Origin of the sequence: Vibrio sp. S234-5, assembly GCF_000960595.1 — a bacterium.
Taxonomy (GTDB): Bacteria; Pseudomonadota; Gammaproteobacteria; order Enterobacterales; family Vibrionaceae; genus Vibrio.
In genome coordinates this window covers 1-46,490 of record NZ_JZAM01000406.1, presented here as the reverse complement: position 1 = coordinate 46,490, position 46,490 = coordinate 1, and the positions used below count along the sequence as shown (strand labels likewise).

Sequence of the window (46,490 nt, the reverse complement as noted above, 5' to 3'; positions counted from 1 at the left end):
AGGTCCTAGAGCAAGGTACCGAGGCTTGCGGCTAAATGAATATGATTTAAACAGAACGGCAGTCATTACCAACTTGCATATAGCGATGGGTTTAGCTGCTTAAAATTTAAACTATATGGTGCTCTAGTACCTAGAACCTTCTTTTCCTAGCACCTAGAACCTTCTTTTCCTAGCACCTAGCAACCTTCTCTTCCAGCTCTTTCCTTGCAAACTAGAATCTCGCAACCTCGTAGCTTTCCCTCTTTTTTGATCCCCGCAAACGTTTTCCCTGTTTTTTATGCTAGAATCGCCGCCAATTTTTCTCTTCCTTCGATTCTGACTTTTGGAGACAACATGAAACGCGATTTAGCAATGGCATTTTCCCGCGTGACGGAAGGCGCCGCTCTGGCGGGGTATAAATGGCTTGGCCGTGGTGACAAAAATGCCGCCGATGGCGCCGCAGTTGAAGTGATGCGCACTTTGCTAAACAAAACCGAAATCAGTGGCGAAATCGTGATTGGCGAAGGCGAAATCGACGACGCACCGATGCTCTACATTGGCGAAAACGTTGGCTTAGGCGGCGATGAAGTCGATATTGCGGTCGACCCTATCGAAGGCACACGCATGACCGCCATGGGGCAATCGAACGCTTTGGCGGTGTTAGCCGCAGGTGAGAAAGGCAGTTTCCTCAAAGCGCCCGACATGTATATGGAAAAACTGGTGGTCGGCCCTGGCGCTAAAGGCGTGATCGACCTCAACAAGCCAGTAAAAGAGAACTTAGAAAACATCGCTAAGGCGCTAGGCAAAACCCTCGACACCTTAGTGGTCATCACCCTTGCCAAACCACGCCACGATGCCGTTATCGCTGAAATGCAGCAAATGGGCGTGCGCGTGTTTGCCGTGCCCGATGGCGATGTCGCCGCGTCTATCTTAACCTGCATGCCAGACAGCGAAGTCGATGTGATGTACTGCATTGGCGGCGCGCCAGAGGGCGTCGTGTCTGCTGCGGTGATTCGCGCGCTGGATGGCGATATGCAGGGCCGCCTATTGGCACGAAATATCGTAAAAGGCGATACTGAAGAAAACCGCCGTTTTGCCGCTTTCGAACTGGAGCGCTGCAGCGAAATGGGTGTGGAAGCGAATAAAGTGCTGAAGCTGGATGACATGGCGCGCAGCGACAACGTCATTTTCTCCGCCACGGGCATCACCAAAGGCGACCTACTTGAAGGCATCAGCCGTAAAGGCAATATCGCCACCACGGAAACCTTATTGATTCGTGGCCACTGCCGCACTATACGTCGGATCAAATCGACCCATTACTTAGAGCGCAAAGACGAAGAGATCAAGCAGATTATTCTTTAAAGGAAGAGCAGGGGCTAGGGACTAGGGACTAGGAAGAGCAGGGGCTAGGGACTAGGGACTAGGAAGAGCAGGTCCTAGGCCCTAGGAAGAGCAAGAGCAAGAATCTAGAGCCTAGAAACCTAGAAACCTCGTAACCTGCCTTTCCTAGAACCTAGAAACCTTCTTTCTTGCCCAGGAACCAGGGCCGCTCTTGCCCTTTCCAGGGCCACAGGACCACAGGACCGCTCTTGCTCTTACCCACTGTTCTTTATCAACCCTTTTATTTACTAAACCTATGACGCATAATATTTGTACTTAAGCACCATTCAGGATACGGGCGTCTGTAAGCCAAGATGAAAACGATAGACAGGATACTCCAGTCGATTAAGCGAGAGGGCTCGGTGACCGCCAAGCAACTGGCAGAAGAGTTTGGCATGACCACCATGGGGGCCAGACAACATCTGCAAGGGTTGGAAGAGGCGGGCATCGTCAGCTTTCACGATGTCAAAGTCAAAGTAGGCCGCCCGACTCGGCACTGGTCTCTCACACTCAAAGGACACGAGCAGTTTGCCGATCGCCACAGCGAACTCACCATTCAGATGATCGACGTGGTCGAGAGCTTGTTTGGCTCAGATGGTTTAGCCAAAGTCGCCGCTGAGCGAGAGCATCGCACTTTTATCCAGTATCAAAAAGCCTTGGCCGCTTGCGGCGATCTGCACAGCAAGCTGCAAAAGCTCACGGAAATACGCGAAGAAGAAGGCTATATGGCCGAGCTTGAGCAGACCGACGAAGGCTTTATTTTGAGCGAAAATCATTGCCCCATCTGCCGAGCCGCCACCCGCTGCCCCGCTCTATGCCAATCTGAACTCAACGTTTTTCAAAAGCTGCTTGGTGAACACTGCCATATTGAGCGCACGGAACACATTATCGAAGGCCGGCGCCGCTGCGCGTATCGGATAGTAAGCAGGGACTAGGAAGAGCAGGGACTAGCTCCTAGGAAAAGCAAAAACCTAGCACCTAGAAACCTTCTCTTTCCTAGAAACCTAGAACCTAGAACCTAGCAACCTAGAACCTAGAACCTAGCAACCTTCTCTTAACCGCTTCCTTCTCGTCTCACTTCTAAGACATTGCCACATCCCTGCGCCACTTTCTCATTTCTGATTTATGCTTATTTTATGGCTACTGTTTAAATTATCATCAATCGTTACAGGGAGAGTCGCCATGGGATATCCACAACTGGACCAGAGATTACCGTCATTCGATGAGATGATGACTCTTGCCGCCGAAAACCCGGCCGCTTTCAATCAGTTTAAGCAGGAAATGTGCAAAGAGATGATTCTGTCCGCGTCTGAAGCGATGCGCGAGCGCTTGGAGGCGCAGCAAAGCCATATTGATCGCGTGATCAGCCGCTGCAAAAACCCCGTTCACACCAACGTGGTGTTAATGAATGAACTGACAAAACAGATGGTGAAATTTCGTGCTGCACTGGAAAGTGACGGTAAAGAGCCAGCGCACAGTGAAGCGCAAATTATTCCCTTCACAACGAAAAACTTCTATTAATCTTAGGCCCTGAAACGCAAACAGGGCCTTTTACTTTTTATAAGACTCGAAACTGATATCGCTTGCAGGCTGTTCTCAGTCGCGGTCAGTAGCGGCGGCAGCTTAGTTTACCACTTTCTGAAAGCACGCTTTGTCCATATCTCGGATATTGACCGTTAAGCTGCGCACATGGCTGGCTTGCTCTTGCAACACCGCCATGAGTTGGCGGGAAAGCTCGCGTTTTTGCTCTTCACTGCGACCGGAAAGCAGATCAAAACTGACATGAATAAAATCCACGCTATCACCCTCTTCCCCCACTAGCCAATGATGGCTGCGCAGCGTACGCGATTTCACCGAAGGTTTGTCAAACAAGCCGCAATCCAGCGCGATTTGGTGCAGATCTTCCAACAATCCGGGCACATTGATGCGCTCTTCCACCGAATTGGAATATTCTAAAACTAAATGAGGCATGACCTTTCCTTTTATCCTTGAGGCATGGTTGGCATTTGCCCCCATAAATAGCAATCTGAAAGGAAAATGCCGAGTGATTGACTATCATTATGCCAGACAGATCACCAATCGATTGCTTTTAACCATTTTATCAGTGGATAAAGCAGCGCCGACCAAGCGAGAGAAAGCCATAACTAATGACACGAGTCATGATCTGGCCACATAATTCTGTTATATTCCTACGTAGATTTTTTACATAAATGCGCTTCACCTCGGCTTAGAGGTGAAACCTTGAACCAATAAAAGATATGGAGATATTCCTATGCGTCGTCCTGTAGTGATGGGTAACTGGAAACTTAACGGCAGCAAAGCAATGGTAACTGAGCTGCTAACTGGTCTTAACGCTGAGCTAGAAGGCGTTGAAGGTGTTGACGTTGCGGTTGCTCCACCAGCACTTTACTTGGATATGGCTGAGCGTCTGATCGCGCAAGGCGGCAACAAGATCATTCTTGGTGCACAGAACACTGACATCCACAACAGCGGCGCATACACTGGCGACATGTCTCCAGCGATGCTGAAAGATTTCGGTGCAACGCACATCATCATCGGCCACTCTGAGCGTCGTGAATACCACAACGAATCAGACGAATTCGTCGCGCAGAAATTTGCTTTCCTGAAAGAGAACGGCCTGAAGCCTGTGTTCTGTATCGGTGAAACTGAAGCGCAAAACGAAGCGGGCGAAACCGAAACGGTTTGTGCACGTCAAATCAACGCGGTGATCGACGCGTACGGCGTTGAAGCTCTGAACGGCGCGATCATCGCTTACGAACCAATCTGGGCTATCGGCACAGGTAAAGCAGCAACTGCTGATGACGCACAGCGCATCCACGCTTCTATCCGCGCCCTGATCGCAGAGAAAGACGCGGCAGTCGCTGAGCAAGTGATCATCCAGTACGGCGGCTCTGTAAAACCAGAAAACGCAGAAGCGTACTTTGCACAGCCAGACATCGATGGCGCGCTAGTGGGCGGTGCTTCTCTGGATGCGAAGAGCTTTGCTGCCATCGCGAAAGCGGCGGCAAAAATGAAAGCGTAATGTCCAACGCGCTCACTTCAATCCTAGATTGAACACGCAGATGAAAAACCGACGTCACGCACGTCGGTTTTTTGTTGCTTCTAGAAGAGAGCACTGAGGCTAATCCTGACCAAACAGATCGCGCGTATAGACTTTATGCGCCACATCGCTGAGCTCTTCCACCATCCGATTGGTGACGATCACCCCCGCCTTCGCTTTGAACTGCGCTAAATCACGCATTACGGGCGAGTTAAAAAAGCGCTCTTCTTCCAGCACGGGCTCATACACCACCACCTCAATGCCGCGCGCTTTGAGCCGCTTCATGATCCCCTGCACCGAAGAAAAACGGAAATTGTCGGAGTTGGCTTTCATGATTAAGCGGTAGATGCCCACCACTTGCGGATGACGCTTTAAAATTGACTCAGCGATAAAGTCTTTACGGGTGCGATTGGCCGAAACAATCGCTTTGATCAGGCAGTTGGGGACATCACGATAGTTGGCCAACAATTGCTTAGTATCCTTGGGGAGACAATAGCCGCCATAGCCAAAGGAAGGGTTGTTGTAGTGGTCACCAATGCGCGGGTCGAGCCCCACACCTTGAATGATTTGTCGACTATCCAAACCATGCACTTCGGCGTAAGAATCCAGCTCATTGAAATAGGCCACCCGCATGGCCAGATAGGTGTTGGAAAAGAGCTTGACCGCCTCGGCTTCGGTGGCGTTTATCAGCAGCACTGGAACATCGTTTTTTTCCGCCGCTTGCGCAAACAGATCCGCGACCCATCTTGCTCTCTCACTTTGCTCGCCAACAATGATGCGCGATGGGTAAAGGCTGTCGTACAACGCGCGCCCTTCTCGTAAAAACTCCGGGGCAAACAGCACGTTTTTGCCCGATTCACCACGGCGAACACGCTCGGTAAACCCGACTGGCACGGTTGAGCGCACCACCACCAGCGCTTGTGGCCGATAGCGATGCACCTCGTCAATCACCGACTCTACCGAAGAGGTGTCAAAGCCATTGTTGCGCGGATCATAATCGGTCGGCGTGGCGACAATCACCAGCTCGGCGTTTTGATAGGCACTTGGCGCGTCCACCGTCGCGGTGAGGTTGAGTAAGCCAGAAGCCATAAAGCGTTGAATATCTTGATCGATGATCGGGCACTGCCGCGCGTTAATTTGCGCTACCCGCTGCGGGTTTAAGTCCAGCACTGTGACATGGTGGTACTGCGCTAGCAGCGCGGCATTGGCCAGCCCGACATAGCCAGCCCCAACAACGGTGATCTGCATACGACACTCCGCTTTGTCTGAATGAGGTTTTGCCCAAGCTCGTTTTTACTCAAGCTTGGCTTATCTCAACAAGCGAATGTGACACAGGGAAGACGAAGGCATGATCGATTCAAGACGGCTTCGCCAGCGGTAGGGAGATCGCTTTTTGTGGCGAGTTTGCGTAAACTAACGCCGTCAATTTGGCTAAAAATTTTGCAGATAATACTTCAGATTTTGCAAACAATACTTCAGAGGAACAGCATGAATATTCTTGTCACCGGAGGCAGTGGCTATATCGGCAGCCACACCTGTATTCAGATGATCGAAGCAGGCATGACGCCAATTATTCTCGACAATTTGTACAACAGTAAACTTTTGGTGCTGGATCGTATTCAGCAAGTCACGGGCGTGCGGCCGACCTTTTATCAAGGCGATATCCGCGATAGCGCTATTCTACAAACCATCTTTACTGAACATCACATTGATGGCGTGATCCACTTTGCTGGCCTGAAAGCGGTGGGCGAGTCGGTGGAAAAACCGCTGATGTATTATGATAACAACGTCTCTGGCACCTTGAATCTGGTGCGCGAAATGGACAAAGCTGGAGTCAAAAGTCTCATCTTTAGTTCGTCGGCCACGGTGTACGGTGACCCTGCCTCGGTGCCTATTCGCGAAGATTTCCCGACCTCGGCCACCAACCCTTACGGGCGCAGTAAGCTGATGGTGGAAGAGTGCTTGCGAGATTTTCACCACGCCAACCCACGGTGGAGCATCACCTTGCTGCGCTACTTTAACCCTGTAGGCGCACATCAATCTGGCCTGCTTGGCGAAGATCCGCAAGGCATTCCCAACAACCTGTTGCCTTTTGTTGCCCAAGTAGCGGTGGGCCGACGTGACAAACTGGGCGTGTTTGGCAACGACTACCCAACACCCGATGGCACTGGCGTGCGCGATTACATCCACGTGGTTGACTTAGCCGATGGCCACCTTGCGGCACTGAATAAAGTGGGCCAACAAGCGGGCTTACACATTTTTAACTTAGGCACAGGGCAAGGCAACAGCGTGTTGGAAATGGTCGCCGCCTTTGAAAAAGCCGCCGAGCGCCCAATCGCCTATGAAATCAAACCGCGCCGCGCTGGCGACATCGCAGAATGTTGGGCTGACCCATCCTACGCCGCCGAAGCACTCGGCTGGAAAGCAACGCGCTCGCTGGAGACCATGGTCGCCGATACGTGGCGCTGGCAGTCCAACAACCCGAATGGGTATGAGTGAGGAAGGGCGGAAAAGCAGGGACTAGGAAGGGCAGGGGCTAGGAAAAGCAAGAGCGAGTTTGCTAGGGGCTAGATTGCTAGGAAGAGCAAGGGCGGAAAAACAAGAGCTGAAGAGAAGGTTCTGGGTTCTGGGCCCTTGGTCCTGGGAAAGGCAAAGGCGGATAAAGAAGGGACGAGTTTTCTAGGGACTAGATTACTAGGAAGAGCAAAGGCGGAAAAATGGTTCTGGGTCCTGGGTTCTTGGTCCTGGGAAAAGAAAAAGCAGGAAACGAGTTTTCTAGAAGCTAGGTTACGAGGGAAAGCAAAAGCGGAAGAAATGGACCTAGGTTCTGGGCCCTTGGTCCTGGGAAAAGAAAAAGCAGGAAACGAGTTTTCTAGAAGCTAGGTTACGAGGGAAAGCAAAAGCGGAAGAAATGGACCTATGTCCTGGGCCCTTGGTCCTAGGAAAAGAAAAAGCAGGAAACGAGTTTTCTAGAAGCTAGGTTACGAGGAAAAGCAAAAGCGGAAGAGAAGGACCGCTCTTTCCTGCTTTTCCCTAGAACCTAGAAACCTAGAACCTAGCAACCTGCTCTTTCTCGCCTAGGAACCAGGACCGCTCTTCCCCGCTTTTCCTAGAACCTAGCAACCTTCTTTTCCTAGTCCCTAGAAACCTGCTCTTCCCCGCCCTTCCCCCGCTTTCCCTGCTCTTTTTGCTGAGCTATCAAGGAGTAATTCATGATCCAATTTGATAAATTTGAACGCTCACTGCATCTGCTACAAGAGCAAAATGAGCGGCTAAATCAACTGCAGATAGAGGAAACCGAGCCATGGATTATTGAAGCCGTCAAGGAGTCAATAATTCAACGCTTTGAAACCTGTTGGGATAGCCTTTGGAAAATCACCAAACGTTATCTTTCGGAAAACATCGGTTTGCCTGAAGTGCCAAATGGGCCCAATCCGGTTTTACGCCTTGCTCATGAAAACATGTTGCTACCCAGTAGCATCGAACGGTGGATGCACTATGCCAAAGCCCGAGTGGCTACGTCGCATGATTACAGCGGGGAAAAAGCCGATGAAGCCTTGGCATTAATGAATGATTTTGTTACCGAGGCCATTTTGTTGTACCAAACGTTAAGCGGTCAAGCATGGAAAAAGTAACGCAACCTAAACTTGCTATCACGGAAGATCAAGCGAAGGAAGTCGCTCAACTGTTAGCGCTGTACTTACCGGAAACCTTGGTATGGGCATTTGGCTCAAGAGCGAAAGGCACGGCCAATACGCGCTCAGATTTAGATTTGGTGGCTTTTGCCGACAAACCACAAGATTTAGCGGTCTATCAATTGCAACAAGCCTTTGAAGAAAGCAGCCTGCCCTTTCGAGTCGATTTGCTGGTCTGGGATAATCTCACGCCAGTTATGCAGAACACTATCCGAGAGCACTATGTGGTTGTGCAGGGGAAAAGGGGCTAGGAAAGCAGAGCGAGTTTGCTAGGGACTAGATTGCTAGGAAGAGCAAAGGCGGAAAAACAAGAGCTGAAGAGAAGGTTCTGGGTTCTGGGCCCTTGGTCCTGGGAAAGGCAAAGGCGGATAAAGAAGGGACGAGTTTTCTAGGGACGAGATTACTAGGAAGAGCAAGGGCGGAAAAGCAAGAGCTGAAGAGAAGGTTCTGGGTTCTGGGCCCTTGGTCCTAGGAAAAGCAAAGGCGGATAAAGAAGGGACGAGTTTTCTAGGGACGAGATTACTAGGAAGAGCAAGGGCGGAAAAGCAAGAGCTGAAGAGAAGGTTCTGGGTTCTGGGCCCTTGGTCCTAGGAAAAGCAAAAGCGGAAGAGAAGGACCGCTCTTAACCGCTTTTCCTAGAACCTAGAAACCTAGAACCTAGCAACCTGCTCTTTCTCGCCTAGGAACCAGGACCGCTCTTGCCCTTCCCAGGACCGCTTTTCGAGGGCCACAGGACCGCTCTTAACCGCTTTTCCTAGAACCTAGCAACCTGCTCTTTCTCGCCCAGGAACCAGGGCCGCTCTTGCCCTTCCCAGGACCGCTCTTAACCGCTTTTCCTAGAAACCTAGCAACCTTCTCTTCCCTTCCCTGCTTTTAAGATGACAAAAACGCCAACAGCTGCAATGATACTGATTTTCTAGCCAGATACTTAGAGAAAATAGGAAAACTAGGTGCAGCACTTTGTTTCAACGCCAAATCAATTAAAAGAGGGGCAAGTCGACTTTCTTGCCGCCATCATTGTCAGTGTCAGTCGCAAGGCGGATGATGCGTATTTATCCTACGTTAACTACGTCGGCGAAAAACACACTGGGCAATTCGCCGCGCTGCGAGAAGAGTGCCTACAATCCGGTTGGATCCGCGCTAGCACGCATCAAGACAAAACGTTTATTTACCTGACCGCCGACGGATGGTGCGTTGCGCTATTTGCATGTCAGATGACCTCACAAAAACAATTAAGTCAAGGCTTGCGCACCGCCATACGCGCACCGGGCGCTCATTATGCACGCCTGTACGCCTCTTGGTTCGCACCGCACTATCTTTGGTCGGTGGATGCCGAACTGATCGAACAAAGTATCAATGATGGTTTTCACCTGCTAACGCAAAGCGACCAACTCTGGTACTTGGTCAAGACCATTCCATTTGCGCAAGGTGCGGGAGATTATTTTCTCGCGACCTACCCGCGCATGTTACTCACCGCCACCTCACCAGCCACCTATGACACTTTGCATGCTAAGGTGTCTGGTCTCGTGAAAAGAACCTTACCCATTCAACTGAGCCAAGATGTGGGCCTGTTTTCATCGAATCCAAGCAAGGCCAAACACTTTCTGGAGCCGCTTGACGAACACTATCTGGTCCAGCGTGAGAGTCTTTTTGCGCTCAATCCTCGCACACGTCTCAGCCTCTCGCTGTTAATCGATCTGTTTATCATTCAATGCCTGCGCCCTGAGTTAGTCGCAGAGCGGATTGAGCAACTTGAAGGGCTGGATGCGGCAAGCCAGAATCCGCTGGGCTTTTTCCATTGGCAAAAACTCTTTGACTATTTGCAGATGAGTGACGATACGCTGGTCACACTGTTTTACGATGCGCCGATGTGGCTTGAGTCAGTGCAGACCCCACAAGGTATTGCTTGGGGGCAATTAGTGCTGGACTTACTGCAAATGTGCCGAGTCAAAACACGTCCTGAACTGCGAGCTTTTTTCACCACCTTGGCCAATCACCCGCTGGCTGAGCCACTGGATAGCAGCAAGGCACCAGCTCAGTTTAACCTCGCGCATATGGCGCAACGTCTCTTTGCCTATTTGACCGACGAAGAAACGGATCAAGGCCGCTTTATTGATAAACCCGACGCATGGCAAATGTGGATCAGTGAAGTGACCACCACCTTGCGCGATCCGAAAGAGCAGCAAGATGAGCGCTTAGCCTGGGTGATCAGCGAGCAAGAGACCTTGATGGTCAAGTTACAGAAACGGGGCAAAAAAGGCTGGAGCATAGGGAGAAAAATCGCCCCACACACGCTGCTTTACGACAACCACCTCTCGTTGACCAGCATTGATCTGGCGATTGCCGAACACTTGCAAAGCCGCCATGATTATTGGAGCGACACCTTTAAGCTCAACCCCACATTACTCATGCTGCTGTCACAAAGTAACAGCGTGTTTAACTCAGTTGGGGAGCCGATCAGTTTGGTCGCAGAACCGGCCTTGGTGGTGCTAGAGGAAGAAAAAGGACAGCTCGCATTGCAATGCCATCCCAAGGTAACCAAGCAGTCGCAAGCTTGCCTAAAGCCACGCACGGAAGGGATCTACTCTTTCTATTCGATTCCCGAACACGTCGAACGCTTTTTTACGCTCGCCGGACAAATGCCCGCGGTAGCGATTGAACAGGCCGATGCGTTGATCGAACGCTTGGGCGATAATGTCAACTGGTACTTTATCAGTGAAGCGCGCGGCAACATTACCCTAGGAGAATGGGACACCACGCCACACTTGTGGCTCAAGCTTGGTGAAGGGAAATTGGAACTGGCGATTGAACACCAATCACTGGACCAATGCACCCGTATTGGCTCGGGACAAGGCACACTCTGGCTCTATCAGCAAGGGAAGATCTGGTATCGCCGCGATCTTGCTCAGGAGCGGCAGCAAGCCAAAGCCATTGCCAAAACACTCGGTTTAAAGGCGTGTAAAAGCCACCGCTACAGCGTGCCTAGCCAACAACTGCCGCAACTACTCGACGCTCTAGAACAGCTTGAAGAGGTCACCATCCACTGGCATCAAGCCAGCAAACGAGTCAAACAACTGCGCTCACAAGATGTGGGCCTAGCGATACGCCAACAGGAAAATTGGTTTCAAGTGTCAGGGGATGTGCATTTTGATGGCGCGCAAGTGTTGGATCTCAAACGTCTGCTTGAAGCGCGACGCACAGGATTTATTACCTTAGAACAGCAGAACCTCACCCTGTTAGTCAGCGATGCGCTGCGTAAACAGTTGCATTTCTTAGACAGCGTGTTAGATGACAATCTCTCGGTAAACCGCCAACTCGCCTACCCGCTACAAAAGCTGATCGAAACCATGTCGGTGCAAAGCGATCACGGTTGGCAAGCGCTACAACAGGCATGGTCACAACCCATCACGTTAGATGAAGCGCTGCTTGAACCACTGCGCGATTATCAACGCAGCGGCGTCCTCTGGGCGGCGCATTTGCTGCACAATGGGTTTGGCGTCTGCTTAGCCGACGATATGGGCCTTGGCAAAACACTGCAAGCATTAACCCTGCTGAGCCATTTTCAAGCGCAAGGCCCAAGCTTAGTGGTCTGCCCCAAATCGGTCTTACTCAACTGGCGTCAAGAGAGCCAGCGCTTCACGCCGCAGTTAACCGTGATTGATTTAGAGAGCTGCGCCGATCGCCAGCAAACCTTAGCCAACGCTCGCGCCGGTGAAGTGATCGTACTCAGCTACGGGTTAGTGACTCGCCTAGCCGATGCCTTGCAAGCCACCGAGTGGCAAACCGTCGTCTTGGATGAAGCGCAGCAGATCAAAAACCCCAATGCCGAACGCGCTAAAGTGTTGTTTGAGATAAACGCGCAGCGGCGCATAACCCTCTCAGGCACCCCAGTGGAAAACCATTTGGTGGAGCTTTGGAGCCAGTTCGCCTTTTTAAACCCGGGCTTGCTCGGCTCTTTAAAACAGTTCAAAAGCAAATACGCGCAAGCCAGCAAAAATGAAGACGACCTGCTGCGACTGCGCGCTTTAGTCAGCCCCTTTATTTTGCGTCGTCTCAAACAAGAGGTGCTCACTGAACTACCGGAAAAAACAGAGCTCGTCCATCATGTTGAGCTGACCAGTAAAGAGCGCAATGCCTATGAAGCAGTGCGTAAAGAAGCGTTAGAAAACCTGAGTGACGGCGGCACTCATTCCACCATTTCGCTGTTCGCCAGCTTAACGCGTTTGCGCCAAGTGTGTTGCGACCCAGGCTTAGTGTTTGAGCACCTCACCGACACCAGCAGCAAACAGAAAGAGGCGTTGCAACTGGTCGAAGACGCCCTTGAGGGCGGACACAAGATCCTGGTGTTTAGCCAATTTGTTCAGTTGCTCAAACGCTTCGGCCAGCAGTTAAACCAACACGGGGTCGATTTTTCTTACCTGGATGGGCAATCCACCAGCAAGAAACGACAAAGTGCGATCAACGCGTTTAAATCTGGCGAACACAACTTGTTTTTGATCAGCCTGAAAGCGGGCGGTTCAGGGCTCAACCTCACCGAAGCGGATACCGTGATCCACCTTGACCCATGGTGGAACCCAGCGGTAGAAGATCAAGCGAGTGATCGGGCTTATCGTATGGGACAAACCAAACCCGTCACCGTCTATCGCTTGGTCACCGTCAACACGGTAGAAGAAAAAATCATCCAACTGCACAGTGAAAAACGCGACTTGGCTGACAAGGTTTTGTCCGGCCAATCCACCGCCGAGCAACTCAACCCAGAATTGCTCATGCAGTTAATGACGGAGTAGGGGCGGAAGAGCGGAAGAGAAGGGGCTAGGAAGAGCAGGGACTAGGTGCTAGGGAAGAGCAGGGGCTAGGTCCTTGGGAAAAGCAAGGGCGGAAGAGAAGGTTCTGGGTCCTGGGCCCTTGGTCCTGGGGAAAGACAAAGGCGGAAAAGCAAGGGCGGATAAAGCAGGGACGAGATTGATAGGGAATAGATTGCTAGGAAGAGCAAGGGCGGAAAAAATGGTCTTGCTTTTCCTGCTCTTACCTAGTCCCTAGAAACCTGCTCTTCCCTAGAACCTAGCAACCTAGGAACCAGGACCGCTCTTTCCTAGAACCTAGAACCTAGCACCTAGTACCTAGTACCTAGTACCTAGAATACTAACGCCCTGCTCTTCCTGCTCTTACCTAGAACCTAGAAACCTAGAAACCTAGCGACCTTCTTTCCCTAGCGACCTTCTTTCCCTAGCAACCTTCTTTTCCTAGTCCCTAGAAACCTTCTCTTCCCCGCTTTTAACGACGCAAAAATTCGATGGCTTTATCGCAAAATGCAGCTAAAACGTGATAGCGCCCTTGCGCAACGATTGAACGGACAATATTGATATCGATATTTAAATAATCGTGCACCAAACCATTACGCATGCCAATAATCTGCCGCCACTGCACCAGCTCATCGGCGGTTATCAGCCCATGCAGGTGAAGTTGCGCAAAGGTTTGATAAGCGTCTGCTGCCGCTTGCTGCTGACATTTTTTTAAACAGTGCTTGGCTAGCCCAATGGATAATTCGGTCAATATCTGCAACAAACGTTCAATCGCTAAATAATCACGCCGACGCAGTTCACCTTGCGCTAACTCTGCACGCAACTCATCAAGCTGCTGACAATAGTCCTGCTTGTGTTTTGTCGCTTCGGTTAAATAGAGCTGCAATCCTGCTGTTTCATGATATTTCATCGCTTCGCCTCGCGCTGTTGGTATTCAAATAGGCTATTGATGCGTGTTATCTCTTGCCATGCTCGTGCACTGCCATCGCTATATATGAGTTGCCCTGTTTCTATAATTTGATAGGCCAGATAAATAGGGATTTGATTGATATCTACCAAAGAGACTTGTTGCTCGGGCAACTGCAATGCCGCAGCCCAATCGAGCGCCAAACTGTGAGGACGCGCATACCGCGCGAGAGGATCAAGCGAAAAATCATGAAAGGCAATCGCCAGATCATAATCACTATCTCGCCGGGCTCTATCTTGCGCTCGCGAACCGTACAACCAAATAGCCGCAATATCGGTATTTTTTTGCGCCAGTTGTTCTATGTTGTCCAGCAGATCATTCGCAGGCATCGTCGGTGTTCACATGTTGGGTATTTAAGCGATAGATTATCATCCATAAAGAGGACGGGCTAGAAAGAGCAAGAGCGGAAGAAATGGTCCTAGGAAGAGCAGGTCCTAGAACCTAGAAACCTAGAAACCTAGCAACCTAGAAACCTTCTTTTCCTAGTCCCTCGAAACCTTCTTTTCCTAGCCCCTAGCCCCTTCTCTTCCTACTCAAACCTCAACAACTCATTAACCTCATTTTTATCAAAAGCTTTAGCGTCCCAGCCCTCTTCCATGCCGTACCACTCCAGCTGCTCTTGTTCTTCTTGAGTGCGCTCAGTTTTGGCTGCTGCCTCTAATAATGCGTTGTATCCCCACATACCGCCGCAATCTTCTGGTGGGCATTCGCCGCTCCCGGCGGTGACTTTGGGTTGCCAGCAATCGCGCTTGTTGATTTTTTCTAAGACAACGGAGTGTTGCCAATGATCACCAAAATCATAGACATAGCCCATGCTATCCCCTTCATTGCGCAGCACGGCCATCAACGGAATCTCATCGGCAGGCAACGGACTTTCTGGCGAATCATCAATGTGGCCAAGTTTGGTGGCAAAGGTGTACGCATGGTAGTTATCCCAACCCATCACATCTTGCAGCAGGTTGTGCAGCGAGTGCATGTCGATACTGCTCGAGACCGTAAAACGACGCCACACTTTCGGTTTGCTATCCATCAACTGTACTTTGAGTACATAGCCAGTAGGCTCCGCAAGTTCACAGAAGATCTTATCCAGTTGCTGATCTTGCTGGCTCTCATGCAAGCTCGCTTCAGCCAGCCAATCAAACAGCGGGAAGGTTTTTCGACCTAATCCGCCCTCTTGGAGCAAAAACGCACAGGCGAGATAGCTGTTAGCCGGAGCTATCAAAAAATTTGGCGGCAGCAGAGAAAAATGCGCCAGTAAAGCGGCATGAGAGAGCGCTTCGATATAGCGCTGTGGCTGGGCCAAATAGCAGTGGTCACGCACTTGGCGCGCTTTAGTCAACATTGGGTCAATGTCGTGCACCAGCCAAGTTTTGAACATCGGTGTATTGAGCAACATTTTGCTCACTTTGCGTTCATTATCTCGCCAATCCGTCTTTTGCGTTTCAAAGTGACAGATTTCAGCGATGTGATCTAAGTTAAACGCCTGCGGCTCACTCCACGCGTTGGGCAGCAAAGCCAGAATCTGCAAGGTATCGACCGACATACGCTCCGGGCTGGATTGCTGCTCGTGCAACGCCCAAGGGAGTAGATGACGCAGCAAGAGCGGGTCACACGGGATAGCACCCACTTCACCTTTTATTGTTTCGACCATGTGTTGAAATTGGTGACGATCAATATGGGGGATAAAGTAGCTATCGACCAAGCCGTAGCCAAGCCGAAATACCCCGCCTACTTGGTGCAAACTTTTGCCATCGGCATCTTGCACCAGCGCAAGAAACAGCGTGGAGTGCTGGCCATCAGCAAAAGAAACATACAGCTCCACCACTTGGCTCGGCTGGCTTTGTTTGGCATGTTGCATCGCAAGGCGGTTCCACTTAGGTAAATGAGCCTTGACCTTTTCATCGGCAAAACGCTGTACCAACAACAGGTAGTTGCGATTGGTTAAAAACTTCCACTGCTTATCGGCGACGTCATTCAACCGTTCTGCTGCAACGTTGGCAATCTCTGACTCTTTGTGCAAAGTGAGCAGCAACAGCGCGTCCACAATCCACTTTTGCTTGAGAAAACAGGCAAGTAAGACTTTCACCCCATCAATGGGATAAACCGCCAGCTCATCGCTGATCATTTGGCAAAACGTAAAGCCACTGTCAATCCCTTGCTGAGTAATCTGCTCGGCCATCTGGTCCAACATTTTCTGAGGGTCTACAGGTAGGCTTGGCACATTGTTTGGCTGCTCTTGCTCTTGCTTTTGCATTTGCAGCTCGGCAAGTGTGTCAATCACTGCGGGCTCAATCGACAATTGGTGTGACTTAAGCACTTTGACCATGCTGTAAGCCATCTGCAGATTAATCTCCCCGCCTTCAAGCAGATCAAGCAAACAGCTGTTGAGAATGGGCAGCATCTCCAGCGCGTCGCCATTACGCAGTTGGATGCGCAATTCGTTGGCCATAAAGTCGAAGTAAGGCAGAAAGGTATCGCTATACGCCTCGGCCGCTTCATCCGGCATAGTCATGCCAAACGGCAAAGCAAACAGTAGCGTGGTAGGCTCTGCAAGGTAAGCCAGTTCATCGCGTGTCAGTTGCTCAAAGGTTTTTTGCTCAGTCACCATGCCTAAGAGTTTTTGAAGCGGCTGAGGGAAGTGATTTTTCATGTAAAGTCTGATGTGAAAACGTGATGGCAAACAGTGTATGCAGTTTCGCCCCTCACGGCCATCCCCAAAGGAAAAAATGGGAGGAAGGGCAAGGAAGAGCGGAAGAGAAGGTCCTAGGAAAAACAGGTCCTAGTTCCTAGGGAAGAGCAGGGACTAGGAAGAGCAAGGGCGGAAGAGAGGGGCCTAGGTTCTGGGTCCTTGGTCCTGGGAAGAGCAAGAGCGGAAAAAGAAGGGACAAGATTAACAGGGACTAGATTGCTAGGAAGAGCAGAAGCGGAAGAGAAGGACCGCTTTTCCCTAGAACCTAGCAACCTGCTCTTTCTCGCCCAGGAACTAGGGCCGCTCTTGCCCTTCCCAGGACCGCTTTTCGAGGGCCACAGGACCGCTCTTAACCGCTCTTCCTAGAACCTAGCGACCTAGGAACCAGGGCCGCTTTTCCCCGCTTTTGCCCTTTCTCGCCCAGGAACTAGGGCCGCTCTTGCCCTTCCCAGGACCGCTTTTCGAGGGCCACAGGTCTGCTCTTCCTGCTCTTCCTGCTCTTCCTGCTCTTCCTGCTCTTCCTACTCTTCCCTAGAACCTAGTCCCTAGCGACCTTCTTTCCCTAGCCCCCTGTAGTGGTACGCTCCTTGGCCAGCTCAATCACTGCGTGCCCTAATTGAACCAATGTGCCAAAGTTTGGCGTCGTTTCTGGCTTCAAGGAGCGATACGCACTGGTACGGCTCTTTATGCCTGCTTTTTCAATAACTTGGCCATGACCAAACTGTTCTACATAAGAGCGAATAGCCGCTTGTAGAATATCTGGACGCCCTTCCATCATGGATTCCCATGAGGCTTGTTTGATGACAGCTTCCATTTCTTGGACATTAAAACCGAACTCAACGGGTTTCTGCGACCCTTTGGTAATATCACGAAGTGTCGCCGCAGATAGCTCGATACCGCTCCAGTTCAAAGAACCATCACCTGTCAAAGAAAAGCGCTTAAAGTCCTTCACTTCTGAAAACGGCTTTTTAGAAAAGTACACCGACAAATCGGCGTGGCCTTGGTAGCCATCATTGAATGTCAGCGCTAAGGTATGCTCTGAGATATAATCGACATCGATAACTTTCAACATAAATCACCTAACTTACCAGGGTTTTCCCCATTCACCGCTTTATGCCACATAATCATCAATTGCTCTCGATGTTCGAAAATGTGGTTCTCAGCACGTTTGCGTTGTTTGTTGGGTAAATAACCTTCTAAACACTCCCCCGTTTCAATAGCAATAATTAACTCGTAACTACCGTATTTCACGTGGATATGCGGTAATTTATGCTGTTTGTTATCAAAGAAGTACAAGCAAAATGAAAGGCCCAATAGGGCGTCAATTTCTGGCATTCCCGCCTCGAACTCAACGTGGTCAAGGAACTATAGCAGCGTATCTTTAAAGAGACAAGAAGGCAGGGAAGGGACGAGGAAGAGCAAGGGCGGATAAAGAAGGGACGAGTTTTCTAGGGGCTAGATTACTAGGAAGAGCAAGGGCGGAAAAGAAGGAACGGAAGAAATGGTCCTGTGGTCCTGGGGAAAGAAAAAGCGGAAGAGAGGGTACTAGGTTCTGGGCCCTTGGTCCTGGGAAGAGCAAGAGCGGAAAAAGAAGGGACGAGATTGATAGGGACTAGATTGCTAGGAAGAGCAAGAGCGGAAGAGAAGGAACGCTTTCCCCTGCTATTCCCTGCTCTTCCCTGCTCTTCAGGACCATAGGGCCATAGGACCGCTCTTAACCGCTCTTCCTAGTCCCTAGAAAACTAGTCCCTAGAAACCTGCTCTTCCTGCTCTTCCCTAGAACCTAGCGCCCTGCTCTTCAGGACCATAGGGCCATAGGTCCGCTCTTAACCGCTCTTCCTAGTCCCTAGAAACCTAGAACCTAGCAACCTGCTGTTCCTAGAACCTAGCGACCTAGGAACCAGGGCCGCTTTTCCCCGCTTTTGCCCTTTCTCGCCCAGGAACCAGGGCCGCTCTTGCCCTTCCCAGAACCGCTTTTCAGGGCCACAGGACCGCTCTTAACCGCTTTTCCTAGTCCCTAGAAACCTGCTCTTCCCTATCAACCTTCTTTTCCTACAACCTCACAACCCCCGCGTAACCCGTAGCATTCAGTGCTTGCGCAAAGGCTTGCTTGCTGCTTGGCTCGCCGTGGATGAGATGAATTTCTTGCGGAGCTTGGCCAATGCCATGGATAAAAGCCAGCAACTCAGATTGATCCGCATGGGCAGAGTAGCCCGACATCACGTGGATACTGGCGTTTACTTCGACCTCCTCGCCATCAATGCAGAGGTTTTTTTCACCTTGAGCAATGCTACGCCCGAGCGTTCCCTCGGCCTGATAGCCTGCAAAAATCACATCGGTGCGTTCATCGCTCAGCAGCGCTTTCAAATAGTCGACAATCCGCCCGCCCTGACACATTCCCGAAGCGGCCACCACAATCGCCGCGTCCCCGGTTGAAGCCAAACGGTTGACTAACGCTTGATGAGTGCGGTAATCGCTAATCTGAATACATTGATCAAACGCTAGCGGATGGCGATGCATCTCCAGACGTTGCTTTGCTTCCTCACCCCATAAGGTTTTAAAGTGCCGATAAGATTGCGTCACTTGCTGGGCCATCGGTGAGTCTAGGATGACGGGCAAATCGGCGGCAATTTTATGCTCATAAATCAGGCGCTCAAGGTCAAACAGCAGCTCTTGGGTACGGCCAACACTAAAAGCCGGGATTAAAATGGTGCCGCCATCGGCTAAAGAGCGTTGAATGATTTTGCGCAGCGTTTCCGCTCGGCCTGCAACATCATCATGATTGCGGTTGCCATAGGTGCTCTCTATCACCAGATAATCGGCCCGCTCTGGCGGTTGCGGATCGGGCAAGAGCGGCGTATTACTCGGGCCTAAGTCACCAGAAAACACCACCACTTCACCACTGGCTAAGCGAATTTCAACGTAGGCCGAACCCAAAATATGCCCAGCGGGTTGAAAGCGCAGCTCAAGCGAAGCCTCCGTGTTTCTCTGCGCAGAGAGTGTGAGCCATTCACCATAGCCCAATGGACGCAAACGCTGTTTAACGGCGTGTAAAATTTGCTGTATTTGTTGGTGATTAAGGCCCAACTGTAACTTAAGGCCATCTTCTAACATCAGTGGGATCAGCTCTGCACTGGCTGGAGTACAGTAGATTGGCCCGCGAAAGCCAGCGGCAAGTAGCCACGGAATGCGACCGATGTGATCGATATGCGCATGAGTGACAATCAGCGCATCAATATGCTCTACGGAGAAATTTAATTCAGCCTGCGCCGACTCTTTGCCCTGAAACAGGCCACAATCGATTAATAGCGCCATGCCATCTGCGCGCAGCTCATGACAAGAGCCTGTAACGGTATCTTTACCGCCATGATGAAGTATTTGCATTTCCTTTGCCTTAGTCGCCAATTAAGATAGGAAAACGCTAGCATATTCGCTTTTACTTGAGCGCAAATTGTTGGAAATTTTCGAGGCAGGGCAGAAAAGCAGGCCCTAGGAAAGGCAGGGACTAGGAAAAAGCAGGCCCTAGGTCCTAGGAAAGAGCAGGGACTAGGAAGGGCAGAAAAGCAGGAGCGAGATTGCTAGGAAGAGCAAGGGCGGAAGAGAAGGTCCTGGGTTCTGGGCCCTTGGTCCTGGGGAAGGCAAAGGCGGAAAGGCAGGAGCGAGATTGATAGAGGCTAGATTGCTAGGAAGAGCAAGAGCGGATAAAGAAGGGACGAGTTTTCTAGGGGCTAGATTACTAGGAAAAGAAAAAGCGGAAAAGCAGGACCGCTCTTAACCGCTCTTCGCCCTTCCCCGCTCTTCCTAGTACCTAGCCCCTAGAAACCTTCTTTTCGTCCTACGCCGTTACCTTCATTTCAACGACTTTAGCCTGAGACGCTTTGAGTTTCTTCTTCGCGTTCCAGACGAGATCGCCGATACCATCGGTTGGGTTAAAGCCTGTTGGCGTTTCCAGCAGGATTTGGCGAATCGCCTCATGGTCAAAATGGTGGCATGCTAAATCAAGATCTTCGAGAATGTGATTAAACTGCTCTAGCGGCAAGAACTGCTCGTTGGCCGTCATAATGCGTTCATGCTCTGTGCCTTCAACGTTATCGCCAATCAATAACTCTTCATAGAGCTTTTCGCCTGGGCGAAGGCCGGTGAATTTAATCTCAATATCGCCGTTCGGGTTAGAAGGCGATTTAACTTCAAGCCCAGAGAGGCGGATTAAGTTTTTCGCCAGATCAACGATTTTTACTGGTTGGCCCATATCCAAGACAAAGACATCGCCACCTTTACCCATTGCGCCTGCCTGAATCACCAACTGAGCTGCCTCTGGTATGGTCATAAAGTAGCGAATAATATCTGGATGTGTCACGGTGATCGCTTTGCCCTCTTCAATCTGACGTTTGAAGAGAGGAATCACAGAGCCGGATGAACCAAGCACATTGCCAAAACGCACCATGCAAAAACGCGTACCATTGGGTTTGCTGTTCTCTTGCTGCGCTAGGGCTTGCAAGCCCAACTCAGCCATTCGTTTTGAGGTACCCATCACATTGGTTGGGCGTACTGCTTTGTCGGTTGAGATAAGCACAAAGGACTCTACCCCTGCCTCAATCGCCGCTTTGGCAGTGTAATAGGTGCCAAATACGTTGTTACGCACCCCTTCGACCACATTGTATTCCACTAGTGGCACGTGTTTATACGCGGCCGCGTGGTACACCGTTTGTACCCCAAAGGCACGCATGGTGGTGCTGACACGGTTAATGCGTTGCACTGAACCCAACAGTGGGATGATCTCGACGTTAAGCTTTTCTGTTTCAACCAGATTGGAAAGCTCTTTATCAATTTGATAAAGGCCAAATTCAGACAGCTCAAAAAGAACCAGTGATTTAGGTTTTTGCCTGACGATTTGCCGACAAAGCTCTGAGCCGATAGACCCCCCCGCGCCAGTCACCATTACCACTTTACCTTGGATGTTGGCTTTCATCAGATCTGGGTTGGGTGCGACCGGATCGCGGCCAAGCAGATCTTCAATCGCGACATCTTTCAGCTCATCGACTGTGGCATTGCCGTTGACGATATCGTTGAAATCAGGCACGGTGAGCACTTCTACTGGAAGGTGCAACAAAGAATCGATGATGGTTTTACGTTCCGAGCGAGAAGCACGCGGCGTAGCAAGCAAAATCTTTTCTATGCCTTGCCTTTCGACCAGTTGATCAACACTGCTTGGCGAGTAAACGTTAATCCCTTGAATGATGGTATTTGCTAATGATGGATCATTATCAATAAAGCCTTGTACTTGATACGATTCCGCATTTCTTAACGCGATGGCGAGCTGCCGCCCTGTGCTGCCCGCGCCAAAAATCAATACCCGTTCAGAGCCTTTACGGCTAGCCTGCACAATGAGTGAGCGCACCAACATGCGCGCCCCGCCACAGAGAATAGCGAGGAATGTCATATAGATGACAGGCACCGTACGCGGCACCGCGGCATCAAAATAGTAGGCAAAGCTGGTGATAGAAAGTGCGGAGATCACCGCACCAATCACAACGACCGTTAACGCATGGAAAGTTAGGTAACGCAATACCGCGCGATACAACCCCAGTTTGGTAAAGGCGATTAGCGTTACGGTTAAGGTGCCAAGCAGCGTTAACCAAGTTGGCCCTGAAACCGAAAAAGAGACCTCTCCCGTTCGCGCCGCCAAGGCGAGAAAGAAAGAGAAGGTGATCAATAAAGTATCAATAGCCAAACTGATCAGACGCTTATGCATCCGAGGCAGAGACCAAATATAAGCCAACTTGTCCATAATTATCTCTCTAAATACATAAATTACATAGTAATTATGTTCTCTTGATTATTTTCTTTATTGTAGAAAATATAATAAAAATATCATCTAAGATAGTATGATTATCGACATATTGTAAATAATATGTCTGCTTCACTGGCAAAATCACATCAATGTAGGCTTTTTTGGGATCACTATACTGACCTAAAATATCACTCTCATCGACCATCTCGATTGATGCCCGATCAGTAATACCCGGCTTTACCGATAAAACTTTATCCTTAACATCCGTTGGATAACAATCAATAAATTCTTGCACTTCTGGACGAGGGCCAACTAGGCTCATATTACCTAGGAACACATCGATGAGTTGCGGTAGCTCGTCGATTTTGCTCTTCCTCAAAAATTGTCCAGATCGAGTGATCCTGCTATCGTTACCTATCGTTAATCGGCCTTCGCTCTCTGCCTGCACTTTCATTGTTCGAAATTTATGAATTCGAAATGGATTCCCCTTGTAACCAACTCTTGTTTGTCTAAAAAAAACCGGACCAGGTGAGTCCAGCTTAATCCAACAAGCCACAGAAATAAAAACTGGCAATAGACAAAAAATCCCGATGAAGGATAGAAATAGATCAAAAAGTCGTTTAGCCATCTGCGAGAACCTGTTTAACTGCATTGACAACTCTTAACAAATCGTCATCGTTCATTTTTGTATATAATGGTAAAGAAACTTCGGCTTCAAAAATAGATTGAGCAATAGGATACATTTCTGGTATCAGTTCGTATGTATCACGCCAATATGGGTGCAAATGCAAAGGAATAAAATGTACAGAACAGCCAATGCCTAATTCAGACATTTTAAAAATAAAATCATCTCGAGATATCCCAGCATCATCCTTTAGCTTAATCGGATATAAATGCCATGCATGTGAACTCACCTCATTAGGTAATGCAGGAAGAACAATAGGCAGTTCTTTGAGTTGCTGATTATAATACTCAGCCATACGTTGACGTTTAATTTGGAAGTCTGGTAACTTAACTAACTGATGCAAGCCAATAGCTGCCGAGATATCTGGCATATTATATTTGTAACCCGGTGCAACAATTTCATAGGACCAGGCTGGCTTCGTTGATGTATAGCGATCAAAGGCATCACGGCTTATTCCATGTAGTCGCATAATTTTGCAACGTTTTGCAATGTCTTGATTACGCGTAACAACCATGCCCCCCTCACCAGTTGTCATCGTCTTATTCGCGTAAAAGCTAAACACGGTGACATCAGTGTCCAAAGTTCCAATTAGTTTACCATTGTAAACTGTTGGTAATGCATGTGCTGCATCTTCAATAATGCGGATATCGTGCTTTCTTGCGATAGAAATAATTTCATCCATATCACATGCAAGACCAGCAAAATGAACAGGAATGACTGCTTTTGTTTTCTCTGAAATCGCCGCTTCAAAAGCAGTTGGTGTCATATTAAATGTTGATTCCTCAACATCAACCATAATAGGTGTAGCACCTAGATATCGAACAATTTCAGCTGTTGCAGTAAATGTATATGTAGGAACAATAACTTCATCTCCAGGTCCTACGCCGATAGCTTCTAACGCCAAATGAAGACCTGACGTGGCTGAGTTCACGGCAATTGACTCTAACTTTTCATCACCTAAAAAAGCGGAGAACTGTTCTTCAAAACGTTTTGCCTTAGGTCCTGTAGTTACCCAACCAGAACGTAATGAATCAACAACTTCTGCAATTTCTTCTTCGCCAATTTCAGGTAGAGCAAATGGTAAAAAATCTGTACTCATATCTTCAAACGTCCTTTATTGATTTTACTAACCTTAACATTTCTCTTTGTCCAGATTGCTTAAACTCTGACTCGATAGAGAATCCACATTTACTATAAAAGCTCAATACAGAGCTATTTTCATTCTTATCCGTTATAAGATAAATAATCTGACACTCTTTTTTTTCAGATAATAACTCGTCCAAATCTTTGAGCAGATGCTTACCGATACCTTTACCTTCCACACAAGGATCAACAGCTAAGCTACTTAACAAAAAGCTATTATTCAGTCGTTCAACGGAGTCACCTTTATAGAAGATAGCACTATATAATTTCTTTATAACCAAAGATGGCTTCTTTATTAAACCTGGTGCGGCTGCAAAAAAAAATGACAGCCACTTTTCTCTTCTTAAATTGGAAAAAAAGACTTCTGGTTTATCTGTACCTGCAGAAAAACCAACAATATTAGAATCAACAACTGCTACGCGCAGTAAGCCTTTATCAATAAATCCTGCATAGAGAAGGTGTAAAAAATTAGGCCCCAAAAATGTCAAAAAGAAGCCCTCAAACGCACTAATATGAATCTCTATAATACGTTCGACATCAGTATAATTCGCATTTCTAATTTCCATATGATACTGCCTTCTTCAAAACTGAATCCAGTGCGCGATAGCCACTCTCTAAAGAAAACTTATCTAAATAAGTCTTTCTTGAGTTATTCCCTAGCAACGCCCAATTGTCTCGATCACTTGACAACTCTCTTATCGCATCAGCAATAGACTCTGGGTTACTCGGTATTGGGTAATAACCACATTGGCCACCTCTAATGATATCTTGAGTCTCTCCAGATACAGCCATAATAATAGGTTTCGCTAATGCAGTGTAAGACTGAGTTTTCGAAGGTATTGTAATTTTGAATAAAGGTTCGTCTCTCAAATGAACAAGCAATGCATCATAGTTAACCAGCTCCGAGAATAAATTCTTAGGAGGAACATACCCTAAAAACTCTACATTCTTAAGCTTTAGATCCTTCACTTCTTGTTCAAGAACTTCCCTTTCAACCCCCCCTCCAATTAGAGACAAGTGAACATCAATATCATCAAGCATGCCCATGGCTTGAATCACAGACTTCAAGTCCTGAGCTGTACCCAAGTTACCGGCATATGCTAGTTTAACCGTTGAGTTTGAAGAAACCGTGTAAGTCGACTGCTCTAATGCTAAAGAGATCAACTTTTCTTCAGGACACCAATTATACACCACATTGATCTTATCTCCGCTAACTCCACGCTCAATGAGCGTTGTCTTAAACCCTTCGGATAAAACAACGACTTGACTAGAGCATTTATAAACTAAACGGCACCAACCACCAATCAAGGAAGTCACGAGCTTATTGCTACCAAGTCCGGTTGCCGCCAGTGAGTCAGGCCAAAGATCTTGTACATCAGTAATGTATGGGACGCGTTTTAGTAACGTCATCAACATACCAATCAACCCCGTCGTAGATTGAGGATGATAGGTATAAACCACCGAAACGTTTTTAGACTTTAGCGCAAATAGTAATGCCATCAACGTAAAACTAATGTAGCTCCATGCCCTAGATAACTTTGATTTGGAGTGGGAGATATGAGACCAAACCCGTGTAATTTTGACTTGGTCTTTGTAGCTCGAATCAACTAGCTGTACTTTATATCCGTCATAAACTTTTCCTACTGGATAATTAGGAAAAGTGGTTATGACTTCGACTTCATGGCCTTGGTCAACCCAGTGCTTCATTAAAGCGTGACCTTTAATTGAGTACTCTGGATCGTACAATTGACTAATGAATAGAATTTTCATTGGATTAGTATTCTTTCCAAACTACACGTTTCACATAGTCTGTATAAGAGTGAATTATACGTACAACTTTGTCCGAGACGTTTGGCATACTGTAATCAGCCACTTGACGTAATAGGCGCTCATCACCCGAAGGTTGTGATTCAAGAATTTGCAAAGCCTGCATTACGCGCTCAACACCTAAGCCAACCATCATCACTGAAGCTTCTTCCATCCCCTCAGGGCGTTCATGTGCTTCTCGCATATTTAGTGCTGGAAAGTTCATAATGGACGATTCTTCATTAATCGTACCGCTATCTGAAAGTACGACTTTGGCATTTTTCTGCAAATGATTGTAATCATGGAACCCTAGTGGCTTGAGTAACTGAATATTCGGGTGGAACTCCAATCCCTGCGCTTCAATACGGTTACGTGTACGTGGATGCGTTGACACAATCACAGGCAGATTATAATGCTGCGCAACGGTATTAAGCGTTTCAGCTAATTTGGCCAACTGTTTAGGGGAATCGACATTCTCTTCACGATGCGCACTAACAACAAAAAATTGCCCTTTTTGCAAACCCAAACGAGAAAGCACATCTGAGCTATCGATTTGCGGCATATAATGGTGGAGCACCTCAAACATCGGGCTACCTGTTTTGATCACACGATCAGCAGGTAAACCTTCAGCCAGGAGGTAATCACGAGCAATTGTGCTGTAAGTCAGGTTGATATCCGCAGTATGGTCCACAATTCGACGGTTTGTTTCTTCAGGAACGCGCTGATCAAAACAGCGATTACCCGCTTCCATGTGGAAAATAGGCACTTTGCGACGCTTGGCTGGAATAGCCGAAATACAAGAGTTAGTGTCCCCCAGTACCAGCATCGCTTCAGGTTGAATCTCTTCTAATACTTGATCAACTTTGATGATCACTTGCCCAATAGTTTCAGCAGCATTTTTCCCCGCAGCACTGAGAAAATAGTCGGGCTTGCGCACACCTAAGTCATTAAAAAATACTTCATTCAGTTCAAAGTCGTAATTTTGCCCCGTGTGAACCAAAATATGCTCACAGTGCTCATCAAGTTTTGCTAAAACGCGAGACAAACGGATAATTTCTGGGCGAGTGCCCACAACTGACATTACTTTAAGTTTCTTCACTTTAATTTCTCTTGAATCAAGACAATGGACGGGCAAACGTATCGGGTGCTTCACGGTCGAAAATCTCATTAGCCCATAGCATTACGATCATTTCTTCATCACCGATATTGGTGATGTCATGAGACCAGCCAGGAACCGTTTCAACAATTTGCGGTGAACTGCCATCGGTATAAAGTTCATAACGCTCACCAGTAGCGATATGCTCAAATTTAAATAATGCCTTGCCTTTCAGCACCAAAAATTTTTCATTTTTACTATGGTGATAATGGCCACCACGAGTGATACCAGGATGAGCAGTAAAGAAGGAAAATTGACCCGCTTGCTTGGTTTTCAACATTTCGCTAAAGACACCGCGCTCATCACCATAACTGGGAATGGAATAGCTAAATTGTGCTGGTGTCATGTAGCTAAGGTAAGTCGAGTAGAGAGCTCGAGTTAAACCAGTACCAACATTTTCAGTGACAAGATTGTCTCTGCTTGCTTTAAAAGCACGCAACAGTTCAGCGACCTGACCGACTGTGGTCGGATATTCTGGTGTTACGCTCTTATAGCCGCTCTCTGCGCAACCTTCTAGCAATGAAATTAAATGGGCACAAACATCATCAATGTAAACCAAGGTTACTGGCGCACTCGGATCGTTTATCGTGATTTCAAGATCGTTTAGTGTGTTGTAACAAAAGGTGGCGACAAAGGAGTTGTAATTAGGGCGACACCATTTACCAAAAACGTTAGGAAAGCGGTAAATGAAGTACGGTGCTTGTGTTTGCTGGCCATACTGCTCAACCGCTTGTTCGGCCAAACGCTTACTTTGTCCGTAGGCATTGTCTCGCTCAGCCTGTGTAGAAGAGCTCACCACCAGAGGTACTTTCCTTCTGTTCAGCGTAAGCTGATCAACAATATAAGACGTTAAATCTGCATTACCTTGCTGAAACTCTACTTCATCTTTTGGACGGTTGATACCAGCCAAGTGATAGACGAATTCAGCCGTCGAAAGAACTTGAGATAATTGCTCACGCGATGTTTCGCGATCCACTTCGACGACATCTTGATAGCCATGCTCACGAAGCATAATACAGAGGTTTTTGCCAATAAAACCTTTGGCACCAGTGACGACAATTTTCATTACACACCTTCAGGAACGTTAAGGCTGCCCGCCTCAATATCAGCGATAAAATCTAGCTTGTGAAGCAGTTTCACCATGCCTTGCACATCTAAACGATCGGTATTATGGGAGTTATAATCTTCAATCACAGAAAGATCTTTCTCGCCTTCTTCGTTGTATTTCGAGTAGTTTAAATCACGGTTATCCGAAGGAATACGATAGTAGCCGCCTTGATCTTCGGCGACAAACATCTCTTCACGGCTACACAATGCTTCATAGAGTTTTTCGCCATGGCGAGTACCAATCACATTCACTGGGTGATTCGGCTTATCGGCAATTTGCAATAGTGCTTTTACCAACACATCGATGGTTGCAGCAGGCGCTTTTTGCACAAAAATGTCACCATTTGTGCCATGTTCAAAGGCGTGTAAAACCAGATCAACCGCGTCATTCAGCGTCATCATAAAACGGGTCATGTTCGGATCGGTAACCGTTAGAGGTTGCCCATTGATAATTTGACGCAAGAAAAGAGGGATGACCGAACCGCGAGACGCCATTACGTTACCATAGCGAGTTGCTGATATTACGGTTTTCTCTGGGTCAACATTGCGAGATTTCGCAACAATCACCTTTTCCATCATCGCCTTAGAGATTCCCATTGCATTGATTGGATAAACCGCTTTATCTGTACTTAAGCAAACCACGCGCTTGACTTCGTTTTGAATCGCCGCTTCAAGTACATTTTCAGTACCCAACACATTGGTTTTCACCGCTTCCATTGGGTGAAATTCGCAAGATGGCACTTGCTTCAGAGCTGCTGCATGATAAATATAATCAACACCACGAGTTGCATTTAGAATACTTTGATAATCGCGAACATCACCGATGTAGAATTTTAGTTTATTGCTGTTGTATTTTTTCCGCATATCGTCTTGTTTTTTCTCATCACGTGAGAATATGCGCACTTCTTTAATATCAGTCTCTAAAAATCGATCTAGTACAGCGTTACCAAAGGAACCTGTGCCACCTGTAATAAGTAAAACTTGATTATAAAAAACAGAACGTTCACTTTGAGTATTCATTAAAAACACCATCAACCTTTTCAATAAATTTAAAATGCGTATATACACATTCTTTAGCTCGTAAAGACAGAACATCTCGTTCAATCTTCTGCGTACTATCGATTAATGCAACAATTATGTCATTCATATTTATAGTTACATCATTAAGTTCTATAACATAACCTAGTTCATTATCTCGTACAAGATCGGTCCACGGAGTCTTATCACTAATTAATACAGGAACACCCAAAAACAAACTTTCAGCAATTACATGAGAAAAGTTCTCAGATAAGCTCAACAGAACGAGAAAGTGATATGATGATATTTTTTCAGGAATATATCTATATTCAACAGCCCCCCAAAAGTTAACTGCAACATTATCCGGTGAAGACTTTAGTAAATCTAAACACTCATGATAGTATTCTTTATCCTCTATCTCACCATAAATATCAAGAATAACATTGTGGCATTCAATAGAGTTAATCAACTCTATCATATAATGTATATTCTTAATTCTCGATACTCTACCAACAAAAACAAATTTCACTGCATCATGATCAGGGAGATTTAACCCATTTTTAATGGGGCTAAGAGATAAATTAGGCAAGTCTGGAATTATTTGGTACTTAAACTTAACATTAGGAAGTAACATTTTAAGTTCAGAGACCTCTTTTCCATCTGTGAAAACAAGATTAACCTTCTCCAAAACACCTAAAAATGACAAAAACCTCAAATAGTTTTTTTTAAAAAAATACTTATTTTTAATAGCTCCTTCACCTAATTCACCACGAGGGAATAAGTAAACATCAAATTTGTCCTTTAGAAAGGCTAATGAAAAAAATAGCGGAATAAGGCTAAACTTAAGATTAAAAAATCCATTTACCAAAAGACAATCTTTACTAGAACTATGTTTGCCAAGGCTAATTAAAAGCAAAGACCTTAAAATGCAAAAATAGCTACTAACATACATCACTGAACATTTTCCATTAAACTGTAGTTCTTTGTCATGTTTACTATAAGGGGTATTATCTCCTAAATCTCTATCAGAGGTAATAACTTTTATATTATGCTTATTGTGTAATTGATTGACCAAATTTTCTACAGAGCGAAGAACACCTCCAGCTTTGTAACCTGGAAAAAAATGAGGCGTGAATATTATCATAATCTTTAGAATGAATAACCGTATATATAAGCCCTAGAGAAAAAATCATACGTTTTATATAGAAAGTAGAATGACACAATATAAAAAATATAATCACCATTTCGATTTCGGTAAAGAGCAATATAAAAGTACTGAATAACCGCGAACATTACAATTCTGTCACCACCAAGAAACAAGGACAATAACAGCAATGGAAGAAATGAAAGTATTACATACGTAACATCAGTCTTTTTATAGGAAGAAACTAATGATATAATCATTAGAACCAATACTTTTAATACTCCGTCGAAACCAGTTTCTTTATTCGCATATGCCTCAACCTTGGTTATTAAATGCTCTCTCATTAAAAATAACAATCCAAGAAAAACCGACACAACAAAAAAAAATCTGATATGTGACTTAAATGAACTAAATGCAAACACCTTTATTATGTCTTTGTAATACTTAACCAAATAGAATTGATATAATAGTAAAAATCCCTGTATATGAGAAATAATAGTAAGGCCTGATTTAAATAAAACGTATCTTTTGTTGAAAAGCACAAGAAGGATAAATGCCAAAATTGCAAATTTTAATCTTTCAGCAGGAAAGTAAACAACCCATAGATAGTAGTTTGAAAGAAGAAAAAGTGTAGGAAAAAAACCCAAACGAAACTTACTAACAAATAAATTACATAGCAAATATGCCAAAAAAGCATTACAAATAGAGAATAATATTGCCTTATCTATTATTGATGAAAATATATAGACAAATAAGAAATATAAAGGCTCCTTAGAACCCAAACTATTATTATAAAATTTATACGCTTCTAGTAAGTCATTTGGAATGTTACTATAAAAATTATTATATATATATAAATCCTGACCTACATATATAGTGTAAAAATGAAGTGAAAATATCAGAACAAAAAACGCATATGATAAAGAAATTATTGTTGAAAAGACTGAACGCTTCAAAACAGCACCTTACTATTTAAAAATTCAAGTTCAAAACTTGACCTTTTTTCCCACGTAGGAAAATGCTCAATATAACTATCATAGTAATTCAGTAAAGATGTGTACTGCTGGTAGTTCACCTTCGAAACTTTATTAACGAAAGCTTCCAGAATTTCTTCATTAGTACCATTAGGTAAGAATATACAACCATGCTCACCTGGACCAATAACAGACACAAGATCTGGTTGCTCAATGGTAATTACTGGTGTAGATAAGTACAGAGATTCAAAAACAGGGTTACTAACATTTGTATATTTATTGAGTGATAGCAAAAAGTCAGATTTTAGAATGCAATCAACTACATCTTCTGTCGGTGCCCCATGGATAAACTCAACTGAATCCTCAATATTCAGTTTTTCTATCAATCTATGATAATATTCATACTCACTTCCACAACCGACTCCAATTAACGTTAAACTTATATCTCTAGAATCGACATCTTTCATTTTGGCGATACACTCTAATACAAGGTCGATCCTCTTCCAACTAGTTAACCTACTAACTACAACAAAGTTAATATTATTTCTTAGCCTCTCTGATTTTCTCTTCTCCATTACTTCACTTATTACTGTAGGAAGTGTAAACCTTGGCTCTATACCATTATTGATAAAAAGTATCTTATCAGATGTGTAACCATAGTATTGAAGCACCTTATCACCGAGCGTGCCATCATTAGTCATGATAGCACCATCAAATACATAGCTTTTCTTTAATTCTAAAATATCAATTGCAAATGTTTTTTTTACATCTTTATCTTCAAGATTACCCAGACTACCACCTAGAGCTGTACCTTGTAACTTAATAAAAACTTTAGCACCAAATACTTTTTTCAATAAAACACAAGCCCTAACCGCGTTAATTTCGTAACAGCAAACAACATCTGGTCTATTTTTTAAATAATAAAAGAATGAATATAAAACAATCAAAAAAGAACGGAAATAAAACGAAACGTAGCTTGATTTAGTTGGTGGTAAATTTACAATGCCATCAACTTTAGGTGATTGATTATCATTAAATTCACAAGTGGCATTTTGTCGGTTTTTCCTTAAAAATCCGACAATTTTTTTACCGAAGTCAATAACTCTAGGATTAATAAGCGATACAATCTTTAAGTTAGGAATAAATTCATTAGCCTTTTCCTTTGAGATATACACATCACTATTCATTGTAGCTGCAGTGACTAAAGTAACGTCGTACTCTTTATCATATCCCTTGACACTATTTAGAAATGACTGATTTCCTTTCTTATTAAAAAACAAACCAGATAAAATTAACATTTTTTTCATGATTATTGTTAGCCCTAATATATTATTAGAAAATTTTCCTGTAAATATGCACAACAATTATATAAGCATAGCCAGAAAAATCATGAGCATCCTTGCAAAACACAGGCTCAAAGCCTATCAAAATTTTTTACGAGCCTATTAGATGAATAGCCCAAAATTATAACTCATTACTTTAATCAACCATGAACATCAACTCGATGCAAACGATTAAATCCATTAGATTTTTTAGCTTTCGCATTATTCATCAAACCCTTTAAACACAGGGAGTGTTCATGCGATGCATCTGGCATGTCCATATTTTCCTTTTGGAGAGGTTAATAAAACAACCAAAAAAATGAGTACTTCAAAGCAGAAAAAACAAACAAAGAAGAAAAAAAAGTAACAAATAGTGATGCCGGAAATATATTTAACAACTTCATGTTACCTTTAGTTTGTTGCTTGATCACAAAAACTAAAAATATAGACATTGAATATACAGAAAGCACCACGCCTATAGCTGCACCTAAAGCTCCATATGTTTTAGTACCAACCGTCACAAACAATAAAGTCATTATTAATAGAAAAACAGCCCCAATAACATCTAAATGTGGTTTTCCTATAACTTTAAATATATGTCCAAATGATACGCACCTAATGGGAGCCAAAAGTGAAAAACAGATAAATATCCAAGAACCAGATACATATGCCTTCCCAAACAAAACAGATATAAACTCTTCAGAAAAAACCATAAATAACGCAGACAAAGGAAGGCATATTATTGATATTTTATTTATTGCGCGAACCCACAATTTGGAAAAATTTAACCAATCACCTTTAGCATGAAGTTCGACCATCTTGCCAAAAATAACAGAATTAACACTAGATTGAATTATACTATATATTGGAAGTTGAAAAGCACCGACTGCATATACTGCAAAAACTGTTACACCAAGCTCATTAGAAACCAGCACATGATCATATCTACTTGCTAAAATACCAATGCACGAAGCTAATGTTAGAAACCATGAATATTTAATTATTTGATTATAAGATACTACACCCTTGCTAAACCTAGTATCATAATGATTTTTAGTTACAGAACATATTACCCACAGAGCTAATAAAAATGATATTCCGGAACTTAAAACATATGCATATACAACGTAATCTAAACCATAGATTAAAGCTGCTAACGCTATTATTGCTGTATTAGAAACTGCAACAAATGGGCAATACCATTTAATATATTTCTCTTTACCCAATGCAATCAATACTGTTGGAACAAAATAATACACCACGATAAAAAGTGGATATAAAGAAAATTCAATCAAATAATGGGCAAGCTCTTCCCTCCCAAAAATCAAGGCAATTAAATCCTTAAAAGTAAAGATTAGAACCCCTGACGCCAAACCTAAAAACACACACACTTTAGTGTGTGTTATAACTATATCACTCTTCGACTTTCCATCTTTATGCAATCCACAAAAATAAAGGACTGAGACTGGTACAGTTGCAAATATTACAGAAAATACCATTTGAGAAATTAGCAATAGTTGCCTTAAAAGACCAAAATCATCAACCGAAAGTAGTCTAGCTAATATTATGAAATTTGCGATAGTGGACAGTTGTAATATTGAGGTACCAAAAACTACATTAATAATCTTTGATTTAAAATCGTTCATTATATAACTCACAAGCCCATGCTATTAGCATGGGCTAATCACCTAGAAAATCCCTTTTGAATCAACAACCAAGCCAGTAAGTTCCATTCCTTTCTTAAATTCTTTATGGTCGACAAGGATCACGTGGACATCTGCCTCTGTTTGAGCTGTTGATAAATCAATTAATTCTATTTTAGTCAATCTCGAAGGAATGCACTCGATATTTGGCTCAATAGCAAACACACGCCCTGCATGCATCTCGGCAATTTTTTGTGTAATCGCCATTGCCGGACTTTCACGTAAATCATCAATATCTGGTTTAAAAGCTAAACCATAACATGCTACTGTTACTTCACTGGCTGTTCTATCTGGGTTGGCTTGTAAAAAGTCTGCAATCGCTAATTTCACTTTGTTAATCACCCACTGCGGTTTGCTGTCATTGACTTTACGCGCAGTATGGATGATTTGTGCCTCGTTCGGTGTTTTGGAAACAATAAACCAAGGATCAACAGCAATACAGTGTCCACCCACACCAGGGCCAGGCTGAAGAATGTTGACACGAGGGTGACGGTTTGCGAGTGCAATTAGCTCCCATACATTGATGTCTAGCTTGTCACAGATGATAGATAGCTCGTTGGCAAAGGCGATTTGTACATCACGGGAGCTGTTCTCGGTCAGTTTAGCCATTTCCGCGGTACGCGCATTGGTAATTACGCATTCACCTTGAACAAAAGTTTTATAGAGTTCCACCGCACGCGTTGAACACTTAGATGTTAAACCACCAATCACTCGGTCATTTTCAACTAGTTCACGCACAACATGGCCAGGCAAAACGCGCTCAGGACAATGGGCAATGTTCACATCAGCTTCTTCACCGTGTGTTTGTGGAAAGGTAAGATCAGAGCGAGCTTCAGCGAGCCAAGCGGCCATTTGCTCGGTTGCACCAACAGGAGAGGTCGATTCTAAAATCACCAAGTCGCCTTTTTTCAGTACAGGGGCAATCGCTTTACTGGCTGCTTCAATGTAAGAGAGATCCGGTGCTGGAATGTCGCCCTCTGCACAAGGTAAGAATGGCGTTGGCACGGCAATCAAAAAGGCATCAGCCGCTTCTGGTGTGGTGGTTGCTTTTAAGTAGCCACCGCTGACTGCCGCATGCACCATCATATCGAGATCTGGCTCTACAATATGAATCTTGCCTTGATTAATGGTATCAACCGCGTGTTGGTTGACATCCACACCAATCACTTTCTTTTTACGTGATGCAAACATCGCCGCAGTAGGTAAACCGATGTAGCCTAAGCCGATTACTGAAATGGTTTCAAAAGACATTTTTACGAGTCCTAAAAATATTTATAAATTAGGTTCTAGGTTCTAGGTTCTAGGGCCTGCTCTTCCTGGTTCTAGGAGATATTAAAAAGTTACTTGCACAAGGAATCGAGAATTCTCTGGCACGCTTTACCATCACCGTATGGGTTGTGGGCAAAGCTCATCGCTTGATAGGCTTTGCTATCGCTCAGCAAGGTGTTTAGGTTGGAGACGATTTTTTCTACATCTGTTCCAACTAATTTAACTGTCCCTGCTGCCACCGCTTCTGGCCGTTCGGTGGTATCACGCATCACCAACACGGGTTTGCCAAGGGATGGAGCCTCTTCTTGAATACCACCAGAATCGGTGAGAATAATATGCGCTCGGTCCATTAAGTAGATAAAGGGCAAATACTGTTGCGGCTCAATCAGCAGCACATTTTCCACGCTACCCAGAATACGATTAACGGGTTCACGCACGTTAGGGTTTAGGTGCATAGGGTAGAGAATTTGCACCTCGGGGTGCTGTTTCGCTGTTTTTGCTAGAGCTTCACAGATACGCTCAAAACCACCGCCAAAGCTTTCGCGTCGATGACCTGTCACTAAAATGAGTTTTTTGCTTTCATCTAAGTAAGGGAACTGTGCTGCTAAGGTTGCTTTTAGATCGGCATCTTGTTCTATTTTTTCTTTCACCATCAGCAGCGCATCAATCACCGTATTACCCGTGATGAAAATATTCTCTGGCGCGTAATTCTCTTGCAGCAAATTTTGCTTGGAAGTTTCCGTTGGTGCAAAATGATATGTGGTTAACGCCCCCGTGAGCTTACGGTTGGCTTCCTCTGGCCATGGCGAGTAGATGTTTCCGGTGCGCAGCCCCGCCTCAACATGACCAACAGCAATTTGCTCATAATAGGCGGCAAGGCTGGCTGCAAACGTTGTTGCTGTGTCTCCGTGAACGAGCACGACATCGGGTTTAAATTCCTGTAAAACAGGCTTTAACTCTAACAGAATTCGCGCCGTGACTTCATTAAGTGTTTGACCGGCTTTCATCAGGTTTAGATCGTAGTCCGGAGTAATTTCAAACAGCTCTAATACTTGATCGAGCATTTCACGATGCTGAGCAGTGACGCAGACTTTAGCTTCAAAACGCTCATCTGCCGCCAAAGCGTGGACTAACGGTGCCATTTTAATCGCTTCTGGACGGGTGCCAAAAACGGTAAGAACTTTCTTCTTTGACATACTACTAACCAACAAAATATTTAAGTATTTGGTTTCATTAAATAGGAAGGACTGAAGCTATCTATAGTCCTCCCTGTGATTTTAAGCTTTCTTACTCTCACCATAGCTATAGTTGTAATAACCGTAGCCGTAGTAGCTTGATGCACGTTTTTCGGTAGCGTTAAGAATTACGCCTTTCACTTCAATGCCCGCTTGCTCAAAGCGGTTGCGTGCCACTTCAATCTCTTTCACTGTATTCTGGCCAAAGCGTGCCACCATCAGCGTGGTGCCGGCGAGTGAGCCAACAATACTTGGGTCGGTGACTGCCAGTACTGGCGGGGTATCGATGATTACCAGGTCATAATTTTCACTCGCCCATTCCACCAACTGCTTAAAGCGCGGATGCATTAACAGCTCAGATGGGTTGGGTGGAACTTGGCCACGGGCAATAATATCAAGGTTGTCTACTTTAGCGTGTTGCACGGCGGTGGCGGTGTCGATTTTGCCTGCTAGGTAATCAGAGAGGCCATTTTCCCACTTAAGGCCAAAACACTGCTGCAAATAGCCTTTGCGCATGTCGGCGTCTACCAATAGAACTTTTTGCCCCGTTTTCGCCGCCACGGCTGCAAAGTTAGTGGAGACAAAGGATTTACCAATGCCTGGCGCGGGGCCAGAGATCATCAGCACATTGTTTTTTGCTTCCAGCATAGCAAAGTGCAAGCTGGTGCGCAGGCCGCGCAGTGCTTCGATGGAAAGGTCCGCCGGGTTGCTTTCTGAAAGCAGCGCCAACTCTTTGTTGTGTTTGCCTTTGCGCTTGAGTTTTTCGGCTAATGCTAATTGCAGGGTTGATTTTGGCACACTGGCGTACACAGAAAGGCCAATCTGCTCGATTTGATCGGGTGTTTCAACTCCGCGGTGCAATGCGGCTTTAACCAGCACAATCGCGACACTGAGCATGCCGCCCAGCAAGGTAGCCAGCACCGCAATCAGCGGTTTTTTCGGTTTAATCGGTTTGGCAAAAGTTTGTGCTTCATCCAAAATGCGCACATTACCCACTGTGCCTGCTTTGATGATGCTCAGCTCTTGCACTTTATTGAGTAGCTGAATGTAGATCTGCTGGTTCACTTCTACATCACGCGTCATACGCAGCACTTCACGCTGGGTTTTAGGCAACTTTTGTACTTGCTGGTTTAAACGCTCGCGCTCTTTAAGTAGCGTTTCTCGTTTATCGAGTAGCGAGATATAAGCCGGGTGATCTTTGGTAAAGCGCTGGCTAATTTCACTCTCTTTAAAAGTCAGTTCGTTGAGCTGCGCTTCAAGCTTCACCATCACATCCAAGGTCGACTTGGCTTCTAGGCCAAGGTCGATCGAGTCGTTCTCTTGGCGAAAACGGTTTAAGCTGTCTTCGGCGGCGGTGAGGCTGTCTTTAATATCCGGTAGGTGGCCTTTTAAAAAGGTCAGGCTTTTTTCCGCTTCCGCAGAATTGCGCTCAACGTTTTGTAAAAAGTAGGTTTGGCTAATGTGGTTGAGGATCTCACTAATTTGCTTGCGGTTTTCGCCTTCAAAGCTCAGTTGTAAAATCCCGGTCTGCTTGCCGCGCTCAGAAATGGAGAGATTTTGTTTTAACCATTCAATCGCCTCTAAACGGTTGCGCTGGCCAATGGCAAACTCTTGCCCAGTGTGAGAACGCAGCTCGGTAACAAACAGTTCATAACCGTCGTTTTTCGCCAGCTCGCCCGCTTTACCTTGCAGTACTACAGTGTCATCTTCACGCACAAGCTGGTAGCTTTGCTGCGCTTCATCGGTCACTAAAATTGTATGGCTCATCCCCTGCGCATAATCCGGCACTTGGTAGCGGCTCACCTCAATCTGGTTTACCTTACCGGCCATGCGCGCTAGGCCCTTGCCGACTAGCGGGAAGTACTTCGCTTCTGTAACGGTGGTGAGGTTAAATTTATCCACCGTGTCGCCCAAAATCATGCGCGATTTGATAATTTCAATTTCTGTGGTGGCGGAAGATTCCTGTGAGAACAGCTCGCCCATATCGCCCACCAAAGAGCTAATACCGCCCGAGCTTTTTTGCTCAATTTGCAGCAAAGCATCCGCTTTGTAGATCGGCGTAGAAAGCAGCGCCACCGCCACCCCACCGACCGCGAAGATAAAGGTAATGGCGAAGATGAACCATTTGGCATCCAATAAAATACCAAGCAGCTTGCCTAAATCGATTTCGTCAGAAGCGTTATCAACAGAAGGTCGAGTTTGTGGTGTTGTCATTGTCTCGTAAATTTCCGGGTTGGTGGATTTTTGAATAAGGTTCTAGGTTCTAGGTTCTAGGTTCTAGGTTCTAGGTTCTAGGTTCTAGGTTCTAGGTTCTAGGTTCTAGGTTCTAGGTTCTAGGTTCTGGGTTCTAGGTTCTAGGTTCTAGGTTCTAGGTTCTGGGTTCTAGATTTTGCTCTTCCTAGGAACTAGGGCCGCTTTTCCCCTAGGACCAACTCTCCCTCTAGAAACAAGGGCCGCATTTGCCTTTCCCAGGACCGCTCTTAACCGCTCTTCTACAACTTCTTCGCCCAGGCTTGGGCGGCTTCGTCAATTAACTTGTAAGCGTAGTCAAAGGCTTCTTTACTTTGTCTATATGGGTCGGGGATCTCTTTTTGCCCGATCCATTGGCCGAATAACATGGTTTTGCCGCGTGCTTCTGGCGCCATTTGCGTCAGTGCTTCCATATGGCTTTTTTCCATCACTAAGATGAGATCATACTGGCTGCATAGCTGCGGGGTTAACTGTTGAGAGTGATGGTTTTCCACATCCACCCCGTGCTCGGCCGCGACTTCGATCGCCATGGGATCGGCTGGCTTACCGACTAAACGGCTTTTTTCCGCCGCAATGCCCGCAGAAGCAATGGTTTTATGCGGCAGTAACTTTTGCAACACACGCTCCCCAGTAGGAGAACGACAGATGTTACCGACACAAACGACTAGAATTTTGTTAAACATGTTTCCTCAGGTTGCTAGGTAAGAGCAGTTTTCTAGATTGCTAGGGAAGAGAAGGTTGCTAGGAAGAGAAGGTTGCTAGGTTACTAGGTAAGAGCAGTTTGCTAGGCTTTTGCTCTTTCTCTTTTCCTAGTCCCTAGAAAACTCGCTCCTGCTTTTCCGCCCTTCCTAGAAATATTCGGCGCTATCTTCTTTCACATGCTGAGAAAGAAATTTAATGTAGCCGCCAATCATTCGACCTACTTCTAATATTTCTGACTCTAGTTCCAACCCATTTTCCGAGTGGATGTAACCCAAATCAGTTGCTAGAGAAATCTGTGTTGCCAACTCAGCGCAAGAACCTTTAGCAATATAAAGAAAACGAATGTTGTCTTTATAACTACCTCTTTCAGAGCCTTCTGCAATATTTGATGGAACAGAAACTGCAGCACGCGAAATTTGATCTTTTAAGCCATAATCTCGGCAACTTTTAAGTAAGCTGTAAACTTGCAAAACAACTTGATAGCTACGTCTCCAAATTTCCAGCTCTTTATAACGCATGATTTTCCTTTTTTCCTAGGTTGCTAGGAAGAGAAGGTTGCTAGATTACTAGGTAAGAGCAGTTTGCTAGGCTTTTGCTCTTTCTCTTTTCCTAGTCCCTAGAAAACTCGTTCCTGCTCTTTCTCTTCCTAGTCCCTAGAAAACTCGTTCCTGCTCTTCCTCTTTTCCTAGTCCCTAGAAAACTCGCTCCTGCTCTTTCTTCCTCGTCCCTGCTCTTCCCTCGTCCCTTTAAAATGCTTCGCATTTTCTTACGGCCAAGTTTTCACCCTTAACGCGCCTTCGGTTAGGTTGTTAAAGCCAGTGATGGTTGGCAGTAGCTGGCCGATCAAACGGTTCCAGCGGGTGATTGGCGCGGCGGTAACGTACACAATGTCATACGGTTTGAGGTCAAACTCGGTGCCGATGACTAAAGCAGAGGCGTCTTTGATATTGAGTTGGTAGATGTCGGCCATGCGCTCGGATTTGTTGTCTGAAGTGCGGATAACAAACACGCCAGTTGCGTCGGCAGAGAGCTCGTTAATACCGCCGACACTGCTGAGGGCTTCGGTCAGGCTCATGCCGGAGCGATCCATCTTCAGCAGTTTGGGATCTTTTACTTCGCCCATCACAAACACTTTTTGTCCGTCGTTGCGCGGCACGTGGACGATGTCGCCCGGTTGCAATAAGCGGTTTTGTGTGAGATCGCCACGCTGCATCAGCGCATAAAGGGAGATTTGTTGCTCTTCACCATTGCGCGTTAGGGTCACATTGCGCCAATCGGCGTCTTGCGCTAGGCCGCCAGCGCGGTTAACCGCATCCAGCAGGGTGAGCGGAATATTGGTGATCGGCTGTTGGCCTGGGCTGGAAACTTCCCCTGTGATGTAGGCTTTTTTCGAGCGAAACGCGGCAACGTTAACATCCACCTGCGGGCTTTCGATAAATTTCGCTAAACGCTTGGCGATATCGGCACGTACTTCACGTACGGTTTTGCCCGCTACCTCGACAGTACCAATATAAGGATAGAAAATGGTGCCATCGGCGTGAACCCAGTTGCCTGCCTCTTCGGCGCTACGGTAAGAGCCGGCAGGAATGGTCAGTTCGGGGTGGTCCCAAATGGTCACGTTGAGAATGTCACCGGGGCCAATTTGGTATTCGTAGCGCGCAAGCTGGCTATCAAGCTCAGGGTTAGCACGAGAAACCGAAGGCGGCGTGGTGAGGTAAGTCGAGATGGTTTGCGTTGTCAGCGGGTAGAGATTCACCATTTGCGAGAGATCGTTTTCTTCGCTCTGATTGGTTTCAACGCGCGTTTTGTTGTCGATGGGGAGGTGAGAGCCGGGTACGGTACATCCAGCAAGCAAGACAGGTAGCAAGGTTGCTAACAGAAGTTTTCTTTTTAGTTCCATGTAAGCCAAATCATCATAATGCCAGAGTGATTAACCGCACTCTTGGGTGAACACAAAGTGGTTTTGATTTCCGGAGTAGCTAGCCTTTGCTAGGCTCAGGTATTCAATATAGTTAAACACGCTTCCATGATCGCACTTAACTATATTTCATAGTCTGATTTTATAGTCTGTTTACACAGCCCCGGTTTTAAAACCCGATATTCCGTTATTTTTCATTCTGTTATTTACGCTGTCTAATGCCTAATCAGGGATTGAAAACAGCGTCAGTTGTTTGTACACACCAAGACAAGTTCATTGTTAACGCTTTGAAATTAAACATCTATTTAATCAGAGCATCACAGTTTAGGCACGCTACCGCCCGTTGGTGTATACGCACAACCACACAGCGCATGATGAATTTGCCGCCGGATAAGAAACCAAACGACAAATTACTGACGTTTCATGACAGTTGTTAGGATTCTGTCATGATTAATAATATTTATGGCGGCTTATTATCCATATTGTGGCGTACAGCACAAATTGTTTTTTTGGGGAAGGGGGGAGAGCAGGGACTAGGGACTAGGGACTAGGAAGAGCAAGGGCGGAAAGGCAGGGGCGGAAGAGAAGGTCCTGGGTTCTGGGCCCTTGGTCCTGGGAAAGCAAGAGCGGAAGAGAGGGAAAAGAAGGTCCTGGGTTCTGGGCCCTGGGTTCTGGGAAGAGCAAAAGCAGGTAAAGCAGGAAACGAGTTTTCTAGAAGCTAGGTTACGAGGGCAAGCAAAAGCGGAAAAGCAGGACCGCTCTTCCTGCTCTTCCCTGCTCTTCCCTGCTCTTCTCTGCTCTTCCTAGTTCCTAGCAACCTTCTTTTCCCCGCTTTTCTCCCAGGAACCAGGGCCGCCCTCGCCCTTCCCAGGACCGCTCTTACCCGCTTTTCTCGCTCTTCCCTGCTCTTCCCTGCTCTTCCCTGCTCTTCCTAGTTCCTAGCAACCTTCTTTTCCCCGCTTTTCTCGCTCTTCCCCGCTCTTCCCTGCTCTTCCTAGCACCTAGTACCTTTCCTTTCCCTTTCCTCCCCCCCCTTTTCTATGAATTTTTCTTGACGTAGAATTTGCTCAGTATTTACACATTGTTAATATAACGCTATGCTTGAGGTTGCGTTTGGATCCAATTAAAACAACCGGAGCTTAATTTTGAAAACTAAACTACTAACAGCGTGTGTGGCTGCAGCTTTGCTTGCAGGTTGCGGCAGTGATGGCAAAGATCCTGTTAAGCAAGTACAGGCTTACGATGGTGCTATCTGGGGGATTCCAGGCACTTACTCTTGTGCAGATGGTACTTCTGGCCCAATTCCACGTACAAACTACGATGGCTTTGCCAATATTCCAGGTGCCGTTGATTCCCAAGTGATCAGCGACCCAGCTCAATGTACTTTCTCTTTCGGCTTAACTGACGCGCAGAAAGCAGACCCTAGTTTCGTTGTAACAGACACCTCCAACGGTAAAAACATGAAAAATGTTTCTTACTCGGTACCACGTGGTTTTGCGACTGCAGGCACTAAAGTGACTGCTTCTCCGCTCACAACCTTTATTGCTCTAGAACTGGGCAACGAACCTTACACTCCAGAGAAAGCAAAAGCGTCACTAGCAAAACTAGGCATCGATACTGATGCTCTAACAAATGACACTGGTGTCACCCTAGAGCAGCTTCTTTCAGATACTTCTACTGCTATCGAAACATTGAAAGCAAACCCAACGGTTGCTGACACGTACTCTAAAATTGTGGCAACAACTCACGTACTTTCTGACACTCTAGTGGCAAAAGAGTCTGCAACTAAAGAAATTACTGCCGACTCTCTAGCGGCTTCAGTAAGCAAGACTGTGACAGCGGTAACTACTGAGTTCCCTGACTATCCAAAGTCTAAAGATGGCACTAAAGAAGTTGTTATTAACCTCGTTAATGACATCAAAACCAGCATTGACAGTACTGGCGATGACGGCGTTGTTCCTGACGTAACTGTCGATGAAACCAAAGTGGATGATGCAGTTGTGCCACCAAAACCAGTTGACCCAACCCAGCCACCAACAGGTACTGGTACTGGTACTGGTACTGGCGGTAACGGCGGTAGCACTGGCGATTAATTTCGGCTGAAACACGCTAGCTGCTAGCTAAAGGCACTCTTTGTGAGTGCCTTTTTGTTATCAAATGGACTCTTTTTTCTTAGGATACCCGATGAAGCTTAATCCTATTCGCTTGGCGATGCTGCTGGGTGGTTTACCTTTAAGCAGCGCCGCTCTTTGTGCGCCTTTATCTGTCACCTCAGCCAATCAGGCCTTTTCTGGCCTTGTTCTAACCCCCAACGCGCAAGTGATGCAAAGCGGCGATTTTAGTTACACCTTCGCCCAAGGCGTACCCTTTCGCGGCGAGATCGCTGAGCTGGATGTGCTGAAATTCTCCTTGGGCTTATTCCAAGGGCTAGAAGCCCATGGGCGGATTGTAACGAAAACCTACGATACCAATTTGTATGAGAACCCTAAAACGGGTGGGATTCGCGATCTTTCCGCTTCGTTTAAATATCAGATCCCCAATTTCTACCACCATGACAATCTCAAGCTGGCCTTTGGTATGCAAGATTGGGGCGGTGCGGCCAACAATTTTGAAACCAAATACGTGGTAGCCGACTACACCTTTGATGCACTGCCTGTGCGTGCCAGCCTTGGCTATGGTTCTTCCACCTTAAACCCGCAAGTGATGAACGGCGCGTTTGGTGGCATTGAGTATCAACCTTTTGATTTCGTTCAGTTGCTCGGCGAATACGACAGCGTGGCCTACAATGCGATGGTCAAAGTGATGACGCCCGAGGATTTCCTCCCTTACGGTGTGAAGGCCTCACTCGGTTATCAGCTTTACACCAGCCATGAAAAGAGTGAACAGCCACTATGGCAAACCCAAGTGAGTGTGCCGCTGGCGAGCAAATTTATCACCGAACCCACCAAAATCAGTGACCGCCTCACCCTGCAAGACAAACTGACCATCGCGCAACAACATGCGCAAAGCGCTTCGCTACAAGCACTAAAACAAGCGCTGCTGGACGAGGGCTTTTTGAATGTGCGCCTTGGCCGCCACGATGGGCAGTTGATTGTCACACTGGAAAACCGCCGTTATAACCAGAACCAAGTTGATGGCCTTGGTGTGGCATTGGGGATAGTGTCTAGCTACTACGGGCAAAGCGCGGCGGCAGAGCTCGAACTCACCAGCGACAAGTTCCAAGTGATCGCCCTGACCAATGGTATTGCGACCAGCAAAGTGAGTAGCTCGGCGCAGTGTTATCGCGATTTTCTGCGCGACAACATCGCCTGTCGCGATCTCGCCTTTGACACCAGCAACCCAGGTGAAGTGCTCGACGCCGCCGATTGGCAGGGCGAGCAACAAGCGTCCGGTTTTGGCCGCGTGCAACTGAGTTTGTCGCCAACACTGCGCTATGGCGTGGCGACCGAGTACGGGGTGTGGGATTACAGCTTAGCTTTAGCCAGCAATATTTACGCTCCCTTATGGAAAGGCGCCGCACTGGATATTCGCCATGTGACACCCGTGGCCAACAGTGATGACTACGAAGAAGGTGGCTACTGGCAAAATTCGGCCTTTGAGCGCGGGGTGGATCGCGTGGTGGCGCACCAAGCCTTCTCCCTACCTTATGGCTTTGCTTATCAATTGTCTCTTGGCCGCATTCGTACTGATTATGAAGGTTATACCCATGATCTCGCTTGGCACTCTCCGCAAGGTCACCATTCGCTTTCTTACCAGTACAGTGATTATGAGCATCGCGATATCAAAGGTCAGGAAAAGTCAGTCAGCTTGGCGGGTTACCACTACTCACGCCCCGAGTGGGATTGGCAATTGGATATTGTCGGCGGTGAGTTTTGGAACAGCGACAAAGGCTATGAGATCACCACCAATCATTGGTTTGGCGATTTCAACGTTTTCGCTCGTTACCTTAATAGCCAGTTCGAAGGCAAAGACAAAGAGCAATTTTTAACCCTTGGCGTCGCCTTCCCGATTGATGTTTGGCGTGGCATGAAACCGGGTTACCTTCAGGTTCGCGGCATCGACCAGTTTGATTTCTCACTGCAAACCCGCATTCATGAGAAGCACAATTACATCAATAACGGCCTTGGCGGCAAAGTCAACTTCCAGCATAGTTTGGAACGCCAATACCACAACCGTGGTCGCTATGGCGCTGGCTACTTCGAAAACCAACAAGTGCGTTTAAGAAATGCGTATTTGAGGTATTTGGATAGGGATTAAGAGCGGAAAAGAGGGTTCTGGGTTCTGGGTTCTGGGCCCTTGGTTCTAGGAAAGCGAAAGCGGAAGAGCAAGAGCGGAAAAATGGTCCTGGGTTCTGAGCCCTTGGTTCTAGGAAAGCGAAAGCGGAAGAGCAAGAGCGGAAAAATGGTCCTGGGTTCTGGGCCCTTGGTTCTAGGAAAGCAAGAGCGGAAGAAAGAAGCGAGATTACTAGGGAAAGCAACAGAGGAAGAGAGGGTTCTAGGTTCTGGGTCCTGGGTCCTGGGAAATGCAAAAGCGGAAGAAAAAGCGCTCTTCCCCGCTTTTCCTAGAACCTAGAGCACCGATCAGTTTAAAAAACATACAGTGACTTTAGCCCCAAAACATGATCAAATACACAGTATTGTTAACTCATGAACTGATTGATTATGTCTAATTCTAGAAACTGGGCACCACCTACTG

35 protein-coding genes are annotated in these 46,490 nt (G+C 46.3%); 10 read left to right on the top strand and 25 right to left on the bottom strand.

Features of this window, described 5'->3' with window-relative positions; all coding sequences use genetic code 11:
- Positions 1–333: 333 nt before the first annotated feature.
- From glpX to UF06_RS22530, 3 genes are all read left to right on the top strand, one after another.
- Positions 334–1,341 carry a class II fructose-bisphosphatase gene (gene glpX, locus UF06_RS22540; RefSeq protein ID WP_045572468.1) on the top strand — a complete coding sequence of 336 codons (1,008 nt, stop codon included), beginning with the start codon at positions 334–336 and terminating at the stop codon, positions 1,339–1,341.
- 332 nt (positions 1,342–1,673) lie between these two features.
- Positions 1,674–2,294, top strand: a complete 621-nt coding sequence (locus tag UF06_RS22535; protein ID WP_045572467.1) for a metalloregulator ArsR/SmtB family transcription factor — start codon at positions 1,674–1,676, stop codon at positions 2,292–2,294.
- A 247-nt stretch (positions 2,295–2,541) separates the two neighbouring features.
- A complete protein-coding gene (locus UF06_RS22530) occupies positions 2,542–2,880 on the top strand; it encodes a DUF3135 domain-containing protein (protein ID WP_045572466.1) in 339 nt (112 codons plus the stop codon).
- Between the two features lie 102 nt (positions 2,881–2,982).
- Here UF06_RS22530 and UF06_RS22525 read toward each other — a convergent pair whose 3' ends face one another.
- A complete protein-coding gene (locus tag UF06_RS22525; RefSeq protein ID WP_045572465.1) occupies positions 2,983–3,330 on the bottom strand; it encodes a 5-carboxymethyl-2-hydroxymuconate Delta-isomerase in 348 nt (115 codons plus the stop codon).
- Positions 3,331–3,631: 301 nt separating this feature from the next.
- Here UF06_RS22525 and tpiA point away from each other — a divergent pair, with 301 nt between their 5' ends.
- Positions 3,632–4,402 (top strand): triose-phosphate isomerase, encoded by a 771-nt coding sequence (gene tpiA / locus UF06_RS22515; protein WP_045572463.1) that lies wholly within the window; start codon positions 3,632–3,634, stop codon positions 4,400–4,402.
- A gap of 99 nt (positions 4,403–4,501) precedes the next feature.
- Here tpiA and UF06_RS22510 read toward each other — a convergent pair whose 3' ends face one another.
- Entirely contained in the window at positions 4,502–5,668 is a 1,167-nt protein-coding gene (locus UF06_RS22510; protein WP_045572462.1) for a nucleotide sugar dehydrogenase, read from the bottom strand.
- Between the two features lie 240 nt (positions 5,669–5,908).
- Between UF06_RS22510 and galE the strand changes: the two genes are divergently transcribed.
- From galE to UF06_RS22485, 4 genes are all read left to right on the top strand, one after another.
- Positions 5,909–6,919 carry a UDP-glucose 4-epimerase GalE gene (gene galE, locus UF06_RS22505; RefSeq protein ID WP_045572461.1) on the top strand — a complete coding sequence of 337 codons (1,011 nt, stop codon included), beginning with the start codon at positions 5,909–5,911 and terminating at the stop codon, positions 6,917–6,919.
- A 713-nt stretch (positions 6,920–7,632) separates the two neighbouring features.
- On the top strand, positions 7,633–8,055 hold the full coding sequence (locus UF06_RS22495) for a nucleotidyltransferase substrate binding protein (RefSeq protein WP_045572459.1): 423 nt from the start codon (positions 7,633–7,635) through the stop codon (positions 8,053–8,055).
- Positions 8,043–8,366 (top strand): nucleotidyltransferase domain-containing protein, encoded by a 324-nt coding sequence (locus tag UF06_RS22490; RefSeq protein WP_045572458.1) that lies wholly within the window; start codon positions 8,043–8,045, stop codon positions 8,364–8,366. The genes UF06_RS22495 and UF06_RS22490 overlap by 13 nt, the downstream gene beginning before the upstream one ends.
- A 699-nt stretch (positions 8,367–9,065) precedes the next feature.
- Positions 9,066–12,902, top strand: coding sequence for a DEAD/DEAH box helicase (locus tag UF06_RS22485; RefSeq protein WP_052702616.1), 3,837 nt, complete (start codon positions 9,066–9,068; stop codon positions 12,900–12,902).
- Positions 12,903–13,389: 487 nt separating this feature from the next.
- Here UF06_RS22485 and UF06_RS22475 read toward each other — a convergent pair whose 3' ends face one another.
- The 23 genes from UF06_RS22475 to UF06_RS22360 all read right to left on the bottom strand — a co-directional run bounded on the left by UF06_RS22475 (position 13,390) and on the right by UF06_RS22360 (position 41,777).
- A complete protein-coding gene (locus UF06_RS22475; protein WP_045572456.1) occupies positions 13,390–13,827 on the bottom strand; it encodes a DUF86 domain-containing protein in 438 nt (145 codons plus the stop codon).
- On the bottom strand, positions 13,824–14,213 hold the full coding sequence (locus UF06_RS22470; RefSeq protein WP_045572455.1) for a nucleotidyltransferase domain-containing protein: 390 nt from the start codon (positions 14,211–14,213) through the stop codon (positions 13,824–13,826). Before UF06_RS22470 ends, UF06_RS22475 begins: the two co-directional genes overlap by 4 nt.
- Before the next feature lie 200 nt (positions 14,214–14,413).
- The gene (locus tag UF06_RS23275) at positions 14,414–16,534 is read right to left on the bottom strand and encodes a plasmid pRiA4b ORF-3 family protein (protein ID WP_052702615.1); all 2,121 of its coding nucleotides are present in this window, start codon (positions 16,532–16,534) and stop codon (positions 14,414–14,416) included.
- Between the two features lie 601 nt (positions 16,535–17,135).
- Positions 17,136–17,645 (bottom strand): DUF2442 domain-containing protein, encoded by a 510-nt coding sequence (locus tag UF06_RS22460; RefSeq protein ID WP_045572454.1) that lies wholly within the window; start codon positions 17,643–17,645, stop codon positions 17,136–17,138.
- Positions 17,639–17,908 carry a DUF4160 domain-containing protein gene (locus UF06_RS22455; protein WP_045572453.1) on the bottom strand — a complete coding sequence of 90 codons (270 nt, stop codon included), beginning with the start codon at positions 17,906–17,908 and terminating at the stop codon, positions 17,639–17,641. Before UF06_RS22455 ends, UF06_RS22460 begins: the two co-directional genes overlap by 7 nt.
- Positions 17,909–18,625: 717 nt before the next feature.
- On the bottom strand, positions 18,626–19,957 hold the full coding sequence (locus UF06_RS22450; RefSeq protein ID WP_045572452.1) for an MBL fold metallo-hydrolase: 1,332 nt from the start codon (positions 19,955–19,957) through the stop codon (positions 18,626–18,628).
- A 451-nt stretch (positions 19,958–20,408) separates the two neighbouring features.
- The gene (locus UF06_RS22445) at positions 20,409–22,361 is read right to left on the bottom strand and encodes a nucleoside-diphosphate sugar epimerase/dehydratase (protein WP_045572451.1); all 1,953 of its coding nucleotides are present in this window, start codon (positions 22,359–22,361) and stop codon (positions 20,409–20,411) included.
- A gap of 34 nt (positions 22,362–22,395) precedes the next feature.
- The gene (locus tag UF06_RS22440) at positions 22,396–22,992 is read right to left on the bottom strand and encodes a sugar transferase (protein WP_045572470.1); all 597 of its coding nucleotides are present in this window, start codon (positions 22,990–22,992) and stop codon (positions 22,396–22,398) included.
- Entirely contained in the window at positions 22,985–24,148 is a 1,164-nt protein-coding gene (locus UF06_RS22435) for a DegT/DnrJ/EryC1/StrS family aminotransferase (RefSeq protein WP_045572450.1), read from the bottom strand. Before UF06_RS22435 ends, UF06_RS22440 begins: the two co-directional genes overlap by 8 nt.
- 4 nt (positions 24,149–24,152) lie before the next feature.
- Positions 24,153–24,758, bottom strand: coding sequence for an N-acetyltransferase (locus UF06_RS22430; RefSeq protein ID WP_045572449.1), 606 nt, complete (start codon positions 24,756–24,758; stop codon positions 24,153–24,155).
- Positions 24,748–25,962 carry a glycosyltransferase family 4 protein gene (locus UF06_RS22425; protein WP_045572448.1) on the bottom strand — a complete coding sequence of 405 codons (1,215 nt, stop codon included), beginning with the start codon at positions 25,960–25,962 and terminating at the stop codon, positions 24,748–24,750. Before UF06_RS22425 ends, UF06_RS22430 begins: the two co-directional genes overlap by 11 nt.
- 4 nt (positions 25,963–25,966) lie before the next feature.
- Positions 25,967–27,097, bottom strand: coding sequence for a UDP-N-acetylglucosamine 2-epimerase (non-hydrolyzing) (gene wecB, locus UF06_RS22420; protein WP_045572447.1), 1,131 nt, complete (start codon positions 27,095–27,097; stop codon positions 25,967–25,969).
- Positions 27,098–27,113: 16 nt separating this feature from the next.
- Positions 27,114–28,220, bottom strand: a complete 1,107-nt coding sequence (locus UF06_RS22415) for a capsular polysaccharide biosynthesis protein CapF (RefSeq protein ID WP_045572446.1) — start codon at positions 28,218–28,220, stop codon at positions 27,114–27,116.
- Positions 28,220–29,281 carry a polysaccharide biosynthesis protein gene (locus UF06_RS22410; protein WP_045572469.1) on the bottom strand — a complete coding sequence of 354 codons (1,062 nt, stop codon included), beginning with the start codon at positions 29,279–29,281 and terminating at the stop codon, positions 28,220–28,222. The genes UF06_RS22415 and UF06_RS22410 overlap by 1 nt, the downstream gene beginning before the upstream one ends.
- Positions 29,265–30,422, bottom strand: a complete 1,158-nt coding sequence (locus UF06_RS22405; protein ID WP_045572445.1) for a glycosyltransferase — start codon at positions 30,420–30,422, stop codon at positions 29,265–29,267. The genes UF06_RS22410 and UF06_RS22405 overlap by 17 nt, the downstream gene beginning before the upstream one ends.
- A gap of 952 nt (positions 30,423–31,374) precedes the next feature.
- Positions 31,375–32,703 carry a glycosyltransferase gene (locus UF06_RS22395; RefSeq protein ID WP_045572443.1) on the bottom strand — a complete coding sequence of 443 codons (1,329 nt, stop codon included), beginning with the start codon at positions 32,701–32,703 and terminating at the stop codon, positions 31,375–31,377.
- A 314-nt stretch (positions 32,704–33,017) separates the two neighbouring features.
- Entirely contained in the window at positions 33,018–34,364 is a 1,347-nt protein-coding gene (locus tag UF06_RS22390) for an oligosaccharide flippase family protein (RefSeq protein ID WP_045572442.1), read from the bottom strand.
- A gap of 42 nt (positions 34,365–34,406) precedes the next feature.
- Positions 34,407–35,672 carry a UDP-N-acetyl-D-mannosamine dehydrogenase gene (gene wecC / locus UF06_RS22385; RefSeq protein WP_045572441.1) on the bottom strand — a complete coding sequence of 422 codons (1,266 nt, stop codon included), beginning with the start codon at positions 35,670–35,672 and terminating at the stop codon, positions 34,407–34,409.
- 89 nt (positions 35,673–35,761) lie between these two features.
- Positions 35,762–36,886, bottom strand: coding sequence for a UDP-N-acetylglucosamine 2-epimerase (non-hydrolyzing) (wecB, locus tag UF06_RS22380; RefSeq protein WP_045572440.1), 1,125 nt, complete (start codon positions 36,884–36,886; stop codon positions 35,762–35,764).
- A gap of 81 nt (positions 36,887–36,967) precedes the next feature.
- The gene (locus UF06_RS22375) at positions 36,968–39,139 is read right to left on the bottom strand and encodes a polysaccharide biosynthesis tyrosine autokinase (protein ID WP_171816778.1); all 2,172 of its coding nucleotides are present in this window, start codon (positions 39,137–39,139) and stop codon (positions 36,968–36,970) included.
- Positions 39,140–39,417: 278 nt separating this feature from the next.
- Positions 39,418–39,858, bottom strand: coding sequence for a low molecular weight protein-tyrosine-phosphatase (locus UF06_RS22370; protein ID WP_045572438.1), 441 nt, complete (start codon positions 39,856–39,858; stop codon positions 39,418–39,420).
- A gap of 165 nt (positions 39,859–40,023) precedes the next feature.
- Positions 40,024–40,395, bottom strand: coding sequence for a four helix bundle protein (locus UF06_RS22365; protein ID WP_045572437.1), 372 nt, complete (start codon positions 40,393–40,395; stop codon positions 40,024–40,026).
- A gap of 248 nt (positions 40,396–40,643) precedes the next feature.
- Positions 40,644–41,777 (bottom strand): polysaccharide export protein, encoded by a 1,134-nt coding sequence (locus UF06_RS22360; RefSeq protein WP_045572436.1) that lies wholly within the window; start codon positions 41,775–41,777, stop codon positions 40,644–40,646.
- Positions 41,778–42,940: 1,163 nt separating this feature from the next.
- On the opposite strand from UF06_RS22360, the gene UF06_RS22355 reads away from it, so the two are divergent.
- Together UF06_RS22355 and UF06_RS22350 are read left to right on the top strand one after the other, a co-directional pair.
- On the top strand, positions 42,941–43,888 hold the full coding sequence (locus UF06_RS22355; protein WP_045572435.1) for a hypothetical protein: 948 nt from the start codon (positions 42,941–42,943) through the stop codon (positions 43,886–43,888).
- A 91-nt stretch (positions 43,889–43,979) separates the two neighbouring features.
- Entirely contained in the window at positions 43,980–46,052 is a 2,073-nt protein-coding gene (locus UF06_RS22350) for a YjbH domain-containing protein (protein WP_045572434.1), read from the top strand.
- Positions 46,053–46,490: the final 438 nt, after the last annotated feature.

Coding starts and splice junctions, on each gene's coding strand:
- glpX (WP_045572468.1), top strand. CDS start 334: ATGAAACGCGATTTAGCAATGGCATTTTCCCGCGTGACGGAAGGCGCC.
- UF06_RS22535 (WP_045572467.1), top strand. CDS start 1,674: ATGAAAACGATAGACAGGATACTCCAGTCGATTAAGCGAGAGGGCTCG.
- UF06_RS22530 (WP_045572466.1), top strand. CDS start 2,542: ATGGGATATCCACAACTGGACCAGAGATTACCGTCATTCGATGAGATG.
- UF06_RS22525 (WP_045572465.1), bottom strand. CDS start 3,330: ATGCCTCATTTAGTTTTAGAATATTCCAATTCGGTGGAAGAGCGCATC.
- tpiA (WP_045572463.1), top strand. CDS start 3,632: ATGCGTCGTCCTGTAGTGATGGGTAACTGGAAACTTAACGGCAGCAAA.
- UF06_RS22510 (WP_045572462.1), bottom strand. CDS start 5,668: ATGCAGATCACCGTTGTTGGGGCTGGCTATGTCGGGCTGGCCAATGCC.
- galE (WP_045572461.1), top strand. CDS start 5,909: ATGAATATTCTTGTCACCGGAGGCAGTGGCTATATCGGCAGCCACACC.
- UF06_RS22495 (WP_045572459.1), top strand. CDS start 7,633: ATGATCCAATTTGATAAATTTGAACGCTCACTGCATCTGCTACAAGAG.
- UF06_RS22490 (WP_045572458.1), top strand. CDS start 8,043: ATGGAAAAAGTAACGCAACCTAAACTTGCTATCACGGAAGATCAAGCG.
- UF06_RS22475 (WP_045572456.1), bottom strand. CDS start 13,827: ATGAAATATCATGAAACAGCAGGATTGCAGCTCTATTTAACCGAAGCG.
- UF06_RS22470 (WP_045572455.1), bottom strand. CDS start 14,213: ATGCCTGCGAATGATCTGCTGGACAACATAGAACAACTGGCGCAAAAA.
- UF06_RS23275 (WP_052702615.1), bottom strand. CDS start 16,534: ATGAAAAATCACTTCCCTCAGCCGCTTCAAAAACTCTTAGGCATGGTG.
- UF06_RS22460 (WP_045572454.1), bottom strand. CDS start 17,645: ATGTTGAAAGTTATCGATGTCGATTATATCTCAGAGCATACCTTAGCG.
- UF06_RS22455 (WP_045572453.1), bottom strand. CDS start 17,908: ATGCCAGAAATTGACGCCCTATTGGGCCTTTCATTTTGCTTGTACTTC.
- UF06_RS22450 (WP_045572452.1), bottom strand. CDS start 19,957: ATGCAAATACTTCATCATGGCGGTAAAGATACCGTTACAGGCTCTTGT.
- UF06_RS22445 (WP_045572451.1), bottom strand. CDS start 22,361: ATGGACAAGTTGGCTTATATTTGGTCTCTGCCTCGGATGCATAAGCGT.
- UF06_RS22440 (WP_045572470.1), bottom strand. CDS start 22,992: ATGGCTAAACGACTTTTTGATCTATTTCTATCCTTCATCGGGATTTTT.
- UF06_RS22435 (WP_045572450.1), bottom strand. CDS start 24,148: ATGAGTACAGATTTTTTACCATTTGCTCTACCTGAAATTGGCGAAGAA.
- UF06_RS22430 (WP_045572449.1), bottom strand. CDS start 24,758: ATGGAAATTAGAAATGCGAATTATACTGATGTCGAACGTATTATAGAG.
- UF06_RS22425 (WP_045572448.1), bottom strand. CDS start 25,962: ATGAAAATTCTATTCATTAGTCAATTGTACGATCCAGAGTACTCAATT.
- UF06_RS22415 (WP_045572446.1), bottom strand. CDS start 28,220: ATGAAAATTGTCGTCACTGGTGCCAAAGGTTTTATTGGCAAAAACCTC.
- UF06_RS22410 (WP_045572469.1), bottom strand. CDS start 29,281: ATGAATACTCAAAGTGAACGTTCTGTTTTTTATAATCAAGTTTTACTT.
- UF06_RS22405 (WP_045572445.1), bottom strand. CDS start 30,422: ATGATAATATTCACGCCTCATTTTTTTCCAGGTTACAAAGCTGGAGGT.
- UF06_RS22395 (WP_045572443.1), bottom strand. CDS start 32,703: ATGAAAAAAATGTTAATTTTATCTGGTTTGTTTTTTAATAAGAAAGGA.
- UF06_RS22390 (WP_045572442.1), bottom strand. CDS start 34,364: ATGAACGATTTTAAATCAAAGATTATTAATGTAGTTTTTGGTACCTCA.
- wecC (WP_045572441.1), bottom strand. CDS start 35,672: ATGTCTTTTGAAACCATTTCAGTAATCGGCTTAGGCTACATCGGTTTA.
- wecB (WP_045572440.1), bottom strand. CDS start 36,886: ATGTCAAAGAAGAAAGTTCTTACCGTTTTTGGCACCCGTCCAGAAGCG.
- UF06_RS22375 (WP_171816778.1), bottom strand. CDS start 39,139: ATGACAACACCACAAACTCGACCTTCTGTTGATAACGCTTCTGACGAA.
- UF06_RS22370 (WP_045572438.1), bottom strand. CDS start 39,858: ATGTTTAACAAAATTCTAGTCGTTTGTGTCGGTAACATCTGTCGTTCT.
- UF06_RS22365 (WP_045572437.1), bottom strand. CDS start 40,395: ATGCGTTATAAAGAGCTGGAAATTTGGAGACGTAGCTATCAAGTTGTT.
- UF06_RS22360 (WP_045572436.1), bottom strand. CDS start 41,777: ATGGAACTAAAAAGAAAACTTCTGTTAGCAACCTTGCTACCTGTCTTG.
- UF06_RS22350 (WP_045572434.1), top strand. CDS start 43,980: ATGAAGCTTAATCCTATTCGCTTGGCGATGCTGCTGGGTGGTTTACCT.